At 73.4% G+C, this 56335-nt stretch carries 48 protein-coding genes, 1 tRNA gene and 1 pseudogene (1 of these 50 cut by a window edge); 27 read left to right on the plus strand and 23 right to left on the minus strand.

Annotation, left to right across the window (positions count from 1 at the left end; genetic code table 11):
- From ACFVVU_RS04420 to ACFVVU_RS04435, 4 genes are all read left to right on the plus strand, one after another.
- Window positions 1-450, plus strand: partial view of a hypothetical protein gene (locus ACFVVU_RS04420; RefSeq protein WP_387788355.1) — the final stretch only. The gene continues 495 nt to the left of window position 1, outside the view; 450 of the gene's 945 nt are visible here — the last part of the coding sequence; its start codon lies beyond the left edge, outside the window; its stop codon occupies window positions 448-450.
- 112 nt (window positions 451-562) lie between these two features.
- Entirely contained in the window at window positions 563-1675 is a 1113-nt protein-coding gene (locus tag ACFVVU_RS04425; protein WP_387788356.1) for a hypothetical protein, read from the plus strand.
- The gene (locus tag ACFVVU_RS04430; protein WP_387788357.1) at window positions 1672-2970 is read left to right on the plus strand and encodes a sensor histidine kinase; all 1299 of its coding nucleotides are present in this window, start codon (window positions 1672-1674) and stop codon (window positions 2968-2970) included. The genes ACFVVU_RS04425 and ACFVVU_RS04430 overlap by 4 nt, the downstream gene beginning before the upstream one ends.
- An 86-nt stretch (window positions 2971-3056) precedes the next feature.
- Window positions 3057-3788, plus strand: a complete 732-nt coding sequence (locus ACFVVU_RS04435; protein ID WP_387788504.1) for a response regulator — start codon at window positions 3057-3059, stop codon at window positions 3786-3788.
- Window positions 3789-3817: 29 nt separating this feature from the next.
- Here ACFVVU_RS04435 and ACFVVU_RS04440 read toward each other — a convergent pair whose 3' ends face one another.
- Together ACFVVU_RS04440 and ACFVVU_RS04445 are read right to left on the minus strand one after the other, a co-directional pair.
- Complete coding sequence (locus tag ACFVVU_RS04440; RefSeq protein WP_380681448.1) at window positions 3818-4189, minus strand: toxin Doc; 372 nt, start codon at window positions 4187-4189, stop codon at window positions 3818-3820.
- A gap of 32 nt (window positions 4190-4221) precedes the next feature.
- Entirely contained in the window at window positions 4222-4434 is a 213-nt protein-coding gene (locus tag ACFVVU_RS04445) for a hypothetical protein (RefSeq protein ID WP_344322900.1), read from the minus strand.
- Window positions 4435-4670: 236 nt separating this feature from the next.
- Between ACFVVU_RS04445 and ACFVVU_RS04450 the strand changes: the two genes are divergently transcribed.
- Window positions 4671-6152 carry a S41 family peptidase gene (locus ACFVVU_RS04450; RefSeq protein WP_387788358.1) on the plus strand — a complete coding sequence of 494 codons (1482 nt, stop codon included), beginning with the start codon at window positions 4671-4673 and terminating at the stop codon, window positions 6150-6152.
- A gap of 51 nt (window positions 6153-6203) precedes the next feature.
- On the opposite strand, the gene ACFVVU_RS04455 is transcribed toward ACFVVU_RS04450, so the two are convergent.
- Window positions 6204-7811: an ABC-F family ATP-binding cassette domain-containing protein gene (locus ACFVVU_RS04455; protein WP_387788359.1), complete on the minus strand. Its 1608-nt coding sequence runs from the start codon at window positions 7809-7811 to the stop codon at window positions 6204-6206.
- 440 nt (window positions 7812-8251) lie between these two features.
- Between ACFVVU_RS04455 and ACFVVU_RS04460 the strand changes: the two genes are divergently transcribed.
- From ACFVVU_RS04460 to ACFVVU_RS04475, 4 genes are all read left to right on the plus strand, one after another.
- Window positions 8252-9493: a hypothetical protein gene (locus ACFVVU_RS04460; protein ID WP_387788360.1), complete on the plus strand. Its 1242-nt coding sequence runs from the start codon at window positions 8252-8254 to the stop codon at window positions 9491-9493.
- 109 nt (window positions 9494-9602) lie between these two features.
- Window positions 9603-11240 carry an ABC-F family ATP-binding cassette domain-containing protein gene (locus ACFVVU_RS04465; protein WP_380686501.1) on the plus strand — a complete coding sequence of 546 codons (1638 nt, stop codon included), beginning with the start codon at window positions 9603-9605 and terminating at the stop codon, window positions 11238-11240.
- A gap of 79 nt (window positions 11241-11319) precedes the next feature.
- Window positions 11320-12009 carry a nitroreductase family protein gene (locus ACFVVU_RS04470; RefSeq protein WP_380686499.1) on the plus strand — a complete coding sequence of 230 codons (690 nt, stop codon included), beginning with the start codon at window positions 11320-11322 and terminating at the stop codon, window positions 12007-12009.
- A 73-nt stretch (window positions 12010-12082) separates the two neighbouring features.
- Entirely contained in the window at window positions 12083-12727 is a 645-nt protein-coding gene (locus tag ACFVVU_RS04475) for a GNAT family N-acetyltransferase (protein ID WP_380686497.1), read from the plus strand.
- A 46-nt stretch (window positions 12728-12773) separates the two neighbouring features.
- On the opposite strand, the gene ACFVVU_RS04480 is transcribed toward ACFVVU_RS04475, so the two are convergent.
- Together ACFVVU_RS04480 and ACFVVU_RS04485 are read right to left on the minus strand one after the other, a co-directional pair.
- Window positions 12774-13730 (minus strand): aldo/keto reductase, encoded by a 957-nt coding sequence (locus tag ACFVVU_RS04480; RefSeq protein WP_380686495.1) that lies wholly within the window; start codon window positions 13728-13730, stop codon window positions 12774-12776.
- Window positions 13731-13820: 90 nt separating this feature from the next.
- On the minus strand, window positions 13821-14486 hold the full coding sequence (locus tag ACFVVU_RS04485) for a GDSL-type esterase/lipase family protein (RefSeq protein WP_387788361.1): 666 nt from the start codon (window positions 14484-14486) through the stop codon (window positions 13821-13823).
- Between the two features lie 206 nt (window positions 14487-14692).
- On the opposite strand from ACFVVU_RS04485, the gene ACFVVU_RS04490 reads away from it, so the two are divergent.
- Together ACFVVU_RS04490 and ACFVVU_RS04495 are read left to right on the plus strand one after the other, a co-directional pair.
- Window positions 14693-16216, plus strand: a complete 1524-nt coding sequence (locus ACFVVU_RS04490; RefSeq protein ID WP_387788362.1) for a carbohydrate binding domain-containing protein — start codon at window positions 14693-14695, stop codon at window positions 16214-16216.
- A 156-nt stretch (window positions 16217-16372) separates the two neighbouring features.
- Window positions 16373-16439, plus strand: a tRNA-Gly gene (locus ACFVVU_RS04495).
- Between the two features lie 95 nt (window positions 16440-16534).
- Here the strand turns inward: ACFVVU_RS04495 and ACFVVU_RS04500 are convergent.
- From ACFVVU_RS04500 to ACFVVU_RS04510, 3 genes are all read right to left on the minus strand, one after another.
- On the minus strand, window positions 16535-17380 hold the full coding sequence (locus ACFVVU_RS04500; RefSeq protein WP_387788363.1) for a hypothetical protein: 846 nt from the start codon (window positions 17378-17380) through the stop codon (window positions 16535-16537).
- 51 nt (window positions 17381-17431) lie between these two features.
- Window positions 17432-17773, minus strand: coding sequence for a DUF6191 domain-containing protein (locus ACFVVU_RS04505; RefSeq protein WP_387788364.1), 342 nt, complete (start codon window positions 17771-17773; stop codon window positions 17432-17434).
- Window positions 17774-17837: 64 nt separating this feature from the next.
- Window positions 17838-18920, minus strand: coding sequence for a restriction endonuclease (locus ACFVVU_RS04510; RefSeq protein WP_387788365.1), 1083 nt, complete (start codon window positions 18918-18920; stop codon window positions 17838-17840).
- Window positions 18921-19049: 129 nt separating this feature from the next.
- Here ACFVVU_RS04510 and cutA point away from each other — a divergent pair, with 129 nt between their 5' ends.
- Window positions 19050-19382, plus strand: coding sequence for a divalent-cation tolerance protein CutA (cutA, locus tag ACFVVU_RS04515; protein ID WP_380689916.1), 333 nt, complete (start codon window positions 19050-19052; stop codon window positions 19380-19382).
- Window positions 19383-19497: 115 nt separating this feature from the next.
- Here the strand turns inward: cutA and ACFVVU_RS04520 are convergent, their stop codons facing one another.
- The 4 genes from ACFVVU_RS04520 to ACFVVU_RS04535 form a co-directional block, all read right to left on the minus strand.
- The gene (locus ACFVVU_RS04520) at window positions 19498-19956 is read right to left on the minus strand and encodes a hypothetical protein (RefSeq protein ID WP_387788366.1); all 459 of its coding nucleotides are present in this window, start codon (window positions 19954-19956) and stop codon (window positions 19498-19500) included.
- Window positions 19953-20387, minus strand: a complete 435-nt coding sequence (locus ACFVVU_RS04525; RefSeq protein ID WP_380689912.1) for a MarR family winged helix-turn-helix transcriptional regulator — start codon at window positions 20385-20387, stop codon at window positions 19953-19955. The genes ACFVVU_RS04520 and ACFVVU_RS04525 overlap by 4 nt, the downstream gene beginning before the upstream one ends.
- A gap of 169 nt (window positions 20388-20556) precedes the next feature.
- The gene (locus ACFVVU_RS04530; RefSeq protein WP_387788367.1) at window positions 20557-21789 is read right to left on the minus strand and encodes a GNAT family N-acetyltransferase; all 1233 of its coding nucleotides are present in this window, start codon (window positions 21787-21789) and stop codon (window positions 20557-20559) included.
- A gap of 107 nt (window positions 21790-21896) precedes the next feature.
- Window positions 21897-22412, minus strand: coding sequence for a VanZ family protein (locus ACFVVU_RS04535; RefSeq protein ID WP_387788368.1), 516 nt, complete (start codon window positions 22410-22412; stop codon window positions 21897-21899).
- A 136-nt stretch (window positions 22413-22548) separates the two neighbouring features.
- Between ACFVVU_RS04535 and ACFVVU_RS04540 the strand changes: the two genes are divergently transcribed.
- On the plus strand, window positions 22549-22992 hold the full coding sequence (locus tag ACFVVU_RS04540) for a hypothetical protein (RefSeq protein ID WP_380686611.1): 444 nt from the start codon (window positions 22549-22551) through the stop codon (window positions 22990-22992).
- A gap of 19 nt (window positions 22993-23011) precedes the next feature.
- Here the strand turns inward: ACFVVU_RS04540 and ACFVVU_RS04545 are convergent, their stop codons facing one another.
- Complete coding sequence (locus ACFVVU_RS04545; RefSeq protein WP_380686613.1) at window positions 23012-23809, minus strand: SDR family NAD(P)-dependent oxidoreductase; 798 nt, start codon at window positions 23807-23809, stop codon at window positions 23012-23014.
- A gap of 137 nt (window positions 23810-23946) precedes the next feature.
- Here ACFVVU_RS04545 and ACFVVU_RS04550 point away from each other — a divergent pair, with 137 nt between their 5' ends.
- The 5 genes from ACFVVU_RS04550 to ACFVVU_RS04570 all read left to right on the plus strand — a co-directional run bounded on the left by ACFVVU_RS04550 (window position 23947) and on the right by ACFVVU_RS04570 (window position 28545).
- The gene (locus ACFVVU_RS04550) at window positions 23947-24540 is read left to right on the plus strand and encodes a TetR/AcrR family transcriptional regulator (protein WP_380686616.1); all 594 of its coding nucleotides are present in this window, start codon (window positions 23947-23949) and stop codon (window positions 24538-24540) included.
- Between the two features lie 231 nt (window positions 24541-24771).
- Window positions 24772-25977 carry a cytochrome P450 gene (locus tag ACFVVU_RS04555; RefSeq protein WP_380686618.1) on the plus strand — a complete coding sequence of 402 codons (1206 nt, stop codon included), beginning with the start codon at window positions 24772-24774 and terminating at the stop codon, window positions 25975-25977.
- Window positions 25978-26076: 99 nt separating this feature from the next.
- The gene (locus ACFVVU_RS04560; protein WP_387788369.1) at window positions 26077-27237 is read left to right on the plus strand and encodes a type III polyketide synthase; all 1161 of its coding nucleotides are present in this window, start codon (window positions 26077-26079) and stop codon (window positions 27235-27237) included.
- Entirely contained in the window at window positions 27234-27971 is a 738-nt protein-coding gene (locus ACFVVU_RS04565) for an NUDIX domain-containing protein (protein ID WP_387788370.1), read from the plus strand. Before ACFVVU_RS04560 ends, ACFVVU_RS04565 begins: the two co-directional genes overlap by 4 nt.
- A 151-nt stretch (window positions 27972-28122) precedes the next feature.
- Window positions 28123-28545 carry an SHOCT domain-containing protein gene (locus ACFVVU_RS04570; RefSeq protein WP_380686625.1) on the plus strand — a complete coding sequence of 141 codons (423 nt, stop codon included), beginning with the start codon at window positions 28123-28125 and terminating at the stop codon, window positions 28543-28545.
- 92 nt (window positions 28546-28637) lie between these two features.
- On the opposite strand, the gene ACFVVU_RS04575 is transcribed toward ACFVVU_RS04570, so the two are convergent.
- Entirely contained in the window at window positions 28638-31136 is a 2499-nt protein-coding gene (locus ACFVVU_RS04575; RefSeq protein WP_387788371.1) for a Tex family protein, read from the minus strand.
- 118 nt (window positions 31137-31254) lie between these two features.
- Window positions 31255-31641 (minus strand): hypothetical protein, encoded by a 387-nt coding sequence (locus tag ACFVVU_RS04580; protein WP_387788372.1) that lies wholly within the window; start codon window positions 31639-31641, stop codon window positions 31255-31257.
- 64 nt (window positions 31642-31705) lie between these two features.
- On the opposite strand from ACFVVU_RS04580, the gene ACFVVU_RS04585 reads away from it, so the two are divergent.
- A complete protein-coding gene (locus tag ACFVVU_RS04585) occupies window positions 31706-32671 on the plus strand; it encodes an aminoglycoside phosphotransferase family protein (protein ID WP_387788373.1) in 966 nt (321 codons plus the stop codon).
- 64 nt (window positions 32672-32735) lie between these two features.
- On the opposite strand, the gene ACFVVU_RS04590 is transcribed toward ACFVVU_RS04585, so the two are convergent.
- The 3 genes from ACFVVU_RS04590 to ACFVVU_RS04600 form a co-directional block, all read right to left on the minus strand.
- Window positions 32736-33923 carry an FHA domain-containing protein gene (locus ACFVVU_RS04590; protein WP_380682044.1) on the minus strand — a complete coding sequence of 396 codons (1188 nt, stop codon included), beginning with the start codon at window positions 33921-33923 and terminating at the stop codon, window positions 32736-32738.
- Between the two features lie 117 nt (window positions 33924-34040).
- The gene (locus ACFVVU_RS04595) at window positions 34041-34265 is read right to left on the minus strand and encodes a hypothetical protein (RefSeq protein WP_380682043.1); all 225 of its coding nucleotides are present in this window, start codon (window positions 34263-34265) and stop codon (window positions 34041-34043) included.
- A gap of 265 nt (window positions 34266-34530) precedes the next feature.
- Window positions 34531-42216, minus strand: a complete 7686-nt coding sequence (locus ACFVVU_RS04600) for a ricin-type beta-trefoil lectin domain protein (RefSeq protein WP_387788374.1) — start codon at window positions 42214-42216, stop codon at window positions 34531-34533.
- A gap of 368 nt (window positions 42217-42584) precedes the next feature.
- Here ACFVVU_RS04600 and ACFVVU_RS04605 point away from each other — a divergent pair, with 368 nt between their 5' ends.
- From ACFVVU_RS04605 to ACFVVU_RS04625, 5 genes are all read left to right on the plus strand, one after another.
- Window positions 42585-43316, plus strand: coding sequence for a tyrosine-protein phosphatase (locus ACFVVU_RS04605; protein ID WP_387788375.1), 732 nt, complete (start codon window positions 42585-42587; stop codon window positions 43314-43316).
- Window positions 43317-43673: 357 nt separating this feature from the next.
- Window positions 43674-44120: a hypothetical protein gene (locus tag ACFVVU_RS04610; RefSeq protein WP_387788376.1), complete on the plus strand. Its 447-nt coding sequence runs from the start codon at window positions 43674-43676 to the stop codon at window positions 44118-44120.
- A gap of 136 nt (window positions 44121-44256) precedes the next feature.
- Window positions 44257-45039, plus strand: a complete 783-nt coding sequence (locus tag ACFVVU_RS04615; RefSeq protein ID WP_387788377.1) for an ATP-binding cassette domain-containing protein — start codon at window positions 44257-44259, stop codon at window positions 45037-45039.
- Window positions 45040-45042: 3 nt separating this feature from the next.
- Window positions 45043-46350 (plus strand): hypothetical protein, encoded by a 1308-nt coding sequence (locus ACFVVU_RS04620; RefSeq protein WP_387788378.1) that lies wholly within the window; start codon window positions 45043-45045, stop codon window positions 46348-46350.
- Entirely contained in the window at window positions 46347-46952 is a 606-nt protein-coding gene (locus tag ACFVVU_RS04625) for a hypothetical protein (protein ID WP_387788379.1), read from the plus strand. The genes ACFVVU_RS04620 and ACFVVU_RS04625 overlap by 4 nt, the downstream gene beginning before the upstream one ends.
- A gap of 26 nt (window positions 46953-46978) precedes the next feature.
- On the opposite strand, the gene ACFVVU_RS04630 is transcribed toward ACFVVU_RS04625, so the two are convergent.
- On the minus strand, window positions 46979-47899 hold the full coding sequence (locus ACFVVU_RS04630) for a pentapeptide repeat-containing protein (RefSeq protein WP_387788380.1): 921 nt from the start codon (window positions 47897-47899) through the stop codon (window positions 46979-46981).
- 199 nt (window positions 47900-48098) lie between these two features.
- Between ACFVVU_RS04630 and ACFVVU_RS04635 the strand changes: the two genes are divergently transcribed.
- A complete protein-coding gene (locus ACFVVU_RS04635) occupies window positions 48099-49724 on the plus strand; it encodes a DUF2079 domain-containing protein (protein WP_387788381.1) in 1626 nt (541 codons plus the stop codon).
- A gap of 52 nt (window positions 49725-49776) precedes the next feature.
- Here ACFVVU_RS04635 and ACFVVU_RS04640 read toward each other — a convergent pair whose 3' ends face one another.
- Together ACFVVU_RS04640 and ACFVVU_RS04645 are read right to left on the minus strand one after the other, a co-directional pair.
- Entirely contained in the window at window positions 49777-50574 is a 798-nt protein-coding gene (locus ACFVVU_RS04640) for an SGNH/GDSL hydrolase family protein (RefSeq protein WP_387788382.1), read from the minus strand.
- Window positions 50575-50709: 135 nt separating this feature from the next.
- Window positions 50710-51117: pseudogene (locus tag ACFVVU_RS04645) on the minus strand (winged helix-turn-helix transcriptional regulator); the annotation flags it as partial.
- Window positions 51118-51214: 97 nt separating this feature from the next.
- Here ACFVVU_RS04645 and ACFVVU_RS04650 point away from each other — a divergent pair.
- Entirely contained in the window at window positions 51215-52429 is a 1215-nt protein-coding gene (locus tag ACFVVU_RS04650) for a pyridoxal phosphate-dependent aminotransferase (protein WP_387788383.1), read from the plus strand.
- A gap of 132 nt (window positions 52430-52561) precedes the next feature.
- On the opposite strand, the gene ACFVVU_RS04655 is transcribed toward ACFVVU_RS04650, so the two are convergent.
- Window positions 52562-54229, minus strand: coding sequence for a fibronectin type III domain-containing protein (locus ACFVVU_RS04655; protein ID WP_387788384.1), 1668 nt, complete (start codon window positions 54227-54229; stop codon window positions 52562-52564).
- Window positions 54230-54408: 179 nt separating this feature from the next.
- Here ACFVVU_RS04655 and ACFVVU_RS04660 point away from each other — a divergent pair, with 179 nt between their 5' ends.
- Window positions 54409-55068 carry a ThuA domain-containing protein gene (locus ACFVVU_RS04660; RefSeq protein WP_387788385.1) on the plus strand — a complete coding sequence of 220 codons (660 nt, stop codon included), beginning with the start codon at window positions 54409-54411 and terminating at the stop codon, window positions 55066-55068.
- Window positions 55069-55150: 82 nt separating this feature from the next.
- Here ACFVVU_RS04660 and ACFVVU_RS04665 read toward each other — a convergent pair.
- Window positions 55151-56335, minus strand: a 1185-nt coding sequence (locus ACFVVU_RS04665) for a SpaA isopeptide-forming pilin-related protein (protein ID WP_387788386.1), incomplete at its 5' end; no start/stop codon positions are given.

The raw sequence follows: 56335 nt of genomic DNA on the forward strand, positions 1-56335 counted from the left end.
CTGTCCCCGGCGGGCGCGGAGCAGCCGGTCGACTGGAACAACCTCTGCGGCCTGCCCGGCATGGCGGTCACCAAGGCACCCGAAGCGGACCACGAGGACTGGTACCGCCAGCAGGCCACCACGGCCTTCTCCCCCGTCTGGTCCTGCGAGGTGACCGACAAGCCGACCGGGAGGCCCGTGGCGTCGTTCGTCGTCGTCACCGAGCCCCGGGCGGTGGACTTCCCCCCGGAGGGGGAGCACTCCACGGCGTTCGGCCGGAGCTCGTGGGCCGGCAGCTCGAACGAGGACGTGGTGGCCCTCTGCCAGGGCCGGAGGACGTACTTCCACTACGAGGAGCGCCCCGCCCCGGCCCTCAGGAGCCAACGCCTGCTTCCCGGCACCGAGGCCGTCCGGACGCGGTTCCTCTCCGCCGCCGGCAAGGCGATCGGCTGCGAGCCGATCATCCCCTAGCAGCCCCTCCTCCCCGAGGACCGCCGCCTCCCCTCCGGTTCCCCCCGGCGGGGGAGGCGGATCGGGTCGGCGGAGGAGGTGCGGGTGGGCGGGTGCGCGGGAGCGTGGGGGCATGACCTCGACGTTTCCGCTCCTCCCCGCCGCCCCGCCCGCACCCGCCGCGCCCGTACCCGCCCCCGTCGGCCGGGTGCGGACCGCCGCCGCCTGGACGGCCGTCGCGGCGACCGTGCCGTACCTCACCCTCAAGCTGCTCTGGCTCACCGGCCACCCGGTCGGGGCCGGGGACGCCGACGCCATGGACGACCTGTGGCTCCTCAACCTGCTCACCTTCGGCATGGACGCCATCGCCGTCGTCCTGGCGCTCGCGTTCGTCCGGCCGTGGGGGCGGCGCGCGCCGGCCGGGCTGCTGGCCTTCCCGATGTGGGTCGCGACCGGGCTGCTCGGCACCATCCTGGTCGCCCTGCCGCTCTTCCTGCTGTCCTCGCTGGTGCTCGGACCGGAGGCCGCGAGGCCCGGAAGCGACGAAGGGCCGAGCAGCTGGGTGTTCACCGTGGTGTACGGCGGCTTCGCCGTCCAGGGGCTGGCGCTGATCACCGGGTTCCTGCTGTACGCCCGGGAGCGCTGGGCCGGGCTGCTGCGCCGCGACCGGATCGGCGACCTGCCGCACTCCCCCACGCTGACCACCCAGCGGGCCTTCGCCCGCGTCGCCGCGCTGCTCGCCGCCGGGGTCGCGGCGGCCCGGCTGTACTGGGCCTTCGGCGGGGGCGCCGGGCTGCCGGTGACCTGGCAGGAGCAGCGCGGCCGGAGCGTGGCGATCATGGACGCGGTGACGGCCGTGATGGCGGTGGCCGCGGTGGCGGCGCTGCTGGTGCTGGTGTTCCGGCTCCGGCCGGGGTGGCGGCTGCGCGGGCCGCTGGCGGTGGTGTGGACGGCGGCCGGGTCGGTGTTCGCCTGGGGCTCCTGGCAGTTGGTGGCGTTCGGGACGTCCGTCACGGCCCCCGCCGACCCGCGCAAGGCGGTGCCGGGGCTGCTGCCGCTGGTGGAGTCGGCGCAGGTGGTGACCGGGCTGCTGGTGCTGGCCGTGGGCGCGGTCGCGCTGGTCGAGCGGGCCGCGGCGGGCGCCGTCCGGGACACCGTCCGGGACACCGCCTGGGCCGCGGCGGCCGGCCCGGCCGCCGGAATCCCCGAGGCCCCCGGCGGCGCTGACGTAGAGTCTGGGAAATGATCACGGGGGCGGGTCGGGAGCCGGACGGGAGCGGTGCCGCGCTGCGGCGGGCCGCGGGTGCGCTGTTCGGGCGGCGGGCCCGGCTGCGCTGGGTGCACCTGGTGCTCGGCGGCGCGCTGCTGATGCCGTACTGGATGCTGGCGACGGTCGCGCTCGGGGCGCTGGATCCGCGCAAGGGCTCGCTGCTGCAACTGCTGCTCTACTTCGCCGCGCTCGCCGTCTCGCTCCCGATGGCCGCCGTCACCGCCCTGGTCCCGATCGTCCGGGCGCTGGAGGGCGCGGCGGCCCTGGCGCTGTGCACGCCCCGGCGGGCGGCGGAGGTGGTCACCGGCCCGGCCCGGTCCTGGGCGGCCCGGCGGCGGACGGCCGCGTGGTTCGTGCTGCACCTGCTGTTCGGCGGCGTGGTCAGCGGGATGACGCTGGCCGGTGCGCCGTTCGCGGTGGTGCTGATCCTGCGCCCGACCGGCTTCGAGAAGGCGGTGCGGTTCTGGGAGGACCGGGGTGTGCCCGGCTGGCTGCCCGGTCCGCTGCTCGGCGTCGCGCTGCTGGCGCTGATCGTCGGCACCAGCGCCGGCCTGGGCGGGCTGCTGGCGCGGTGGGCGCCGGTCCTGCTCGGCCCGACCCCGGACGAGCGGCTGGCCACCGCCGAACGGCGGGCCGCCGTGCTCGCCCAGCGCAACCGGCTGGCCCGTGAGCTGCACGACTCGGTCGGCCACGCGCTGAGCGCCGTCGGCATCCAGGCCTCGGCCGCCGCCCGGGTGCTGCGCTCCGACCCGGAGTTCGCGGCGGAGGCGCTGGCCGCCATCGAGGAGACCGCGCGCGGCGCCGTCGCCGAACTGGACGCGGTGCTGGGGCTGCTGCGCGAGGAGGACGGCGACGCGGCCGGGCCCGCCGGACCGACCCTCGGCGGGCTGGACGACCTGCTGCGCCAGCTGGCCCGCACCGGGCTGGCGGTGGACGCCGAGCTGGCCCCCGGGCTGGACCGACTGCCGGCCGCGTTCTCCCGCGAGGCCTACCGGATCGTCCAGGAGGGCCTGACCAACGTCCTGCGGCACGCCGGCCCGGGCGGTTCCGCGCCCGCGCGGCTGCGGGTCGCCCCGGCCGGCGGGCGGCTGGAGATCGAACTGACCAACCCGCTCGGGCGGTCGCGACCCAGCCGGCCCGGCGGCGGGCGCGGGCTGCGCGGGATCGGCGAACGCGCGGCGGCGCTGCGCGGCGGCTGCGAGGCCGGGCCGGCGGACGACGGGACGACGTGGCGGCTGGCCGTCTGGCTGCCGGTGGGAGGAGCGCGGTGAGCGACGGGGACGCGGTGAACGACGGGGGCACGGTGAACGACAGGAACGCGGTGAACGACGGGAGCGCGGTGAGCGACGGGAGCGCGGTGAGCAACAGCGGGAACGTCGCGGAGGCCCCGGGGGCCGCGGCCGACGGTCCGGTCCGGGTGGTGATCGCCGACGACGAGCGGCTGGTGCGCACGGGTCTGCGGGTGGTGATCGACGCCGAGCCGGACCTCACCGTCGTCGGCGAGGCGGCCGACGGCGCCGAGGTGGTGCCGCTGGTGCGCGAACTGCGGCCGGACGTGGTGCTGATGGACGTCCGGATGCCGGGGATCGACGGCATCCGGGCCACCGAGCAGCTGGTCGGCGGGATGGCCGACCCGCCCCGGATCCTGGTGGTCACCACCTTCGAGCACGACGACCACGTGTACGACGCGCTGCGGGCGGGGGCCGCCGGGTTCCTGCTGAAGCGGGCGCGGGCCGAGGAGATGGTGCAGGCGGTACGGCTGATCGCGCGCGGCGACTCGCTGCTGTTCCCGGCGGCCGTACGCGAACTGGCCCTGCGGTACGCGGGCCCGGGCGGCGGGCCGGGCACCGCGCGGACCGGGCGGCAGCCGTCCGACCGGGGCCCGATCGGGCGGCTGACCGGGCGGGAGGCGGAGGTGCTGCGGCTGATGGCGGTCGGGCTCAACAACGGGGAGATCGCCGCGGAGCTCGTGGTCAGCCAGGAGACGGTCAAGACCCACGTCGGCGGTGTGCTGGCCAAGCTGGGCGCGCGGGACCGCACCCAGGCGGTGATCGCCGCGTACGAGTCGGGCTTCGTGCTGCCGGGCTGAGCGTGGAGCGGGCAGGCGTGGACCGGTGCTCAGATCCGCCAGTCGCGGATCCGGTCGGCCGCCGCGAACACGTCCGCCCGCCCCTCGGCGATGTCCCGGGCCAGCTCCACCAGCGCCCCGTACGGCGGGTCGATGCCCTCCCCGGCCGCGTGCATGTACGCCGCCGTCGTCATGCAGGCGTACAGGTTGTTGCGCACCGGGAGCGGCCGCAGCAGCACGATCGTGTGCATCAGGGTGGCCGCGCACCAGGCCGGATCGGCGTCGTGGCCCAGCTGCGCGGTGTTCACCCGGTGCCGGGCGACGGCCGCCTGCAGCGCCGAGTAGTCCCGCACGCTGAGGTCCTCCGGCGAGGCCAGCTCCTGGACGTCGAGCAGCCAGCGCAGATCGACCCGCAGCAGCATCATCGCGGCACCCTCATCGCTCCCGCCCCCGCTCAGGCGGCCGGCGCGTCCTCCGGGAACTCCCGGTCGAACTCCTCGCGGTGCGCGTTCCAGAACGCCACCGCGTGGGAGACGAACACCCGGCGCTGCTGCTCCCGCACACTCAGGTCGTGCACATAGGCCTTGACGCTCTTGCCGTCGGCGGCGGCCGCCTCGCGGATGGCGGCGAGCTCGTGCTCCGTGTACTCGATGTTGAGTGCTGGCATGGCGCCGATGGTACTGGAGCGCAAGGGAGTTGGACACCGAGCCGGCACCCCCGAGGCCGCCCCGGGCGGGTGTACGCCGCCGGTCGGATCCGGCCCCCGCCGGTGTACCTCCCTGGTCGGGGTACGGACCGCTCCACAGGCTGACGTGCGGTGGCCGGACCGCTCCGTACCGTCAACTCATGGGCGGCGGAGGGGTTCCGCGGGGGAGGCCCGGACCTGGAGGCACAGGACACGGCATGGGTATCGGACACAGGACATCGATGGCCAGGGCGGCGGGCGTCGTGGCGGTCGCGCTCGCGCTCACGGCGGGGACGGCGGGCGCGGCCGGGGCGGTCGGGGCGGTCGGCGGCGCGCCGGACGGGGACGGCGCGACGGGGCGGCCGGGCGTCAACCGGCTGGAGGGCGTCTGGCAGGCGGACGGGTACAGCACGATCATCGAGATCCACGGGACCACCTTCCGCACCTACGACGTGACCCGGATCAGCTGCACCCCGGGCTTCCTGAGCGGCACGCAGGTCGGCACGCCCGGGCCCGGCGGCGCCGTTCGCTACGGCCGGGCGGGCAAGGCGTACGCGGAGCTGACGCTCACTCCCCAGGGGCGCAACCGGGCGGTGTACCGGGAGGACTCCGCCGCCGGGACCAGGAACCTGTCCCGGCTGCCCGGCGGCCTGCCGGCCCAGTGCACGCGGCCGGCGCCGCAGGACGCCCTCGCGGTCTTCGACCGGTTCTGGGCGAACTTCGAGGAGAACTACCCCTTCTTCGCCGCCAAGGGCATCGACTGGCAAGCCAGGGGCGCGCAGGCGCGGGCAGGGATCACCCCGCAGACCGACACCGACACGCTCCAGGGAATCCTCGCCGGCCTCCTGGAACCGCTCGGCGACGCGCACACCGCGCTGGGGCGCAAGCGCGCCGACGGCGGGTACGGCCTGGTCTTCGGCGGACAGCGCCCGGGCACCCAGGATCCCGACGACGAGACCCGGGAGCAGGCGGACCGGGCGGTCGCCGCCCAGCTCGTCGCCCCCGAGCAGACCTTCGGCCGCGGCCGGCTGGGTGTCGGCGAACTCCCGGGCGGCATCGGCTACCTGCGGGTGAGCGCCTTCGACGGGTACGTGGCCGACGCTCCCCACCAGGCCAAGGAGGCCGAACTGGACCGGGCGCTGGACGCCCTGCTGGCCCACCCCGACCGGCTGAACGGCCTGGTGATCGACCTGCGGCTGAACGGCGGCGGATCGGACGCGCTGGGGCTGCGGATCGCCTCCCGGCTCACCGACCGGCCGTTCCTCGCCTACCGCAAGGTGGCGCGCAACGACCCGGCCGACCCGACCGCCTTCACCCGCCCGGACCCGATCACCGTCCGGCCCGCCGCCGGGGCCACCCGCTACACCGGGCCGATCGCCCTGCTCACGGCCGGCTCGACGGTGAGCGCGGGCGAGACCTTCACCCAGGCGATGGCCGAACGGCGCCCGGCGCCGGTACGGATCGGCGAGAACACCCAGGGTGTCTTCTCCGACGTCATGATCAAACTGATCTCCGACAACCTGCTCATCGGCCTGCCGAACGAGAAGTTCCTCACCCGCGACGGCAGCACCTTCGACGGCCCGGGCATCCCGCCGGACGTCCGCACCCCGGTCTTCACCCCGGAGGAGCTGGCCGGACTGAAGGACTCCGCCCTGACCGAGGCCCGGCGGCTGCTCACCGCCGGGGCCGGCCCGAGCTGACCGCCGCGCCGGAGCGCCGGTGCTGCATCGGCGGTGCCGCACCGACCGGCGCTACATCGGCTCCACCGCCCTCAGCGCGCCGTCCAGCTCCAGCCAGCGGGTGACGCCCAGGCCGCGCAGGAACGGCACGTCGTGGCTGGCCACGATCAGCGCCCCCTGGTAGGCGGCGAGCGCCTGGGTGAGCTGGCGGACGCTGGCCAGGTCGAGGTTGTTGGTCGGCTCGTCGAGCAGCAGCAGCTGCGGCGGCGGGTCGGCCAGCAGCAGCGCCGCCAGGGTGGCCCGGAACCGCTCGCCGCCGGAGAGCGTGCCGGCCGGCTGGTCGGCCCGCCCGCCGCGGAACAGGAACCGGGCCAACCGGGCCCGGACCGCGTTGTCCCCCGCGCCGGGCGCGAACAGCTTGACGTTGCCCACGACGGACAGCCCGTCGTCGAGCAGGTCGAGCCGCTGCGGGAGGTGGCGCAGCGGCACCGGGGTGACGACCTCGCCCTCCAGCGGGGCGAGTTCACCGGCGATGGTGCGCAGCAGGGTGGACTTGCCCGCGCCGTTGCGGCCGATCAGGGCGATCCGCTCGGGCCCGCGCAGGTCGAGGTCGGCGGTGATGCCGTACGGCAGCCGGACCTTGTCCAGGGTGAGCACGGTGCGCCCGGCCGGCACGGCGGTGCGGGGCAGGTCGATCCGGATCTCCGCGTCGTCCCGGACGGCCTCCTCGGCGACGGTCAGCTTGCGCTTGGCCTCCTCCAGCCGCTCGGTGTGCATGCCCTGGAGCCGGCCGGCGGTCTCCTGGCCCTGGCGTTTGAGCTTGCCGGCGAAGATGTGCGGATCGTTGCGGGTGACCGAACGCTTCCTGCCGTAACTTGCGCTGCGTTCCAGCCGCATCCGGGCCTCGGCGAGGTCCCGCTTCTGGCGGTGGACGTCGGCCTCGGCGTTGCGCAGCAGCCGCTCGGCGGTCTCCTGCTGGGCGGCGACGGTGCGCTCGTACTCGGCGAAGTTGCCGCCGTACCAGGTGACCTGACTGTCCCTCAGTTCGGCGATCTGGTCGACGTGCTGGAGCAGTTCGCGGTCGTGGCTGACGATCACCATCACACCGCCCCAGCCGGCCACCGTCTCGTAGAGCCGCTGCCGGGCGGAGCGGTCCAGGTTGTTGGTCGGCTCGTCGAGCAGCAGGACGTCGGGGCGGCGCAGCAGCAGGGCGGCCAGCCGCAGCAGGACGGCCTCGCCGCCGGAGAGTTCGCCGGTGGTGCGGTCGAGGTCGAGCCGGTGCAGACCGAGCCGGTCGAGCAGGGCGCGGGCGCGCTCCTCGACGTCCCAGTCGTCGCCGACCGCGTCGAAGTGGCGCTGGTCGGTGGAGCCGGTCTCGATGGCGTACAGGGCCTCGCGGGCGGCCCGGACGCCGAGCGCCTCGTCGACCCGCAGGCCGGTGTCCAGGGTGAGGCCCTGCGGCAGGTAGCCGATCTCGCCGGCCGCCCTGACGACGCCCGAGGTGGGGGTGAGTTCACCCGCCAGCAGGCGCAGCAGGGTGGACTTGCCCGCGCCGTTGAGCCCGATCAGCCCGGTGCGGCCGGGGCCGACGGCGAGGTGGAAGCCGTCGAGGACGGGCCTGCCGTCCGGCCACTCGAAGGAGAGGTCGGTGCAGAGCAGTGAGGTGGTGGGTTGTGCCATGGAAAGCCTCCCGAAGGTCGCCGACGTGGTCGTGGAGCAACACGGGGAGACACCGCGGGTGCGGGTGGGGACCGGGAGGGGAGGGCCCGGGGTCGTCAGAAGGACGGGGGACGCCGGGCAGGCTCACCACTGAGGTCGGGCACGCGCACACTCACGGACCGCGGGCAGCGACATGGCTGCGATGCGGCGGGGGCGGTGTCTCGGGACCTCAGTAGATCAATGGCCTTCTCCTGTTCTGGCGACTGGCAGGCATCACGCTACGGACGGCCCCCGAGGCGTGCAACCGGTTTTCTCGGTGCCGATCACGTGCCGATCCGGTGACGGCCGCGTCCCGGAACGGTCCGGCGACGGGGGTCGTCCGCGGCGCATGGCAGACTCCTCCCCTGCCACCCGCTCGACACTCGCGGCCGTGGCGTGCATTCACAGGGGGAACAGAACAGATGTCACCGATATCCCGGGCGACGCGTGCTGCGCTGGGCGCTTCCGTCGTCGCGCTGACCATGGTCGTCGCGACCGCGTGCGGTCCGGACAACAGCGACCCGGTCGCCGACCCGTCCGGCGCGCAGACCGCCGCGACCACCGCGGGCTCCACCGGCAAGCCGGGCGGTCTGCCGCCGATCAAGCTGCCGACCGCCGACGAGCTCAAGAAGTGGAGCTTCGACGACTGGGACAAGTGGGCCCAACAGAACGTCATCACCCCGGCGGTCAAGGGCTTCTGGGACCTCCAGAAGATCCTCAAGGCCAAGCCGGCCAAGCCGGGCCCGGGCAACCAGCCCACCGGTCAGCCCACCGCGCAACCGACCGCACAGCCGACGTCGGCGGCCCCGACGGACCGGCCGACCAGCGCCGCGCCCGCCCAGCCGGGCGGCACCGGCGGCGGCCAGAACGACCCGCAGCCCAAGCTCGTCGAGATGAAGCCCGTCGCCCACCCGTACGCCAAGCCGGCCCACGTCAACGGCAAGCTGTTCTTCCAGGACGGCAACCAGGACTACGTCTGCTCCGGCACCGTCGTCTCCGACCCGGCCAACCCGGGGAAGAGCAACCTGGTCTGGACGGCCAGCCACTGCCTGCACGGCGGCAAGGGCGGCAAGTACCACACCAACATCACCTTCGCCCCGGCCTTCAACAGCACCGGCGCGGTCAGCGGCGGCAAGCAGGGCTCGCTCGCCGAGGCCGAGCCGTACGGCGAGTGGGGCGCCGTCGCGGGCATGGTCGCCCCGCAGTGGACGGCCGAGGCCGACCCGGAGAACGGCGGCCCGTGGAGCCAGTACGACTTCGGCATCCTCAGGGTGGCCAACCCGGACGGCAGCGCCAAGTCGCTGGAGGAGGTCGTCGGCGGCTCGGTGCCGGTCTGGTTCAACGCCCCGCGCGAGCAGATCGCCACGGTGAGCACCTACGGCTACCCGGCCGGCAAGCCCTTCGACGGCATGGAGCTGGAGCACTGCGAGGCCGGCAAGCCGGCCCGCCGCTCGATGGACCCGGCCCGCCCGACCATGCTGATGACCGGCTGCAACGGCACCGGCGGCGACAGCGGCGGCGGCTGGTTCACCACCAAGGACGGCAGGCAGGTCCTGGTGTCGGACACCTCCATCGGCGGCTTCGACAACACCTGGGAGGCCGGCCCGTACCTGGACGACGTCGCCCAGCACGCGCTGGACTACTTCTCCAGGAAGAACAAGTGACCCCGGTCACGGCCTGACCCGCTCCGACCTCCCCGCCGGGGGCGGCGGCACCCCCGCGTGCCGCCGCCCCCGGCGGCGTCCGTGCCCGCCCGCCTAGAATCGGGGCATCATGAGCGCCACACTCGTCGTCAAGGACCTCGCCGCCGGCCACGGCGAGCGCACCCTCTTTTCCGGCCTGGACCTGGTCGTCGCCCCCGGTGACGTGATCGGCCTGGTCGGCGTCAACGGAGCCGGCAAGTCCACCCTGCTGCGCCTGCTGGCCGGACTGGACGCCCCGGAGGGCGGTTCGGTGCGGCTCAGCCCGGCCACCGCCAACGTCGGCCACCTCCCGCAGGAGCCGGAGCGCCGCCCGGAGGAGTCGGTCCGCGACTTCCTGGCCCGCCGCACCGGGGTGGCCGCCGCGCAGGCCGCGCTGGACGAGGCCACCCAGGGCCTGGTGGACGGCGTGCCCGGCGCCGACGACGCCTACGCGGTGAACCTGGACCGCTGGCTGGACCTCGGCGGCGCCGACCTGGAGGAGCGCGCCGAGGAGGTCGCCGACTCGCTCGGCCTCAAGGTCTCCCTGGACCTACCGATGACGGCCCTGTCCGGCGGCCAGGCGGCCCGGGCCGGCCTGGCCTCGCTGCTGCTCTCCCGCTACGACGTCTTCCTGCTCGACGAGCCCACCAACGACCTCGACCTGGACGGCCTGGAGCGGCTGGAGGCCTTCGTCAAGGGCCTGCGCGCGGGCACCGTGGTGATCAGCCACGACCGCGAGTTCCTGGCCCGCACCGTCACCAAGGTGCTGGAGCTGGACCTGCACCAGGGGCAGGTCAACCTCTACGGCGGCGGCTACGAGGCGTACCTGGAGGAGCGCGCGACCGCCCGCCGGCACGCCCGCGAGGAGTACGAGGAGTACGCCGATACCAAGGCGGGCCTGGAGGCCCGGGCCCGGATGCAGCGCGGCTGGATGGAGAACGGCGTGCGCAACGCGCGCCGCAAGTCCAGCGACAACGACAAGATCGGGCGTGCGATGCGCACCGAGTCCACCGAGAAGCAGGCCGCCAAGGCCCGCCAGACGCAGCGGATGATCGAGCGCCTCGACGTGGTCGAGGAGCCGCGCAAGGAGTGGGAGCTGCGGATGGAGATCGCCACCGCGCCGCGCTCCGGCTCGGTGGTCGCCACCCTGCGCGGGGCCACCGCCCGGCGCGGCGACTTCACGCTCGGCCCGGTCGACCTGCAGATCGACTGGGCGGACCGGGTGGCCATCACCGGCGCCAACGGCGCGGGCAAGTCCACCCTGCTGGCCGCCCTGCTGGGCCGGCTCGAACTCGACGGGGGCAGCGCCGCGCTGGGCTCCGGCGTGGTCGTCGGCGAGGTGGACCAGGCCCGCGGGCTGTTCCTCGGCGGGGAGCCGCTGCTGGAGGCGTTCGCCGCCGCCGTCCCGGAGCTCGCGCCGGAGGAGGTGCGAACCCTGTTGGCCAAGTTCGGCCTGAAGGCGGTGCACGTGCTCCGCCCGGCGGACACCCTCTCCCCCGGCGAGCGCACCAGGGCGGCGCTGGCGCTGCTCCAGGCTCGCGGGGTGAACCTGCTGGTGCTGGACGAGCCCACCAACCACCTGGACCTGCCCGCGATCGAGCAGTTGGAGTCGGCGCTCGGCTCGTACACCGGCACGCTGCTGCTGGTCACCCACGACCGGCGGATGCTGGACACCGTCGCGGTGAACCGGCGGATCGAGGTCGGCGGCGGCCGGGTCCGCGAACTGTAGCCGGGGAGACGGCGGCGGGGCCGGGAGGGGAGGTCCAGACCTCTTCCCCGGCCCGCCGTCATGTGCTGTGCTGTCGCCCATGGTTGACAGCACAGCGCTCGACAGCGCGGTGGCAGACGTGTCCTACCCGACCGTCCCGCTCACCCCCATGACCGTGCCCGCCCACGAGGCCGAGGCCCGCAGCAAGGCATTCCACGACGTGATGGACCAGCGCCGGACCGTCCGCGACTACTCGACGCGCCCGATCCCGGACGGCGTCGTCGAGTGGGCCGTCCGCACCGCCAACACCGCGCCGAGCGGCGCGCACGTGCAGCCCTGGCGGTTCGTGGTGATCACCGATCCGGAGCGCAAGCGCCTGCTGCGGGAGGCCGCCGAGGCCGAGGAGCGCGAGTTCTACGCGCACCGGGCCTCCGAGGAGTGGCTGGCCGCACTGGCGCCGATCGGCACCGACTGGCACAAGCCGTTCCTGGAGGACGCGCCGGCCGTGATCGTCGTCTTCGAGGTGCACAAGGGCCCCAACTCGCCGCGTCCGTACTACACCAAGGAGTCGGTGGGGATCGCCGTCGGCCTGCTGCTCGCCTCGCTGCACCAGGCGGGACTGGCGACGCTGACCCACACGCCGAGCCCGATGAAGTTCCTCAACGAGGTGTGCGAACGGCCGCAGGAGGAACGGGCCGCGTACGTCATTCCGGTGGGTTACCCCGCCGAGGGGGCGCGCGTGCCGGACCTGCGGCGCAAGGAGCTCGACGAGGTGCTGATCCGGCTCTGACGCGCCCCCGGCGCGGCCGGCGCGCGGCGGCGGCCGGTGGTGACAGGTACAGGACGTCGACATAATCGCCGTCATGGACCACGTCATGCCGCCGCCGCGCGGGGGCGCCTCCGCGCCCGGTGTGCCGGCCCTCGGCGCGCCCGCCCCCGGCCGGCCGCCCGAACTGCTGCGGCCGGCCGACGGGATCACCCTGCGGCGGCGCTCCCCGGCCCAGGCCCCCGCGCTCAACGCCGCCGTCCGGGCCAACCTGGAGCACCTGCGCCCCTGGATGGAGTGGGCCGCCGAGGCGCCCACCCCCGCCCGGACCGCCGCACTCGCCGCGGCCGGCGTCGCCGCCTGGGACGCCGGCACCGACTTCATCTACCTGGCCGCCCTGGACGCCGAACCGGGCCGGGTGATCGGCTCGTTCGGCCTGCACCGCAGGATCGGCCCGGGCGCGCTGGAGATCGGCTACTGGGTGAGCGCCGAGCACGGCCGCCGCGGCATCGCCACCGCCGCCGCCCGGTCGGTCACCGCGGCGGCACTCGCCCTGCCCGGGATCCGCCGGGTCGAGCTCCACTGCGACCCGGCCAACACCGCCAGCGGCGCGGTGGCCCGCCGGCTCGGCTTCCGGCTCGACCGGGTGGTCGACGCGCCGGTCCGGGCGCCGGGCGAGACCGGGCGCGAGCAGGTCTGGATCCAGGAGCGCCACCCGCCCGGCCCGTGCGCCGTCTGGTGAAGGTGCCGAGGGTGCCGGGCCCCCAGGACCTGCGGGGTCCGGACGGTCAGTACCGCTCGCCGGTCGCCGCCGGCAACGCGTCCAGCTCGGCGAGGTCGGCCGGCGAGAGCACCAGATCGGCCGCCGCCGCGTTCTCCTCCAGGTACTTCGGCGTCCTGGTCCCCGGGATCGGCAGCACGTACCGCCCCTGCGCCAGCACCCAGGCGAGCGCCACCTGCGCGGGCGTCGCACCGTGCCGCGCCGCGACCTCCCGCACCCGCTCCACCAGCGCCAGGTTGGCCTTCAGCGCCTCCTGCTGGAAGCGCGGCAGCTGCCGGCGGAAGTCGTCCGCCGGCAGCTCGTCGAACGAGGCGATGCCGCCGGTCAGGAAGCCCCGGCCGAGCGGGGAGAACGGCAGGAACGCGATCCCCTGCTCCTCGGTGTAGGGCAGCACCTCGGCGAGCGAGTCCCGGGTCCAGAGCGACAGCTCGTTCTGCACCGAGGCCACCGGGTGCACGGCCTGCGCGCGCCCGATCTCCTCGACGGTCACCTCGGAGAGACCGATCCGCCGCGCCTTTCCGGCCGCCACCGCCTCGGCGAGCGCGCCCCAGGACTCCTCGACCGGCACCTCCGGGTCGATCCGGTGCAGCTGGTACAGGTCGACGTGGTCGGTGCCGAGCCGGCGCAGGCTGTCGTCGATCGCCCGGCGGATGTGCTCCGGCCGCCCGTTGCGCAGCACCCGCTCCTCGTCGTTGCCCGGCACCAGGCCCACCTTGGTGGCCAGCACCGCGCGCTCCCGGTACGGCCCGGCCAGCGCGGCGCCGACCACCTCCTCGTTGGTGTACGGCCCGTAGATGTCGGAGGTGTCGATCAGCGTGACGCCGAGGTCCAGCGCCTGCCGGATCACCCGCACCGACTTGTCGTCGTCGCGGTTGTGCACGTCGTAGGCCCAGGTCATCCCCATGCAGCCGAGGCCGACGACCCCGACCTCGGGACCCTCGCTGCCGAGCGTGGCGTTGCGCATGACGGTACTCCTCACTGGTGCCGGCCCGGCGTGGCGCCGACCGCGGTCGGATCAACTCAACGGGGAACAGCCTGTCCCTTCGAGTGCGCTCTAGGTCAAGCCCGTTCCCGCCACCGGGTGACGCCGCGCCAGCCAGTCCCGGAACCCTCCCCCCAGCACCAGGTCCGCGAGCCGCCGGTACCCGCCCGCCCCCGGGTGCGCGCCGTCCCCGGCCAGCGCCTCCGCCGCCCAGACCCGGTCCGCCGCCAGCTCCCGGGTCACGCCGACGAACGGCACCCCGCGCCCGGCGCAGATCCCGGCGATCCCGTCGGCCAGCGCCAGCGCCCGCTCCAGGTGCGGCGCGCCCGCGCCGACCACCGGCGGCGGGCCCACCATCAGCGGCGCGAGGCCGCGCTCGCGCGCCCCGTCCAGCAGCGCCGCCACGTTGGCCAGGCACGCCTCCGGCGCGACCCGCACCCGGCCGCCCTCCTCCACCGCGTCGTTGCTGCCCACCGACAGCACCAGCCGGTTGTCCGCGCCGGGCAGCGCCCGGACCGCCGCCTCACCCCGGCAGCGGGCCAGCACGTCCGCCGAAGTGCTGCGCCGCACGCCCAGGTTGAACGCCGTCACCGCGTCCGGCCGCGCCGCGAGATCCGCCCAGCAGTCCGCCATCACCCGGCCCACCCAGCCCCGGAACTCCGGGTCCCCGACGCCCTGGGTGAACGAGTCGCCGACGAAGACGATCCGCAGGTCCCTGCCATTCAAGTCCTTGGTCACAGCGGAACCTTAAGGTCCGCGTAAGCCTTGCCATGACGTGCCTTTGATGCACGGGAGGTTCTTGACGTGCCCAGGTGGTCTAGTCCAGGTTGATGCTCAGCACCGCGCAACTCCCCCACCGGACCACCCCTCCACCGCCGCCCGCCCCGCGTCTCCTCCCCCCGCGCGGGCCGGGCGGCGGCCCCCGTCCACCGAGAGGCACCCCCATGCCACGCGCGCCCCACGACACCGCTGCCCGGCACCGCCGCCCGGTCCTCCGCACCAAGGTGCTCGGCCTCACCACCGCCGTCGTCCTGGCCGGCGGCGGCCTCGCCACGATGGCCGGGAACGCCGGCGCCGCCGACGGCAACCTGCTCGGCAACCCCGGGTTCGAGAGCGGCTCGCTGGGCGCCTGGAGCTGTACCGGAACGGCCGGCAGCGTGGTCGACTCCGGCGCGCACGGCGGCTCGTACGCGCTGCGCGGCGAGGTCTCCAGCGCGGACACCGCGCAGTGCGGCCAGAGCGTCACGGTGCGGCCCAACACCACGTACACGCTGAGCGCCTGGGTCCAGGGCCAGTACGTGTACCTCGGCGCGACCGGCAGCGGCGTCACCGACCCGGCCGTCTGGACGCCCGGCGGCTCCGGCTGGCAGCAGCTGACCTCCACCTTCACCACCGGCGCGGCCACCACCAGCGTCAACGTCTACCTGCACGGCTGGTACGGGCAGGGCGCCTACCTCGCCGACGACGTCACGCTCACCGGCCCCGGCGGCAACCCGAGCACCCCGCCGCCCACCACCACGCCCCCGACCACCACACCGCCCACCACCACGCCGCCGACCGGCGGGCCGACCACCCCCGCGCCGAACGTCGCCCTCCCGGTCGCCCCGTACATCGACATGGGCGCCTGGCCCACCCCGTCGATGCCCGCGATGGCCAAGTCCGGCAACCTCAAGGGCTTCACCATGGGCTTCGTCACCGCCGTGGGCTGCAAGGCCAGCTGGTTCAACGCCTACGACCCGCGCACCGGCTGGGCCAAGGACCAGATCGACGCGCTGCGCGCGGCCGGCGGCGACGTCAAGCTCTCCTTCGGCGGCGCCAGCGGCACCGAACTCGCCGCCGCCTGCACCAGCGTCGACTCCCTGTTCGCCGAGTACGACGCCGTGGTGAACGCCTACGACCTGCGCTACGTCGACTTCGACATCGAGGGCGCCGCGATCGCCGACACCGTCGCCAACGACCGCCGCTCCGCCGCCCTCGCCAAGCTGCAGAAGGCCCACCCCGGCCTCAAGGTCTCCTTCACCCTGCCGGTCCTGCCCGAGGGCCTGACCACCGAGGGCGTCGCCATCGTCCGCTCCGCCCGGGACGCGGGCCTGGACGTCGACGTCGTCAACGTCATGGCGATGGACTACTACCGCACCGGCACCGACTACGGCGACGCCGCCGTCCAGGCCGCGCAGTCCCTGTACGGCCAGCTCAAGGCGCTGTACCCGGCCAAGAGCGACGCCCAGCTGTGGGCGACGGTCGGGGTCACCCCGATGCTCGGCGAGAACGACGACCACCAGATCTACAACCAGGCCGACGCCCAGCAGCTGGTCGCCTTCGCCCGGCAGCACCACCTCGGCGTGCTGGCCTTCTGGGACGCCACCCGGGACGCCAACGCCTGCACCGGCGGCGGCCTCTTCAAGTGCACCAACATCCCGCAGCAGCCGTACGAGTTCGCGAAGATCTTCGCCCAGTACGCCGGCTGAGCCCCGGCACCCGCCGAGCCCTGACAAGCCCTGACACTCGCTGAGTGCCGGGCACCGGACGGCGCCGACGGCCCCCTTTCCCGGGGGTCGCCGGCGCCGCCGCAATTCGCGCGCGCGTTCCCCGCCGGTCGACTACAGTCCCGGTCAATGCCCAGGGGCAGCGCAGAGGCAGGCGCACCGCCTTGCCAAGGCGGACACGTCGGTTCGAATCCGGGCGAGGCCGGGTCCCCCGTCTCCGGCGTCTTCCTCAAGGACTACCGTGAGGCCGCCTGGTGACCCTGCCGCCGGAGCGGTGGTGACCCCGCCGCCGTCCAGGCGCTACGCCGGGGCGGTGATCCGCTCCACCGGGCCGAACTCGCGGAAGGTCCCGTGGATGCGCATCGGGACGCCCTTCAGCTCGGTCTTCCGGTCGAAGCGGACGGTACGCCCCTGGGCGTCGATCCACTGGTCGAGGTGGAAGCTCGTGACGCCCTTGCCCTTGAGGATCTTGTAGCTCTCGGGCTCCACCGCCTTCATCCGCTCCAGGTCGACGGTGCCGGCGAGGTGGAAGCACGGGGTGCCCTCGCAGTCCTCCATCCCCTGGCGGGCGGACCGGCCGAGGTCCAGCAGCGCCTTGGCGTAGCCGTGGTAGTCGGCGATCCGGTCGCCGAGCGGGGACTTCCGCCAGCTGCTTCCGCTCTTGATGTAGGTGGTGCCGTCGTCGGTCACGACGGTGGTCGGGCCGCTGTCGGTGGCGCCGACGACGTCGCCGCCGCCGCCCGCGCTCATGGATTCGCTGAGCCGGCCGGAGCGGACGGGCCCGTTGAGGTTGACCCGGCCCTTGGTGACTGCGCTGAGCGGGCCGCCCTCGGTCGTGAAGTCCTGGGTGGCCGCGTACGGCGTCTTCTCCGCCAGCGCGAGCGCCTTCTCCGGGTCGATCGCCCCGCCCACCGTCGTGGCGGTGACGGTGGGCGTTGTGGTGACGGTGGGCGTCGACGTCGGCGTCTCGACGGCGGTGGGCGTCGGCGTGGCGGTCGGCGCGGCCTCGGGCGCGCCGGTCACCGACGCGGACGACGACGCGGACGACGGGGCGGACGCGGCCGGCGCCGCATCGTCGTTGCAGCCCACCAGGCCGACGAGGGAGACCGCCGCAGCGGCGACAGCAAAGACAGTGGAACGACGCATGGTCAGGAGAACCCCCCGGTCGAACAAAGAGACGGGGCGCATCCTGACACATCATCTGGTCCGTGGTCGAACTGTTTTCCCCCGGCCCCGGACCATCGCGACGCCCGCGTCCAGGTCGACCCCCGCCCCGGGCGGGGCGCCGGCGTGCTCGTCGTCCCGCAGGACCAGCCGAGCCTGGCGCTGTTCGATCTGAACGCGTTTGTTGGCGTTGAAGAACGCGTGCAGTTCCTCGACCGCCGTCATACCGAGGCCGCCCGCAACCGTCCCGGCGCGCGACCTCCTCCGGCGTCCGCTCCGGACCGCCGCCACCGCGAACAGCGCGGTCACCAGCGCCGCCACCACCAGGGCCACCGTCACCACCACCATGCCCGGCCCAACGAGCGTGCCGCACACGATCGTTCCGACCGCCCTCCGCGCAGGAAGTCGGACCCGCCGACTTCCTGCGCGGGCCGCCGAACTACGCCACCGGCTCCTCGTCCGCGACCTCCAGGCCGTAGGCGACGACCGCCTGCCGCAGGCCACCCGGGTACCCGGCCAGGGCGGGCGTGAAGTCCCAGTTGCCGGCGTCGTCACGGTCGAAGCGGCCGAGCCGCATCGCGATGTTGGACTCCGCCCCGTCCGCCAGGTGCACGATCGCCGCGTCCTGGTCGGCGCCCGCTTCGAGGATCAGCGCCGGCCCGCCGAACCCGGCCATGGTGGCGTCGGGGTGGTTCTCGGTGTCGGCGGCGGCGATGATGACCAGCCGGTCGGCCTCGGCGGGGAGCGCCTCGAAGTCGACCATCAAGCAGGCGTTGGCGTCGTCGTAGCCGGTGACCAGACGGACGGAACCGTCCGGCGTCGAGGCGTTGTTGTAAAAAACGAGATGGTCGTCGGAGAGCGCCCGGTTGCCCTGGCAGACCAGGGCGGCGATGTCGTACTCCTCCTCCCCGGTCCAGTGCAGCAGCAGCCGGGACGGCTCGGCGGCCACCTCGATCGCCGGCTGCTGCTCGCCCCCGGCACCCGCGGCCTCCTCGTAGGCCGGTGCGAAGATCTCGTGGAACCCGTGGTGCTTCAGCAGACCGACCAGCTCGGCGCCGTTGATCAGCGTGATCGGCTTGCCGGACACGAACTGGTGCGAGCTGGGCCCGAACTTGCTGGTCGTCACCAACACGGCCTTCGTCGCGGCCCCGTCGTGCTGCAGCGTGCCGTAGAGGTCCCGGACCGCCGACGGCGTCACCGTGTCCCGGTACCGCTTGACCTGCACGATCACGTTCCCGCCCCGGAACGGGTCGGTGTCGATGCCCCGGACGTCCACCCCGCCGTCCTTGGACCGGGCCGTGAGCTCGACCTTCATGCCCGTGGACTCCATCAGCCGGGCGATCAGCCCCTCGAACTCGATCGGGTCCATCTCCAGCAGGAGCTGGAGTTCGCGCACCCGCCGCGCCATCCGGCCGCGGTTCGCATTGGTGTCGTCACGCAGATGCCGGAACAGCATGCGCTGCGCACGGCGCTCGGCGGTGTCGGGGTTGCTGAGGCGGTGGAGCTTGCGGCTCCGGGACATAGGTACTCCCTCGAACGCACCCGACCGACAGGTCGTCAGGTGCGTGTCATAAACGGCGACTTCAGAACGGCTTGGGTGTGTCCCCCGCTGGGTAAGTGAGTAGGTTACCGCCGCTCATAGGCTTTCGGCATGACGACGAACAACAGCGACCTTCTTGTGATGACCACGACCCACGACGACGAGGCGAAGGCCCGCGCCCTGGCCACCGCCGCGGTACGGGCCCGGCTCGCGGCCTGCGCGCAGGTGTACCGGATCCAGTCCGTCTACTGGTGGGAGGGCGAGGTCCAGGACACGGCCGAGTGGCGGATCGACTTCAAGACCCGCGCCGAACTCGCCGACGCCCTCACCGGGTTCATCGACGAGCACCACGACTACGACACCCCCGAGGTCGTCGCCGTCACGGTGGCGGCCGGGAGCCCCGCGTACCTGGAGTGGGTACGGGCGGAGACCGCCGAGCGATGAGCGCCTGTTCCCGCGCCGGGTTCCGGCGACTTCCTGCGGCGCGCCACTGCCCGGCGGTCGCGAACGGGCCGATCGCGGGCACGTGCCGCGCCGGCCCGGCCGCACGGCCCGGCGCCTATTCCTCCGGAGAGTCCCGCCGGTCAGCGCCGTCCCGCCAAGGGAACGGGGCGAGGTCGGGCTCGACCCAGCTGGTCCTCGCCTGCGCGCCGGCCAGCGTCGCCGGGCGGTAGAAGCGGGTCAGCAGTTGCTTGTCGAGCAGCTCGGGGTGGCGGTCCGCGAACGCGGTGAAGTCACCTTCGTCGGGTTCGGTCGCGTGGTGCCCGACCAGTTCCACCCAGGCACGGCTGATGGTCGCGTGGTACTTCTCGGGTGCACCCGCGTTGCGGGCGGTGCGCCGGATCCCGTCGCTGACCACACCGACCGCGGCGGGCACGCCGTACTCCCGCACGGCCAGCCACGTCAGATGGACGTGCTCGCGGTGGCCGAACCGCCCGGCGGTCGCCATCGCCTCCGCCATCAACGCTTCGAAGGTGGGCGCATCGGCGACCTGCGGTCGGGGCTCGCGCAGGGTCATGAGGACACCTCTGTCAGGGCTTGCAGGGCGGTGCGCAGGGCGACAACAGCGTCGTCGGGCAGGTTGCCGAGCGCGCGGCGTTCCAAGTCGGCGATGGCCTGGTGGATCGTGGTGGCAGCCACCCGCCCGGAGGGGGTGAGTGCGATGAGCACCGCCCGGCGGTCTCCCGGGCGGGTGCCTCGGGTGATGTGACCGCGCCGCTCCAGCCGGTCCAGCACGCTGGTCAGCGTGGTGGGGCGGGTGCCGACGGCCGCGCCCAGCTCGGAGACGGTTCGCCCACGGCCGTCGGCAAGGTTGGCCAGCGCATTGATCTCGGAGGCGGTCAGGTCCAGGTCGACCAGTTCTGCGGCGAGCACCTGGAGGGTGGCATGGGTGGCCCGCTGGAGCGCCAGCAGGGCGGACCAGTCGGATGGTACGGATTCGGATTTCACGATTTCGAACTGTACGATTTCGTACAATACGCCGCAAGTCGGGGCCACCAGCCACCGACGCCCCCGACAGCCGGCAGGCCTTCCTCACCTACGCCACCACCACCGAGGCCTGAAGCAGAAACTGCCCGCCGCTCCGAGGGCGGAGCGGCGGGCCGTCGGCTTTCCCCTGTCAGAACCAGTGGAGGGCGTGCGGGGCGCGGTCGGTGCGGAAGAGGGTGTCGGCGAGGGCGGCGGCGTCGGGGTGGTGGGCGCGGATGTGGCCGGCGCGGATCAGGGTGCTGGGGGTGGTGCCGCCGAGGTAGATGGACCCCAGGTCGCTGACGTCGAGCGAGAGGTCGGGCTCGCGGTCGGTCGGGACGCACTCGGCCTTGCCGTCGCGGACGGTCAGCAGGTAGCGGTTGTGCTCGCCGAGGAACGCGTCCGCCACGTCGAGGACGAGCTCGCCGTCGGCGAACCAGCCGCGCGCGGTCAGGGCGCGGGGGACGTCCAGCAGGCGCACCCAGAGCCAGTCCGTCTCGTCGGTCACCTCGCCCGCGCGGAAGTCGGCGAGCTGCCAGCGCAGCGGGTGATCGGTCGGGAGGTGCTTGAACACGATCTTGGTCATCAGGTCGTGTTGCAGCACGTACCGGGCCAGGGCCGTGAAGGCGGCATCGTCGACGGCTATGGTCTCGTCGACGGTCAGGGTGAGCGTCTTGGTCACGTGGTCGTAGTCGCCCCGCGAGTAGCTCGCGTACCCGTCCGGTACGCCGTCGGCATCGCGGTGGACGGCGACGTAGCGCGGCGCCGGGGCGATGGGCGGCTGCCCCGCCCGCAGGGCCCACCAGTGGTGCGGCCGCGACACCGCGCCGGGCTGCGTGCGCCGGTACCGGTCGTAGACCTCCTCCATGAGGTCGACGCACTCGGCCCGCCGCAGCACCTCGACCGTGCCGGTGTCCGCGGCGCCGCCCGCCCGCGGGGCGGCGAGGTCCGAGCGGTGGCGCGGCACCGTCAGCCGCCGGGTGTACGTCGCCGGGCCGTAGCCGAAGCGGCGGTAGATGACGGCCTCGGAGGCCAGCAGTACCGAGAGGAACTCCCCCCGCTCCCGAAGCTCCGCGAGCTGGTGCCGCATCATCCCGGTGAGCACGCCCTGGCGCCTATGGGTTGGCAGCACGCCGACGGCGGTCACCCCGGCGACCGGGACGATGGCGCCACCGGGCAGGGTGAGTTCGAAGGAGTACGCGCCGGCCGTGCCGATCGGCTTCCCGTCGTCCGCCACCGCCAGCACGCCCCGGTCCAGCTCCATGGCCGCCCACCAGACCCCGCCGCCGTCCTCGGCCGGTGTGTCCGGGGCCAGCCCGAACGGGACGAGGAGGGTTTCGACGAAGACGTCACGGTCCTGCTCGGTGGTGGAACGGATCTCCATGGGTACAGCGGCCTCCCCTGGTCACGGCACCACCGCACGTGGTGCCCGCCACAGTGCAACTCCCCCGGACGCCCAGGTCAAGCGATTTTCGCGCCCGCCCCGGGTCCTCACGCGTAGCGGAGGGCGGGGCGGGAGAGGAGGCCGAGGAGGGTGCCGAGGGCCAGGCCGAGCAGGGAGTCGAGAACGTCCTGGGCATCGCAGGCGCGGCCCAGGGCGGGTACGGCGTACTGGGCGGCCTCCAGGGCGAACGGGAGCGCGGCGGCACCGACGAGCACGGCGGCGGCCCGGCGGCGGGAGCCGGCCAGGGCGGCGGCCAGACCGATCGGGGCGAACATCAGGATCGCGAGGTCGGCCTGCCGCGAGCCGAACCACTCCCCCGGCGGCCGCAGGTGGAGGCCGCCGAACGAGCAGTGCCGGACGACGCCCGCCCAGGAGGCGTCCTCCCGGAGCGGGCGCGGGTGCGCCGGCAACAGGGTCAGCGTGGCCACCACGCCGAGGGCGAGCAGCAGGAGGAAGCCCACCGCCCAGTGCGTGCGCAGCAGCCGCCCGACCGGGCGGTTGAGCAGCGCCGCCGGGACGAGGGAGGCGAGCAGTCCGGGCCAGAACATCGGTAGCCCGTTCAACACGGTTTTGATCACGCCCGCACGGACGCCGCCGACGCCCGCGCGGTTCTCCCCGGCGCACCGTCCGCCCTCGACCGATCCTTGAACTGGCGCACTGTTAGAGTCAGTTGGAATTCCGACCAAGGGGGTCAATCGCATGAAGCTCCGTCCGGCGGCAGTCGTCGTGGGCGTCGCGGCCACCGTGCTGATCGTCGTCGCGTTCCGGCCGGCCGCGAGCCGGCCCGAGCCTCCCCGGCCCGGTGGAGCGCGCGACGCCCACGCGCCCTCCGCCATGCCGTCCGCGCCCGGCGCCGAGGACGGCTCCGCCGCCTTCACCCGGTGGGTCGAGCAGCACGGCACCGAGGAGCAGCGGACAGCCGTCCTGGGCCACGTCACCAGGCTCAACCGGGCCGTGCAGCAGGACGACCACGTCAACACCTACCTGGCCACCGACTTCCCCGAGAACGTCGACGCCCGGACGCGCACCATCATCCGCGCCTACCTGAACTGGGCCGGGCCGGACGACCCCGCCCGGATGCTCGTCCTCTACAACGCCACCGGCTCGGTGATGGGCGCGGTCCGCGTCGCCGACTGGAGCTGACGCCCGGGACGCGCGGGCCTCAGACCGCCATCGCGTCCCGGACACCGCGCGACAACCGCTCGGCCACCGCGGCGACCAGAGCGCGCGGGCGGCGCGGGGCGAGGTGGGCGCCGAACTGGTTGCTCGGGCCGGGGACGACGTAGGAACGGCCGGCGTCCAGGGCCCGCAGTGCGGCCCGGACGACCGGCTCCGGGGTGGTGAACGCACCCGTGACCGCGGCCTTCCGGGTGCCGATGACGTCGAAGAACCCGGTCTCCACGGGCCCTGGGCACAGGGCCAGGACGCGGATGCCGCGCCGCCGGTACTCCTGGCGCAGCGCGAGGCTGAAGTTGAGCACGAAGCTCTTCGACGAGCCGTAGACGGCGAAGTACGGAGTCGGCTGGAAGGCCGCCGTGGACGCCACGTTGAGCACCGCGCCGCGGCCGCGCGCGAGCATGCCGGGCAGCAGTTCATGGGTGAGGCCGACGAGCGCGACGACGTTGACCATCAGCTGGTCGTGGTCGCTCCGCGGGTCGATCGTCCCGAACGAACCGCAGGTGCCGAAGCCGGCGTTGTTGACCAGCAGGTCCACCGTCAGGCCGCGCTCGGCGAGTTCGGCACCCGTCCGGCGGGCGGCGTCGGGCTCGGAGAGGTCCTGGACGAGGACGTGGGCGGTGACGCCGTGGGCCTTGCCGAGGCGTTCCGCGAGGTCCCGCAGGCGGTCGGCGGAGCGGGCGACCAGCACGAGGTCGTGGCCGCGCGCGGCGAGCTGGGCGGCGAACTCGGCGCCGAGGCCGGAGGAGGCGCCGGTGATCAGAGCAGTGGTGGCCGTACGCACAGTGGTGCTCCTTGTCTCGCAAGATGTGACACGAGAGTATCGGATAACCATAGATGTGCGACATCACTGTTTCACTTATTGGGCGACCCGTTCCCCCGCTGTACCGTTCCCCGGTACGTCAGAGCTGGAGGCACACGATGAGCAACACGTCCGGGCGCCCGCTGCGCGCCGACGCCGAACGCAGCATCCGCGCGATCCTCGCGGCGGCGGAACGCGTCCTCGCGCAGACCCCGGGCGCCTCCATGGAGCAGATCGCGGAGGCCGCCGGCGTCACCCGGACCACCGTCCACCGCCGGTTCGCCAACCGCCAGGCCCTGATCGACGCGCTCACCGCCGAGGCCGCCGCCAAGCTCGCCGAAGCCATCGAGGACGGCCACCCGGAGACCGCGCCGCCACTGGTCGCGCTGCACCGGACGACGGCCAATGTGCTGCGAGTGAAGGCCGCCTGGGGCTTCGCGCTCGGGCCCGCGGTCGCCCACAGCGAGGAGGCCGCGCGGACGCACCGCGAGATCGCCGGCCGCTGCCTCGAACTGCTCGGCCGGATCCGCGAGCAGGGCGTGATCGCCGCGGACGCGGACCTGGAGTGGGTGCGCCGGGTCTTCTACGCGCTCATCGGCGAGGCCCTGCACGGCGACGTCGGCACGACGGCCGTCGACGCCGATCCGGACACCCTGGCGGCCCGGATCGTCGATACCCTGCTACACGGCGCGGGGCCGCGCACCGCGCGCTGACCCGACCGCCGGCGCGCGGGCCGACGCGCTCACCGTTGCGCCCGTCCGGCCCGTCGGCCGCCGGGCCTCGCATCCCCAACTCCCCTATATCGCATGACAATCCTCCATATCACTCGATAGGGGGAACTATCGCCTGTGTCCCCACTTTTGCGGCCCGATGGGGCAACATCAGCACGTCCGCGCTCGAACGACCTCCGTCCGGGCGGCAGAACCGGCCCCTGGGACCAGCCCGTGACTACCTCCGCCCCCGTGTGGGACTGCCCCTTCAACCACACCGACGGCCTGGAGTTCGACCCCCTGCTCAAGCGTCTGCTGACCGAGGAGCCGATCGCCAGGATCCGTCTGCCGCACGGCGAGGGCGAGGCCTGGCTCGCCACCCGCTACGAGGACGTCCGGGTGGTCACCACCGACCGCCGGTTCAGCCGCGCCGCGGGCATCGGCCGTGACCTGCCCCGGATGACGCCCGCGCCGATCGCGCAGGTCGAGTCGATCAACCTGATGGACCCGCCGGCCCACAACCGGCTCCGCCGCCTGGTCGCCCAGGGCTTCACCAACCGCCAGGTGGAGCGGATGCGCCCGCACACCCAGCGCGTCGTCGACGGCTACTTCGACGAGATGGAGGAGCACGGCGCCCCCGCCGACCTCGTCGCCCACCTCTCCGCCCGGCTGCCGCTCACCACCATCTGCGAGCTGCTCGACATCCCCGCCGAGGACCGCGCCGAACTCCGCGGCCACGCCGTCGCGATGATGTCCATGGGCCCCGGCAGCGGCGCCGGCCAGGTCAACGCCAAGGCCGCCCTGCGCGCCTACTTCTCCGAGCTCACCGCCGCCCGCCGCCGCTCGCCCGGCGAGGACCTCATCAGCGCGCTCGCCACCGCCCGCGACGGCGACGAGCTGCTGGACGACGACGAACTCGCCGTCATGGCCATGGTCCTGCTGGTCACCGGCCACGACACCAGCACCTACGAGCTCTCCAACATCACCTACACCCTGCTCACCCACCCCGAGCAGCTGGCCAAGCTGCGCGCGCAGCCCGACCTGCTGCCGCGCGCCCTGGAGGAGCTGCTGCGCTTCATCCCGTTCCGCCAGGGCGTGGGCATCGCCCGGGTCGCCACCGAGGACGTCGAGCTCGGCGGCGTGCTGATCAAGGCCGGCGAGCCGGTGCACGTCTCCTACCTGGCCGCCAACCGCGACCCCGCGATGTACGAGCGGCCCGACGAGCTGGACCTCGACCGCGGCGCGCCCACCCACATGACCTTCGGCTACGGCACCCACCACTGCCTCGGCTCCCACCTGGCCCGGATGGAGCTCCAGGTGGCCATCGGCACCCTGCTGAACCGGTTCCCCGGGCTGCGGCTCGCCGTGCCGCCCGCCGAGCTGGACTGGCAGACCGGCTCGATCTGGCGCTACCCGCGGACCCTGCCGGTCGCCTGGTGACCACCGTCCGGTGACCACCGCCCGGCGACCGCCCCGCGGTGACGTCCCACCGTACCCGGCCGCGTCCATCGGCCACTTGCCCGTTCGGAGACCTCCCCCATGGCCACACTCTGCCGCCCCGCCATCGCCGTGCCCGAGCACGTCATCACGCTCGACCAGACCCTCGACCTGGCCCGCGCCCTGCACGCCGAGCACCCGCAACTCGGCCTCGCGCTGCGGCTGATCGAGAACACCGGGGTACGGACCAGGCACCTGGTCCAGCCCATCGAGGAGACCCTGCAGCACCCTGGCTTCACCGCCCGCAACGCCGTCTACGAACGGGAGGCCAAGCGCCGCGTGCCCGAGGTGGTCCAGCGCGCCCTCGACCACGCCGAACTCGCCGCCCGGGACGTCGACCTCATCCTCTACGTGTCCTGCACCGGCTTCATGATGCCCTCGCTGACGGCGTGGCTGATCAACTCCATGGGGTTCCGCTCCGACACCCGGCAGCTGCCGATCGCCCAGCTCGGCTGCGCGGCCGGCGGCGCCGCCGTCAACCGGGCGCACGACTTCTGCCGCGCCTACCCCGGCGCCAACGTGCTCATCGTGGCCTGCGAGTTCTGCTCGCTCTGCTACCAGCCCAGCGACATCGGGGTCGGCTCGCTGCTCTCCAACGGGCTGTTCGGCGACGCGATCGCCGCCGTCGTACTGCGCGGCCGCGGCGGCACCGGCGTCCACCTGGAGCGCAACGGCTCGCACCTGGTGCCGGACACCGAGAACTGGATCTCCTACGGGGTCAAGGACACCGGCTTCCACTTCCAGCTCGACAAGCGCGTCCCCGGCACCATGGAGATGCTCGCCCCCGCCCTGCGCGCGCTGGCCGTCGAGCACGCCTGGAACGTCTCCGGCCTCGGCTTCTACATCGTGCACGCGGGCGGCCCGCGGATCCTGGACGACCTCTGCCGCTTCCTCAACCTGGAGCCGGCCGCGTTCCGCTTCTCCCGGGCAACGCTCACCGAGCGCGGCAACATCGCCAGCGCCGTGGTCTTCGACGCGCTGGCCCGGATGTTCGACGAGGGCGGGGTCGAGGACGGCACCCAGGGACTCATCGCGGGCTTCGGCCCGGGCATCACCGCCGAGATCTCGCTGGGCAGTTGGGTCGGCAGGCCACTGGAGACGGTGGCCGCGCGCGTTCCGCGCGCGATCGACACCTCGGAGTTGACGATCGCTCACCAGACGGCCCCCCTGCCGCGTCCGGCCGGGACTACGATCACCGAATGACCGATACCACGGATGCCACGGGTACCACCGGCACCACCGACAGCACCACCATCGAGGGGGCCGGCGGGTCACCGAACGGCGCCGGAGCCCCGTCGATCCCAAGACCGGCCGGCCCCGCCGAGGCCGAGCGGGACGAAGCCGGCCGGAACGACGCCGAGCGGGCCGCCGCCCACCGGGCCGAGGCCGGCCGGGCCGCCGAGCTGGCCGCGCTCTTCCCCACCCTGCACGCCCCGCAGTACTGGGACTGGGGCCGCTACGACGCCCAGTTCTCCACCGTCCTGCCGCCGGACGAGCTGGTCACCAACATCCACCTGGTGGGGTTCACCGACGGTGGCCGGGTGGTGCTCTGCCGCGACGAGCGCGACCACTGGTTCCTGCCCGGCGGCACCCGCGAGAGCGGCGAGTCGGTGGCCTCCTGCCTGGTCCGCGAGCTGCGCGAGGAGGCCGGCGCCCGGCTGCTGGGCGAGCCGGTCTGGCTGGGCGCGCACCGCTGCGTGACCGACGACCCGGTGCCCTACCGGCCGTGGCAGCCGCACCCCGAGAAGGCCTGGCTCTGGGGCTGGGCCGAGGTCGCGGTGGACTCCGTCCCGACCAACCCGGACGACGGCGAGCAGGTCGTCGAGGTCCGTGCGGCGGAGCCGACCGAGGCGCAGCGGCTGCTGCTGACCGGCCGCGACGCGTGGTGGGGCGAGCTGATCGAGCTGGCGGTCGAGCTGCGGTCGCATCCGCGCTGATCCGCGATTGTTCCCGCCACCTCGGGTGAACACCGGGGGACGGCCGGAAGACCACCGGAATGGCGCAGCAGCGGGCCGCGATGTCCGATATCCGGTGATATGACTCGAAGGGACTCGGGTCCCTCTCGGGCCCGCACCGACGGGAGCCGTCATGGACAACTACCCGCTGCTCAACATCTTCTGGACGATGCTGGAGCTGTTCCTCTGGATCCTCTGGTTCTTCCTGCTCTTCAAGATCATCACGGACATCTTCCGCAGCCACGACATGGGCGGCTGGGCCAAGGCCGGCTGGCTGCTCCTGGTGATCCTGCTGCCGCTGATCGGCGTGCTGGTCTACGTCATCGTGCGCGGCAAGAGCATGGGCCAACGCGACCTCGAACAGGCCCAGAAGGCGGACGCCGCGTTCAAGGCGTACATCCGGGACGCGGCGGGCCCGGCGCCGGGGACGGAGCCCGGGGAGGGGGCGCCCGCCCGGAGCCACGTCGACGACCTGGCCAGGCTGGCCGACCTCAAGTCCAGCGGGGCGATCTCCGAGGAGGAGTACCAGAAGGCCAAGGACAAGCTGCTGGTGTGACGCCGGCCGGCGCGGCGGCGGTGGAGCAGGAGCGGTGGTGGCCGGTGGACGGGTGTCCACCGGCCACCGGCCACCGGCCACCGCTCTGATGCTCAGCGCCGCCCGGAGCGACGGTCGCCGCGGCGGTCGTCCGCCGCGCCGCCGCCGGCCAGCCCGGCCCGGCGCAGCGCGTCCGCCATGGCGCTGTTGCCCAGCGGCGCCGAGCCGCCGGAGCCACCGCGGTCACCACGGTCGCGGCGGTCCTGCCCGCGCCCGCCGCCCTGACCGCCGCCCTGACCGCCGCCCTGGCCGCCCTGACCCCCCTGGCCGCCGCGCCGCTCCTGGCGCGGCGGACGGGCCTGCCGGTCGCCGCCGCGCCCGCCGCCCTCGCCGCCGCGCCCCACCTCGTCGTCCAGCCGCAGGGTGAGCCCGATCCGCTTGCGCGGCACGTCCACCGAGGTCACCCGGACGGTCACGATGTCGCCCGGCTTCACCACCTCGCGCGGGTCCTTGACGAAGTTCTTCGACAGCGCCGACACGTGCACCAGACCGTCCTGGTGCACGCCCACGTCGACGAAGGCGCCGAACGCGGCCACGTTCGTGACCACGCCCTCCAGCACCATGCCGACCTCCAGGTCGCCGATCTTGTCGACGCCCTCCTTGAAGGTCGCGGTGCGGAACGCCGGGCGCGGGTCGCGGCCCGGCTTGTCCAGCTCGCCGAGGATGTCGGTGACGGTCGGGACGCCGAAGGTGTCGTCGGCGAAGTCGCCCGGCCGCAGGGCGCGCAGCTTCCCGCTGTTGCCGATCAGCTCGCGCAGCTCCCCGCCGGTCGCGGCGAGGATGCGGCGCACCACCGGGTACGCCTCCGGGTGCACGCTGGAGGCGTCCAGCGGGTCGTCGCCGCCCGGGATCCGCAGGAAGCCCGCGCACTGCTCGAAGGCCTTCGGACCGAGCCGGGACACGTCCTTGAGCGCCCTACGGGTGCGGAACGGGCCATTGGCGTCACGGTGGGCGACGATGTTGTCCGCGAGGGTGCCGGTGATGCCGGAGACCCGGGTCAGCAGCGGGGCGGAGGCGGTGTTGACGTCCACGCCGACCGCGTTGACGCAGTCCTCGACCACCGCGTCCAGCGAACGGGAGAGCTTCACCTCGCTCAGGTCGTGCTGGTACTGGCCGACGCCGATCGACTTGGGGTCGATCTTGACCAGTTCCGCCAGCGGGTCCTGGAGCCGGCGGGCGATCGAGACCGCGCCGCGGATCGACACGTCGAGGTCCGGCAACTCCTGCGAGGCGAAGGCGGACGCCGAGTAGACCGAGGCCCCGGCCTCGCTGACCATCGCCTTGGTGAGCTTCAGCTCCGGGTGGCGCTTGATGAGGTCCTCGGCGAGCTTGTCGGTCTCCCGGGAGGCGGTGCCGTTGCCGATCGCCACCAGGTCGACGTCGTGCTTCTTCGCCAGCGCGGCCAGCGTCGCCAGCGCGGCGTCCCACTTGTTGGCCGGCTGGTGCGGGTAGATCGTCTCGTACGCGACCACCTTGCCGGTGGCGTCCACCACGGCGACCTTCACGCCGGTGCGGAAGCCCGGGTCCAGGCCCATGGTGGCGCGGGTGCCGGCCGGGGCGGCGAGCAGCAGGTCCCGCAGGTTGGCGGCGAAGACCCGGACCGCCTCGTCCTCGGCCTCCGCGCGCAGCCGGCCGCGCAGGTCGATGCCGAGCCGGACCAGGATCCGGGTGCGCCAGGCCCAGCGGACGGTGTCGCCGAGCCACTTGTCGGCCGGGCGGCCGTGGTCGGCGATGCCGAAGCGGGCGGCGATCCGCTGCTCGTAGTCGCTCGCGCCGGGCAGGTCGCCGGCCTCCTCGCCGTCGTACGGGGACAGGTCGAGGTCCAGCACCTCCTCCTTCTCGCCGCGCAGCATCGCCAGGATCCGGTGCGAGGGGAGCTTGGTGTACGGCTCGGCGAAGTCGAAGTAGTCGGCGAACTTCGCGCCCTCCTGCTCCTTGCCCTCGCGGACGGTGGCGACCATCCGGCCGCGGGTCCACATCCGCTCGCGCAGCGAGCCGACCAGGTCGGCGTCCTCGCCGAACCGCTCGACCAGGATCGCCCGGGCGCCCTCCAGCGCGGCCGGCGCGTCGGCCACCGACTCGTTCAGGTAGCCGGCCGCCAGCGCCGCCGGGTCCTGCGACGGGTCGGCGAGCAGGGTGTCGGCCAGCGGTTCGAGACCGGCCTCGCGGGCGATCTGCGCCTTGGTGCGCCGCTTCGGCTTGAACGGCAGGTAGATGTCCTCCAGCCGCGCCTTGGAGTCGGCGGCCAGGACCTGCGCGCGCAGCGCGTCGTCCAGCTTGCCCTGCGCCTCGATCGACTCCAGTACGGCGGTGCGCCGCTCCTCCAGCTCGCGCAGGTAACGCAGCCGCTCCTCCAGGGTGCGCAGCTGCGCGTCGTCCAGCGAGCCGGTGACCTCCTTGCGGTAGCGGGCCACGAACGGCACCGTCGCGCCGCCGTCCAGCAGCTCGACCGCCGACTTCACCTGCCCCTCGCGGACGCCCAGTTCCTCGGCGATCTTCCGCTCGATCGCCTGCTGGGCCTGCTGGGCCGCCTGTTCGACTGGCGTGGTCACGAAGCCGGTCACCTTCTTCAGAGTTGCTGTCCGTACCCGGGCATTCTCGCAGCAACCCCCGACACCCCGCCCCGCCCCCGGCACCCCGGGCGTGGCGCGCCGGGGGCTCCGGCCGTGGTCAGCAGCCGTCGTCGACGGTGCGCTCCGGGGAACCGTCCGGACCGAGCCCGATCAGCACGGTCTCCTTCTCCTCCACCAGTCTGATCCGGTCCGGGCCGTCCCGGGCGACCTCGGGCCCGCCCTGCCGGTCGCCGTTGACGTACGCGAGGTGCCAACGGCGGGTGAGCACGATCCTGACCGGCAGCCACCAGCGCGAGAACAGGACGCCGCCGAAGAACAGCACCAGCACCGGCCTTCCGAGGAACGCGGGGTGGTCCAGCCGGTCGCGCAGCACCAGCAGCCCGCCGGAGCCGCTGTTGACCCGGCCGAGGACGGCGGCTCCGGCCAGCGCGGCCGCGAGCCCGAGCGCCCCCCGCGAAACCCAACGCCCCCGCGAAATCCTCATGTTCTCACCCTGGTGTTCGAAATCCGCCTGAGCGCGGGGCCCCTCCCGGCGTACAGTGCCGGGCATGTGCGCAGCCGCTCGGACGCCCGACCACCTGCACGACGACGACCACCCGTACGACCCTCTGCACGACCCGCTGCACGACCGTCTCCACGACGACGAACCCGCCATCGACACCGGCCTGGTGAGGCGCCTGCTCGCCGCCCAGTTCCCGCACTGGAAGGGCCTGCCGCTGGCGCCGGCGGGCTTCACGGCCACCGACAACGCGATGTTCCGGCTCGGCCCCGAACTCGCCGTCCGCCTCCCCCGGGCGGCCTGGGCCGCCGGGAACCTCGGGCGCGAGCAGTACTGGCTCCCCCGCCTCGCCCGGCACCTGCCGGTGCCCGTCCCGGCGCCGGTCGGCCAGGGCCGGCCGACCGTCGGCTACCCCTGGAACTGGTCGGTGCTGCGCTGGCTGGACGGCGCCAACCCGGTCCCGGGTTCCATCCCCAACCCCGTCCAACTCGCCTACGACCTCGCCGACTTCCTCACCGCGCTGCGCGGCGTCGAGCCGGACCCGGGCGCCCCCGCCGCGCTGCGCGGCGGACCGCTGGCCGGCCGTGACGCCGCCACCCGGGCCGCCATCGGACGGCTGCGCGGGGTGATCGACACCGAGACGGCGACCACCCTGTGGGACAAGGCGCTGCGACTGCCCGGGCACACCGGTCCGGCGGTCTGGGTACACGGCGACCTCACGCCGGGCAACCTGCTGGTCACCGGCCAACGGCTGAGCGCGGTCCTGGACTTCGGCCTGCTGGGTGTCGGCGACCCGACCGTCGACCTGCTGCCCGCCTGGAGCCTGCTGCCGCCCAGCGCCCGCCCGGCCTTCCGCAGCTCCCTGGCCGTCGACGACGCCACCTGGGAGCGCGGCCGCGCCTGGGCGCTGTCCCTGGCTCTCGTCCAACTGCCCTACTACCGCACCACCAACCCGCCGCTGGCCGCCAACGCCCGGCACATCGTCCGGGAGATCCTGGCGGACCGCAGCGTGTGACCCCGGCGCGCGACGGCAGCGCACGGCGGCAGCGCGTGACCCCGGTGTCCGCCCCCGGCCCCGGTCAGATGAAGCGCGTCGGCTCGGCGGCCCCCGGCGGCAACGGCGTGCGGGCCGACTCCGACTGCCAGGCCCCGGCCAGCTCGGCCGGGAAGCGGCGGCCACTGCGGGTCAGCACCAGCCCGGGTGTCAACTCGACCTCGTCGCCCGGGCGGAACGGCCGGTCGGCGCCCGGTGGGAGCCGCTCCCACGGGCCCAGGTGGCCGCGCCGCCCGGCCGCGCGCAGCCGGCTGCCGTACGTGCTGGCGTCCCGTACGGTCACCGCGCCGCCGCGCACCGAGACCACCAGGTGGCGTCGGCTGACCAGGGCCGCCCGCTCGGCCGGCAGCAGGCCGAGCAGCGCGATGGCGTCCTCCGCCACCACCGGCGCCCGGCCGACCGCCGTCCGCGACCCCTCGTCCAGCGTGTACCGGGCCACGCACTCCCCGTCCAGCACCACCTTGACCTGCGCGGCACCGGGCCGGGCCCCGTCGTCGAGCAGCGGCGTCCCGTGCAGTTCGCAGGTGGGCACGCCCCGGCGCATCCGGGGCAGCATCACCCGCCCGCCGCGGTGCGGGCTGTACAGGGTGCAGCGGGCCTCCGGGCAGCGCCACGCCCGTCCGACCACCTCGACCAGCGGCTTGCGGGCGGCCGTCAGCAGTCCCTGCTTCTTCAGCGCGGACAGCTCCATCTTCTTGGAGATCTCCGCGCCCGTCCGGTACCCCATGTCCAGCGGCACCAGCCGCACCGCGCCGCGCCCGGCCGCCTCCGGCCGCAGGAACTGCCAGGTGTTGCCCTGGATCCACGGGTGCTCGATCCGGTGGTCGTCGTAGTGGTCGGCGGTGACCACCTGGATCCCGGTCATACCGGCGATCTCCAGCACCCGTTCGTCGGCGTCCGGCACCTCCTCCACCAGCCCCTCGGCGACCCAGCGCGCCAGGGTCCGGCCGTCCGCCGCGTCCTCGAACTCCCGCCGCCCGCCCAGCAGACTGCGGTCGGCCACGCAGTAGACCGCGACGTCCCGGTCCCCGGTCAGCCGCACCAGCGCGTCCACCACCAGCCCCAGCCGGTGCAGCGACCGCGCCGCGGAGCCGCCGAGGTCGGTCCGCCGCACGACGTTGGAGAGTTCGACCAGATAGTCCGCCCGGTCGGCGGAGGTGGCGAGGTTGCGGTCGAGGGCGCGGAACGAAGGGCGTTCGGGGCGGTGCTCCATGGAGGCCTCCGTGCGGTCGGCGTGCACGGGGCGGACCGGGACGAACCGTCCGTCCCCACGCCCCGTCACAACGCCTCCATCATGACCCAGGGCCTCCGGCGACGGGCCGCAACAGCCCTATCGCCTGGTCCAGCGCCAGTAGTTGGTCAGCCCCAGCCCCGCCCCCGCGAGCACCGCACCCACGACGATCAGCGGCACCAGGCCGGTGGCGATCGCGAGGATGAGCACGGCGCCCCCGCTGGGCAGTAGCCAGCGGAACCACGGTTCGCCCGCGACCCGCGTCGCGTCCCAGACGCAGGCGCCGAGTATGGCGAGCAGGATGAGGAAACTTCCGACCGGCATGCCTTGAGGTGTCAGAGTCGCCGCCAGCCACATGGTCTTCGTCCTTCCCGAGCTTGTGGAGGAACCGGTCTCCACGGCCGCTCCCGATCAGGTGTCGCCGGCTCCAAGAGTGCGGGCCGGACGCCTTCCGGCGCCCGGCCCGCCTTGTGTTCACCCTCTGCGCGAGGAGCGTGGATCACGATCCGGTTCTGGTCGGACTGCGACGGGTCCGCGGCCGGCGATCACGGGGCCGAGGTCCGAACGAGTCCAAAGAGCCCAGTGGATCTTACCATCCCAAAATACTCCAGGTATATCCGATGAACTGCCGGAAGAACCGGGCCTGACCGAGGCGGGTGCCCATGGCCAGCCCCAGGGTGAGCATGCGGTTGCCGAACATGCCCACCGCGCGGACGGCCTTGAGCTTGTACCCGATGAAGTCCATGCCGAGTCCGACGCCGAACTTGGCGGTGGACTTCCACGAGTAGTCACCACCCCTCACGTAGTTGTACGTCCGGTTCGCCGCCGACACACCGAAGGCGATGCCGCCGGCCACCGCGCAGGCGCCGGCGCTGGCGACGGTGCAGGCCGTGAAGGCCGCGGCCGCGGTGATCTTGCCCCGGTTGTCCCAGGTCCACTTCGCCGCCGCCTTGACCTTGCTGGCCCCTCGGCAGGAACCGTTCGGGTTCTTGCCGAAGGCGCACCAGCGGCCGTCGAGGTCGTACTGCCCCAGCGGGTCGCCGTAGACGTAGTCGTAGGAGTTGGCACTGCCCCCGTAGACCGGGTCCACGGACAGGAAGCGACCGCTGGCGGGGTTGTAGAGGCGCACGCCCATGAGGACGACGCCGTCCAGCGTCTCGGCGGAGCGCTGCTTGCCGCCGAGCCAGCCGTAGCGGACGGCGGCCTGGCCGGCCGCCGGGTTGCCGAACTCGTCGGCGTCCAGCAGCACCGGTGCGGTCAGCGCGGTGTCGGTGACGAGCACCACCGAGCCGAACAGGTTGGTGAGCTGGAGCCTGACCACGCCCTGGTTGGTGGCGGTCGCGGACAGGTCGCCGTCGACACCGGGGACGTTGCGGGTCCAGGCGCCGGTGGCGGTGTCCTCGACGGTCCACCGCGGGCTGTCCGCGCTGCCGCCGTAGTGGTTGAGCTTGCCGGCGCTGCCGGCCCAGGTGCCGTCGGCCTGCTTGACGGCGGTGGTGCTGCCGCTGATCCGGCCGCCGGGGTCGACGGTCCAGGTCTGCCGGGTGGTCGCGGTCTCCTGGGAGGCCACCAGGTCGTCGACCCGGTAGCCGACGGCCGTACCGGACGGCGTCCGCACCGTGCGGCCGAACGCGTCGTAGGCGTAGCCCGGGTCGGTGATCCGGTCCGCGCTGTCGTACGCCGACGCGGTGGTCGTGGCACCGGCGGTGGTGCAGGTGCCGTCGCCGGCCGGGTCGGAGACCGCCTTCGCGGTGCGGTTGTAGTGGACGTCGTAGCTGTAGGTGCGGCTGGTGCAGCCGGCGGCGGCCGTGGACTGCTCCGCCTTGGTCAGCCGGCCGAGGCGGTCGTAGCCGTAGGCCTTGGTGCCGTTGGTGCTGCTGTCCTTGACGACCTGCGTCTGGGTGGAGAGTTCGGAGCTCTGCGCCCAGACGACCTTGCCGTCCGAGGCCCGGGTGTAGCTGCGGGCGACGGCCTTGCCGGAGGCGTTCAGGGTGTCCTTGCGGACGATGCCACCCGGGTAGGTCTGCTCGACGAGCTGGCCGTCCGGGCTGTACTTGGCCGTGAACTCACCGGCCTTGCTGTCGCTCACCGAGGTGAGCAGACCGCGCGGCTCCTTGGCCCGGTCGTAGGTGTAGGCGGCCGTACCGGTCGGGTCGGTGACCTTCACCGGCTTGCCGAACTTGTCGTACTCCGTGGTGGTGGTCGCGCCGTCCGCGTCGGTGTACGAGATCACCCGGCCGAGGACGTCCTTCACCGTGGTGATCGACTTGCCCGCCGCCGAGTTCGTGGTCGCCTCACCCGTCGCCGGGTCGTACGCGACCGTCACCTTCGGGACCGCGAGGCCCTCGTCACCGGTGACCTCCGTGGACACCACCCGGTCGGTGGTGTCGTAGGCGGTGACGGTCTTCCGGGTCTTGCCCGCGTTGGTCTCCACGACCTCCTCGGGACGGCCGGTGCGCGAGTAGCGGGTGGTCTGCTTGACCGGCAGCGTGGTCGGCATCCGCGCCGCGTCCGCGCCCGTCACCGCCGCTCCCGGACCGCTCGTGCAGTGCAGTCCCGCCCACTCGGGACGGTTGGCGCAGGCCGGGTCGGCGGCGTTCGCGCCCGCCGTGTAGTACACGGACTTCACCGTGGCGGCGTCCGCCTCGGTGTTGCCCGGGACCCGCACCTCCTCGGCGCGGCCCTGCGTGTCGAACCGGCTGGTGGTGGTGAGCTTGGCGCCCAGCGCGTCGGTGGTCACCGAGGTCGCCTTCTTCACCGTCCAGCCGGCGGTGCCGCCGATCGGGGTGCCGTAGCCGGTCCTGGTGACCCGCAGCTCCGCGTCGTCGGCGTAGCCGTCGATCCGGGCGCCGTCGGTCTGGGTGGTGACCAGGTGGTAGGCCCGGCCGTCGGGCTTGCCCTCGTCGTAGGTGCTGGTGTTGTGGTCACGGACCACCACGGACGTCCCGGCGGCGAGCGTCGGGTTGACGGTGGTCTTGGTCAGCGTCACGGTGTCCAGGCCGGCGTGGTAGCGCTCGCCGGTGCTGGCCGGGTTGGTGCCGGTGATGGTGATCTTCAGCTCGTGGTCACCACGCGCCAGCCGGATCGCCTGGCCGGTCGCGTACGGGACCACCGCCGGGTTCGCGGAGTAGGTGTCGATCGGCTGGCCCAGGTTCTGCCCGTCGATCGCGAACTGCACGATGCCGTGGTCGTTGTACTTGGTCAGCTGACCGGAGAGGAGGTACTCGCCCTCCTCCGGCACGCTGACCCGCACCACGTCGTAGCCGCCGGCCGCGGTGGCCCGCACGCTCAGGTGCGCACCGCCCGACCAGGTCAGGCCGCAGCAGTCGGTGTCGATCTTGACCGGCACGTTCGCGCCGAGCTGCGGCAGCTTCTCGGCCTCCGCCGTGACGGTGGCCGGGGTGGTCTGGCCGTTGACCTGCTCGGCGAGCGAGGCGCGGTAGACCGGGCCGAGCGTCTCGACGACGTCCTGGCCGTCCGGGCTGTAGCCGGTACGGGTGTCCAGCAGCCGGGCCCGGGCGGCGGAGTCGGCCGGGAGGTTCAGCTCGGTCGCGTACCGGGCCGCGTCCGGGTGGGTGCCGAGCGCGATCGAGCGGTTGGTCGCCTCCAGGGCCCGCACGACGTGGCCGTAGCGGTCGTACTCCTTGGTGTCGATGTCACCGCCCGGAGTGACCGACGGGGTGGCGGTGTTGACCTCCTGGCCGTTGGCGTTGAGGTAGTGCACGGTGGCCGGCTTGTAGCCGTCCTTGCCCGGCTTCACGGCGGTCGCCGTGTTGGTGCCCGGATCGTCCTCGGGATCGAACACGGCGGTGGCGTCGGTCGGGGCGTCCAGCTGGGCCCACTTCGCCACCTCCGCGCCGGACAGGTCGTACGGACCACCCGCGCCGACAGTCAGCGGCACGTCGTAGACGACGTTGGTCGCGGTCTCGCCGTTGACCTGGTCCTTGCTGCCCTGCGTCAGGGCGGCACGGCGGACCTTCAGCAGGCGCCCCGGGTCCTGGTCGGCCGCGGCCTTGCCGAAGTCGAAGTTCCACGGCAGCTGACCCGCCGGCGTGGCCCGGGTGACCCGGCCCGCGTCGTCGTAGCCGTAGGTGGTCTTCAGCGGCTGGGTCAGGCGCGGGTCCCAGGTCTCGGCGAGGCGGCCCTTGTCGTCGTACGCGTAGTGCGCGACCTCGACGGCCTCCTCCTTCGAGGTCGCCGGGTTCCACGACCACAGCTTGACGGCCTTCACCCGGTCGATGAAGTCACCGGGTGCGGCGGCCGTGGCGGTGGTCACCTTGGCGTACTCGTACTCCATGACCTCGCAGCCGCGCGGCAGCGGGTCCACCGAGCACCGGTTGACGTCGTCCAGGCCCGGCTCGACCGGCGGGATCACGCGCTTGACCAGGGCCCGGCCGTCGGTGATGTCGTACAGGTAGCGGGTCGCCGACGGGGCACCCGGACCGGTCTCGCTGACCACCTGGTAGCTGTTCGCCCCGGCCTGCTGGGCGAAGACCGTCTTGGTCCCGTTCAGTTCGGTCAGCTCGTAGGTGGTGGCGTTGGTCTGCACGTTCCAGACCTGGTTCGAACCGGCCCAGCAGACCCAGATGGTGGCGCCGTTGTAGGCGTCCAGGCACTTGCCGGACTGCTGGTTCAGCAGCTGGCCGTCGGTGCGCACGTCCCACTTCTGGTTGGTGCCGCCGTTGCAGTCCCAGAGCACGATCCGGGTGTTGTCGTCGACCGCGCCCCAGGGGTTGTCCAGGCACCGGCCGAGGATCTGGATGCGCTGCTGGTCGTCACGGGTCCACTGCTGGTTGGTGGCACCGGTGCACGGCGCCGTCTGCAGCACCGCTCCGTTGCCGGCGTCGCCGTTCGGCACCTCCAGGCACAGACCGTTGGCGGACAGCGAGATCGAACCCGCCGTCGCCGGGACGGCCTTGAGCGAGAAGGACTCCGCGCCCGGCTCCGGGAAGAACGTGCCGTCGGAGCCCTTGGCGAAGGTCAGCGTGCCGTCGTCGTTGCCCTTGATCTCGACCAGGTCCGACTGCGGGAACGACAGCGAACGGAAGTCGGAACCGCCGCCCGCGTCCGGACCACCGGCCCACTGCGGACCGAACGGCGCGACGATCTCCTTCATCGACAGGTCGTCGAAGAAGACCTGCTTGTCCGCCGCGGTGAAGCCGTTGTAGAGGCGGAAGAACGCCTCGGTGGCGTCCGCCGGAACGGCCAGGTCGACGCTGAGCTGCTGCCAGCCGTCGGTGAAGCCCGCCTTGGCCGAGGTGGTCTTGGCGTAGCCGGCCCCGGTCTTCACAAAACCGACGAGCCGCAGGCCGCGGTCCCCGAAGTCCGGGTTCAGACCGGTCGAGCCCGGCACGTAGATCCAGCCGGTGAGGCGGTAGGTGCGGCCCGGCTTCATGCCGAGCGCCATGGTGTTGTCCGGACCGACACCCGCGTAGGAGTCGATCTGGCCGGTCGGTGTGATCAGCAGCGAGTCGGTCGAGCTGTCGTGGCCGCGCGCGGTGGAGCGCGACAGCGTCGCCAGGCCGGCCGAGAAGCCGTTGGTGTCGGTGCCGACCTGCCGCTGGTTGGCCGTCAGGCGCTCGCCCTGCGGCTGCCAACCGCGGTCGGTGCCGCGCGAGGAGGAGGTGCGGGTGACGGACATGCCGGACGCGGTGACGTCGGTCCGGTTGGTGCTGTAGTCACCGGTGAGAAGGTTGACCGAGCCCGGGCCCGCGTCGGCGCCCGCGGCGCCGTCGGCGTTGCGGTCCACGGTCAGGGTGTTCCAGACGGTGGTGTAACCGGTGCCGGAGCCGTCCTCGGGGAACAGCCTGGCGCGCACCTGGAGGACACCGCCGACGTTGCCGAGGGTGTCCAGGACGTTCCAGTTGGCGTGCGGGCCGAGGTCCGCCAGCCGCGGCCGGTCCTCGGTGACCGGGGTGTTGTCCGCCTTGGTCAGGTTGACGCGGGGCACCGTGTACTCGGTGGCGCCGGGGCCGCGGCGGTACTCGTAGACCACCCGCTTGAACTGCGCCTGGGCGTCGACGGCCAGCTTGACGCGCTTGGCCGCCTGGGTGCCGTTGACCGGCGAGCTGATGCCGGCCTGGCCGACGTGGAACACGTACTCGGCGGGCGGGGAGAGATTGCCCGCGCGGTCCTTGGCCTGCACGCTGAGCACGCGCCGGCCCTCGGTGGTCGGGGTGATCGACGTGGTCAGCGCCGCGGTGGCGTTGACGGTGACCGCGGTGCCGCCGTCCAGGGTGTAGACGTAGGCGGTGAGGTCGTCGGTACCGGCGGCCGGGGTGAAGGTGAACGAACCGGCCTGGTTCGCCGCACCGTGCCACAGCGAGTCCGCCGGGTAGTCGGCGGAGGTGACGAACGGCGTGCCGGGCGCCACGGTGTCCACCACGAACGGGGTGGTCACCCAGTTCGAGCGGGACTTGCCGTCGTCCAGCATCGAGGAGATCGAGTACTGCACGCCCTCGTCGAGCTTGGCGATCCCGAAGTCGGACGCCTTGACGGAGGCCCAGGAACCGCTCGGCGTGTCCTTGGGGATGCTGCCGATGAAGGTGCCGCCGCGCCACAGGTCGAAGTAGACCTTGACGTTGTCACCGTCGTCGTCCGCCGCCTGCGCCAGGAAGCGCGGGTTGGCGTCCGAGACGTACTTCGGGGTGCCCGGCTGGGACGGCTGGATCTCGACCGACGCGGGGGTCCGCGGGACCGAGTTGTAGGTGACCGAGATGTACGGCGGGGCCGAGCTCTGGGCGGAACCGAACTTCTTCCAGGAGAGGCTGCTGTTCTCGTCCGTCGCCTTCAGCATGAAGCCGTAGTCGTTGGAACCGTACTGCGCGAAGTACCGGATCATCTCCGTGACGTCGGTGTTGGTCCAGCCGGACCCGTCCGGAGCCGCGCACTGGTGGGCGTCGCCGCCGTCGACGTCGTAGGTCTCGTACGTCCGGGTCCACATCTGGCCCCACTGGGGCTCGTTGCCCCACCGGGTCCACCAGGCCGCGCCGCCCGCGTTCCAGACCTCCCACTGCTTCGGGGTGCAGGAGGAGGAGTGGAAGTTGTACAGGTGCAGCTTGGCGTCGATGATCTGCTTGCCGTTGAACGACCCGCCCGGGATCGTCACGTACGAGCGTGCCTTGACGCTGCCGTTGTAGCTGCCCAGCTTGAGCTCGTCCGAGCCGGAGGCGTCGAAGTTCTCGTTGTTCTGGACGTAGGTGTCGAAGGTGCTGCCGATGTCCACGACCGGGTCGATGGTCACCGGGTACTGGGTCTTCGCGTCGGCCAGGAACGCCGCGTCCGGGGTGAACACCAGCTCGGTGTCCGCGCCCTCACCGCGCACCTGCATCGTCACCGGGGCCCGGTTGAGGTGCTCGCCCGAGGCCTCGTCGAGCGCCGCGTCCCACATCACGGGGGCCGGGATCTTGACGGCCTCCTTGCCGGTCGCCCTGTCCAGCAGCTGGATCGAACCGTCCTGCTGCGGGGCGACGTTCAGGCCGGTGGTGTCCAGCGGGATGGTGACCGCGCCGGTCTGCCCGACGGCGGAACGATCCTTCACGATCAGGAACTGCTCGAAGCCGGTGCGGGTCGCCTTCAGCACCAGGTCCACGCCCGGGCGGGCGTCGACGTACGTCGCCTGGCTGCCCTCCAGCTTCGGCTTCGGGAGCCTGCCGAGCCAGCCGAAGCCGACCTGCTGCCCACCGATGCCGATCTTCACCAGCTCCCGCTCGGCGGGCCCGGACTCCGGTGCCCCGGCGGCCGCCGACGCCCCCTTCGCGAGTGCCCCGGTGCCCGGCGCGCTGTCGCCCACCGTCACCCCGGCCTCGCCGCCGGCCAGCACCAGCCCGCCGGGGTGCGCCTTCGGCGCCACCTTGCCGTCGGGGGTCTGCACCAGCGTGGTGTCGACCTCCACCCACTCCTTGCCGTCCTTGCCGGCCTTCATCCGGATCTGCCCGGTGGACCGGTCGGCGGTCAGCGTCCCGTCCGGGTTCGCCCACAGCGTGGTGAACTCCGTCCGGGCCCCGGTCACCTCGATCCGGTGCCCCTGGAGCCGGGCCGCCAGCAGCGCCGAGGCCTCGTCGGGCGCCTCGTCGGTCGGCGTGGCGGGCGCCTGCGGACTCTTCGGATCCGCCGGCTTCGGCGCCGCGGACGCCGAGGAGGCGGTCAGCGCCTGGGCGGCCACACCGCCCTGCACCAGCAGGCCGAGCGTCAGAGCGGCCGATATCGGCCTTCTCCAGCGCGCGGTGGAAGTCCCGTCCGCGGCTGCGGAGGGAGTCTTGGAACGTCGCAACATCAGTTCCTCTTCGGAGAGGGTGCCATGACTGTTCAGGCCCTCTGGCCCGCCGGAGGATCTCCCCAGTCGCACACGTCCCAGTGGTGCTCACCCGTATCGATTCGATAACAATGAATCGCACACGACCAACTTCTGATGTCATGTCATGTCACCGATGCCTATGGGTGGTTTGCACCCGTTCCGCCGGGGGCTCGGGCGCCGTGGCCGTCGCCGGGGCCGGCGACGGCCACGAAGGCGAAGGCGGCGCCCCGGCCGGCGCGAGGAGTTCAAGGAGTCCTTCCCGGGCCTGCTCGACGCGCTGATCGCGACGCCCCAGCGCCGCCGAGCCCGGCCGACGGGGCACCCGACGGGCCCAGTAGGGTGCGAACATGACACGCCATCTGGACTTCGAGGGCCCGTACAACTTCCGCGATCTGGGCGGCTATCCGGCCGCCGAGGGACGGACGGTCCGCTGGGGGCTGCTCTACCGCTCCTCCTCGCTCGCCAGGCTCACCTCGGCCGCCGACCAGGAGCGGTTCCGGGCCCTGGACATCGGCACCGTGATCGATCTGCGCTACCCCTGGGAGATCGACCGCCGGGGGCGGATACCGGAGCTGGAGGGCGTCGCGTACCACAATCTGTCGATCGAGCACCGGCCGTACGACCAGGCCGAGATCGACCCGGGGCTCGACCCGTGGCGGTACCTGGCGGACCGGTTCGCCGAGGTGGCCGAGGACGGCGTCGCGGAGATCCGCGACGCCCTGGAGCTGATCGCCGGGGCCGAGCGGCCGGTGGTCTTCCACTGCGCCGCCGGCAAGGACCGCACCGGACTGATCGCCGCCCTGGTGCTCAGCCTGCTCGGCGTCGGCGAGGACGACGTGGCCGCCGACTTCGCGCTCACCGAGCTCGTCACCGCCCGGCTGGTGGAGGACTGGCGCGCCGCCAACCCGGGGCGCACGCTGCGCTGGCCCGCCTTCGGGCGCGCGCCGGAGGAGGTGATCCGGCTCGCGCTCGCGGACCTGACCGCCGCGCACGGCTCGGTCCACGGCTACGCCACCGACCGGCTGGGCGTCGACGAGGAGCTGATCGGCCGGCTGCGGACCCGGCTGCTCACGGCATAGCCCGGCGGCGGAAACCGGCCAGCACCCGACCAGAACGACAATCGCATGAAAAAGAAATCAATCGTCCGAAGAATCAAAAACAGGCAAGGCTGATCGATACTCGACCGAAAGAATCCAGGAAAGGGAATTTTCGACAAACGTCGATCAGCCTCTTGCCAAGGCCTGGATCCTCAGCCTCACCAGGCCGAATGGCCGAAAAAAATAGTGCTGGGCACCTGTTCGTGCACGCTAAGGTCATTTCCGTGGCGGCTCGGCCGATCGGGTGACCGCGACCTTTCGGGTCGAACCTCCGCTCGTTTCCTTTTGCCTGCATGACTCCGCCCGCCCGGCGGCGTCACCGAAATGATCGGACGGAATATGCACGCAAAGAACCGCGCCGACCGTCCCCGCCCCGCCGGCCGCCCCCGCCGCACCGACCGCGCGCTCGTCCGAGGCGTCCTGGTCGCCACCGCACTGCTCGGGTTCTCGGGTGCCGCCCCCGCGCTCGCCGAGGGCTCCTGGACGTCCTACATCAGCAACTGGGGGCCCGGCTCGGAGTCCCGCCGCTGGGAGGACGCCGACCGGGACGACGTCGTCACCTCCGTCACCTTCCAGGGCTGCGCGACCGCCACCGAGGACTTCAAGGACGCCGACCTCCAGCTCTACAAGGACGTCTTCGGCCCCGACAAGGCCTACGGCCACCGCACCAACCACTGCGGCACCTCCGGCTGGGGCGACCAGAGCGCCGGCAGCTACTACTTCGTACTCGAAGGCGTGCGCAGCGGCGGCAAGCTCTGGGTGGACACCGTCACCACCCGGTACTGACCCCGCCCCCTCGTCCCCTGACCCACCGGCCCCCGACCCGCCGCCCCTTGACCCTCGCCCCGGCCGTGGTTCCGGCGGACACGCCCGTCCGCCGGCGCCCCCGCACCCGTTCCGAGCGAAATGCGTCGACCCCGCCATGGCCCTTGAATTCCACCGCATCGACTTCCAGTACAGCCGCAAGGCGCTCCTGTTCACCGGTCTCGATCTGCGGATCGACAACCCGGCCACCGTCCTGCTCGGCCCCAACGGCGCCGGCAAGTCCACCCTCATGGCGCTCGCCGCCTCGCAGTTGAGCCCGCACCGGGGGCTGGTCACCTGGCGTGGCGTCAACCCCGCGGCCGGCGGCGGCGACCGGGCGGCCTACCGGCGCGCGGTGGCCTGGCTGCCGCAGCAGATCACCCCCGTCCCCGGGCTCAGCGTGCGCGAACAGGTCGCCTACTGCGGCTGGTTGAAGGGCATGTCGCGCACCGCCGCCTGGCGGGCCTCGGCCGGTGCGCTCGCCCGGGTCGGTCTCTCCGGGCTCGCCGACCGGCCCGGCCACCAGCTCTCCGGCGGCCAGCTGCGACGGATGGGCATCGCCGGCTGCCTCGCCCACCACAGCGAGCTGATCCTGATGGACGAGCCCACCGCCGGGCTCGACCCCACCCAGCGCGCGGTGTTCCGCTCCCTGGTCGAGGAACTGACGGGCGAGGTCGGCATCCTCGTCTCCACCCACCGGACCGAGGACCTCGCCGGCACCTACCGGCACGTGGTGGTGCTGGACCGCGGGCAGGTCCGGTTCCAGGGCGCCACCGAGGAGTTCCACGCCCTGGCGGCGGTCGGCCGCGCGGCCCCCGGCGGACTCTCCGGGGCCGACGGCGGGTCCCGCACGCCGAGCGCCGAGGCCGCGTACGCGCGGCTGATCGAACGGGAGACGTGACCGATGCTGCTGCGCACCGTTCTGCGGATCTCGGCCGGCACCCGGATCCTGCCGTTCCTGCTCGGCTTCGTGCTGGTCGCGCTCGGCGACGAGCTGACCGCCTTTGTCACCCCGGCCTACGGGCTCGCCGCCGCCGGACACGCCGGCCTCGCGCTGCCGTTCGCCTGCGCGGCGTGCGCGGCCGGCGGCGCCTGGGAGGGCGGACGGCTTCAGCGGGGCGGTGCGTTCGGCCGCTCGCCGGTCCGCTCCGCGACGGCCATCACCACCCCGGTGCTGCTGCCGGTCGCCGTGATGGGCGCGCTCGGCATGGCCGTCGCCCTCGGCACCGCCGCACTGGCCGGCGGCACCGTGCACGGCCTCCCGCAGCCCGGTCCGTTCGCCGTCTGGGCCGGACTGCTGCTCGCCGCCACCCTGGTCGGCTCGCTCGTCGGCCGGGTGCTGGCGCCGGTGGTCGCCGTGCCGCTGGCGCTGGTCAGCAGCTTCGTGCTGACCTCCTACCCCGCCGCGTTCGACAGCTACTGGCTGCGGCACCTGGTCGGCGGCGGGCTGTCCGACTGCTGCGCCGTGGACCAGGTGCTGGACGGTCGGGCGGTGACCGGCTCACTGGCCTTCTCCGGCGCGGTCTGCGCGGCCGCCGTGCTGCTGATCCGCCGACGCGGCACCCCGCTCGCCCTGGCCGTCGCACTGGTGGTCACCGCGGGCGGCATCGCGGTCGGCGGCTGGACCGTCCGCGACCTCGGCCCCGAGCCGGTACGCGCCCGGCCCGCCGGCGCCCTGGTCTGCGACGGCGGCCGGCCCCGCGTCTGCCTCTGGCCGGAGCTCGGCAGTGCCCGCTCGGCGGTGGTCCGCGCCGAGGTCCGGCGGGTCGCCGAGACCCTGGCCGGACGGGGCGTCACCGTCCCGGAGTCCTTCACCATGGGCGCCCGCCCCGGACCGGGCGAGGCGGGGCTCGGCGTCCCGGCCGACGCCCGGGCGCAGGACGTCCTCCCCGCCGTGGTCGGCGCTCTGCTCCCGCGCGCCCCGGACTGCGCCCGCCGCGGCGAGCCCTACCCGGCCGCGGTCGCCGCCGGCACGGCCACCGCCTGGCTCACCGCCCGGGCGGGCCCGGACGGCGGCACCCCGCCACCGGCCGGCGTCGGCGGCCGGTTCACCGAGGCCGACGCCGCCCGCGCCGTCCAGTTGCTCCGGCTGCCCGACGAGGCCCAGCTCGCCTGGTACCGCGCCACCGCGGCGGCACTGGCCGACTGCGGCACCCCGCCCCCGCCGGTCCCGTACGCCGGGACGGCCACCGCGGGCGGGGGTGGGCGGTGATCTGGTGGTGCAAGGCGCGCGCCGTCCCGGTGCTCGCGGCCGTGCTCGCCGCGACCTTCGCCGTCGGCCTGCCGTTCGGCGACGGCGAGCTGCCGGTGCCCGCCCTGCGCGGGCAGACCGGGCACTTCCTGCTCGCGCACGTCATCGCCCTGCTCCCGGCGGTGTTCCTGCTGTACGGGCTGGGCCGGGGTGACCTGCGGACCGAGACGGTCGCCGCGCGGTTCCTGCGCGGGCTGGACGTCGGGCTCGCGCTCGCCCTCGCGGCCACCGGGACGATCTGCGGCGGCCTCGCGTACGCGGCCGGGCAGGGCGCGCTCGCCGTGGTCCTGGCCCGCAACATCGCCGGCTACCTCGGCCTCGCGCTGCTGTTCCACCCCCTGGTCGGCCACCGTCCGGCCGCCGCCGCGCTGGCCGCCGTCCCGCTGCTCTGCTCGGCGGCGGGCTGGTATCCGGACAGCCGCCCCCGGCCCTGGGCCTGGCCGCTGCACCCGGCCGGCTCCGCGCCCGCGCTCGCCGCGGTCGCCCTGCTGCTGCTCGCCGGTACGGCCGTCGCCCTGCTCCACAAGCGCCCGCCCAGTACGCCGGACCTCCTGGCCGGCTGAGTGCTCTGCCCGGCCGGGCGGGCGGCTCAGCGGCGGCGGGGCCGGCCCGAGCGGGCGCCGCCCTGGGGGCCACGGGGCCCGCGGGGCGGGCGGGGCGCGCGCGGGTTGCCGCCGTCGGTGGCCGCCGCGGCGTCGGCCGTGTCGGGCCAGTGGGCGGGGCGCTTCAGCGTGGCCGGGAGACGGGTGGCCGCGTCGCCGCGGGCGGCGTTGAGCTGCGCCTGGGTGAGGAACAGCGCCTCGGTGAGATCGGCGCCCGCCAGATTGGCGTCCCGCAGGTCCGCGCCGACCAGGTCGGCGAGCCGCAGGTCCGCCCCCGCCAGGTCCGCCGCGACCAGCAGCGCGCCCCGCAGATTGGCCCCGCGCAGGTCCGCACCGCGCAGCCGGGCGCCGAACAGGTCCGCGCCCCGGTGCTCGCGCCGACGCGGAACGCCGGCCCGGACCAGCTCGCTGGCCCTGAGCAGCAGCTCGGCCACCTCCTGCCGGTGCGCGGGCACGTCGACCGCGAGGATCTCCTCCGGCGTGCCGGCGGCCAGCCGCTCGGTCTGCTCCAGCGCCCGGCGCAGCTCGTCGTGCACCGGCCGGGCCGGTTCGAAGGTGAGCGCCTCGGTGAGGTACCAGAGCAGCTCGTGCAGCTGCCGCACCACCGGGAACACCTCGAACATGGTCCCCGCGCTCTCCGGCGCCTCGCGCCAGCTGCGCCCGCCGAAGACGACCTGGGAGACCTGCTGGCCGGCCCCGAAGCAGTCGTACACGGTGCAGCCGGGGAAGCCGCTGTCCCGCAGCCGCTCGTGGATGCCGCAGGTGAAGTCGGTCCGCAGATTGCGGCAGGCGGTGCCGGCGGCCTTGTTCACGGCGAAGTCGGACCCGGCGGCGAACGGCAGCGCGACGCAGCACAGCCCGAAGCAGCTCCCGCAGTCGGAGACGAGGTTGAGGCTCGGGATGCTCACGGTGCTGTTGTTCCTCCGGTACGACGGTGCGACGGCGGTGCGACGGCGGTGCGGCTGTGCACCGGTGCAGCTGTAGAGCGTACCGACCGCCGCCGCGTGGCCGTCGGTTAGTGTGGTCGGCCGAGCACGAGCAGCACCGCAGCACCAGAGCACCGAGCACCGAGCACCGAGCACCGAGCACCAGCGGAGGAACCAAGGCATGTCCCGGCACGACGTGGCGCCGCACCCGGCCACCGGGAGCACCCGGGACACCGAGCGGCCCGCCCCCGGACGGCCCCCCGCCCTGCGCCTCCCGCACCGCGCCCGCACCGTCGGATTCACCCTGCTCTGCTTCGCGGTCTGCCTGGCGATCGGTCTCCAGCAGTGGACCACTCTCCAGCTCGGCGGCTTCGACCTCGGCATCTTCGACCAGGGCGTGCGCGGCTACGCGCACTTCGGTCTGCCGGTGTCCACGCTGAAGAGCTTCCACCACGAGTTCCCGCCCGGCTTCTCGCTCCTCGGCGACCACTTCTCGCCGGTGATCGCGCTGATGGCACCGCTCTACTGGCTCTGGGACGACCCGCGCTCGCTGCTCCTCGGCCAGGCGCTCTGCTTCGCCGCCGGCGTGCCGCTGATCCGCCGGATCACCGACCGCTGCTTCGCCGACGCCGACCCCCGCACCGCCCGCCGCGCCACCGACCTGGCCGCCCTCGCCTACGGACTGGGCTGGCCCCTGCTGGTGGCCTCGCGCGGCGGGTTCCACGAGGTGGCGTTCGCCGTGCCGCTGACGCTGCTGATGCTGGAGCGCGGGATGGCCCGGCAGTACTGGGCGTCCGCACTGGCCGGCCTGCTGCTCTGCTGCACCAAGGAGGACATGGGTCTGGCCGTCGGCGCCTACGGCCTGGTGCTGCTGCTGCGGGCGCGCCGGGAAACGGACGCCGACCGGCGCCGACCGGCCGTCCGCTGGGGGCTGGGCCTGCTGCTCGGCGGCCCGCTCGCTTCGGCGGTGGCGATCGCCGAGCTGATCCCGGCGATGGGCGGGGTGCCCGGCTACTACTGGAACTACCAGGCGCTCGGCGAGGACGGCGGCTCGGCGGTCGCCCATGTGCTGGCCGACCCGACCCGCCTCGTCTCGACGCTCTTCGACGCCCCGCTGAAGCCGCTGCTGCTGCTGTGGATCTTCGGCACGCTGTTCCTCCTCCCGCTGCGCTCGGCGACCGTGCTCCTGGCCGTCCCGCTGCTCGCCGAGCGGGTGCTCTCCAGCAACCCCAACCACTGGTCGATCGCCCGGCACTACGACGCGTTCCTCTGGCCGATCCTGCTGGTCGCCGCGGTGGAGGTGCTGGGCCGCTGCCACGACCGGGCGCTCACCCGACGGCTCGGTGCGGCCGCCGCCGCGCTGACCGTCGCGGCCGCGCTGCCGCTCGGGGTGGCGAACCTGTTCGTGCCGGCCTACTGGCAGCCGAAGGCGAGCGAGGCGGCGCTGCTGCGCGGCGCGGCGCTGGTCCCGGACGGCGCCTCCGTCGAGGCCGACAACCAGGCGGCGCCGCGGCTGACCGCCCGCGCGGACGTGGTGCTGGTCGACGAGAAGCCGCGCGGACGCGAGTACGTGCTGATCCGGGCGGACAAGCGGTCCTTCCCGTTCCGGACCGACCACGAGCAGGCGGCCAGGATCGAGCTGCTGCTGGCGCACGGTTACCGGACGGTCTGGTCGGAGGACGGCGTGTACCTGCTGCACCGGGAGGGCACCGAGTCCGTCCCGGGCGAGCAGGTGCCCGGTCCGGACGCCACCCCGTACCAGGACGAGGTGCCGTCGGACGTGGGCCACAACCTCTTCCGGGGCTGACGGCGGCCGGTAGACCGCGACACCCGCCGCCGCCCGGCGGCCCGTACGCCGCTCAGCCCTCGTAGGGCAGCAGCTCCGCGCGCTTGGGCGGGCGGCCGTCGCCGGAGGAGCGGCCGGTCAGACGGCGGCCGATCCACGGCCCGAGGTGGGTGCGGGCCCAGCGGGCGTCGGCGGCCAGCTTCTCGCCGCGGGTCGGCGGGGCGGCGACCGGCAGCGGGGCGCGCCAGTCGAAGCCGGCGGGGCGCCCGAGCGCTTCCAGAACGGCCTCGGCGACCCGGCGGTGACCCTCGGACGAGAGGTGCAGCCGGTCCTCCGCCCAGAGCCGGCGGTCGTCGAAGCAGGGTGCGGAGAACAGGTCGACCACGGCGATGCCCGGATCCTGGGCGAGCTCGTGCACGAAGGCCTTCATCCGCAGGATCGCCGGGAGCAGCCGGGCGGAGCCGGCCATCCGCCGGGTCGGGTCGGTGCTGGTGAACATGACCACAGTGGCACCGGTGGCGCGCAGCCGGGCGGCGGAGGCGCCGAGGAGTTCCTCGACCTGGGCGACGTCGCAGCGCGGGCGCAGCACATCGTTGAGCCCGCCGGCCAGGGTGACCAACTCGGCGCCCATGGCGGCGGCCCGGTCGAGCTGCTCGTCGTGGATCTGGCCGATGAGCTTGCCGCGGACGGCGAGGTTGGCGTACCGGAAGCCGCCGGCCGGGTGGTCGGCGGCGAGCCGGGCGGCGACGCGGTCGGCCCAGCCCCGGAAGTGGCCGTCGGGCAGCAGGTCGTCGCACATGCCCTCGGTGAAGGAGTCCCCGACGGCGACGTAACTGCGGAAGGCGGTGGGCGTGTTCTGGGTGTTCTCCATGGCCCGACGATCGTACGCGCGCGGCCGGCGCCGGGATCGGGCGGGATCGGGCGGGGCCGGGCGGGATCGGGCGGGGCCGGCGGCGGGCCGCGGCGCCGATCCACCGTTCGTCCGCGCCGGTCAGACCCCCGCCGGCTCGGCCACCGTTTCCCCCGCCGGCTCCCCCAGCGGCTCCTCCACCCCGCCGGTGATCCAGTGCGTTCGCACGGCATCGGTCGGCCGCTGATCCCCCAGCGCGTCGAGCCCCCAGACACCGAGCGCCGCCACGACCGGCCGCAGCGCGGCGCCGCGTTCGGTCAGCTCGTAGACGGTGGCGTTGGCCGGCCGTTCAAGGCGCCGCCGCTCGATGACGCCCTCGCCCTCCAACTGCTTGAGCCGCGCGGCGAGGATGTCGGTGGAGACGCCGGGCAGGTCGGCGTGCAGGTCGGTGTAGCGGCGCGGACCGGCCAGGAGTTCACGGACGATCAGGAGGCTCCAGCGCTCCCCCACCGCGTCCAGGGCGCGGGCGACGGCGCAGTACTGGTCGTAGCTTCGGCGTGACATGTGGATCAGCATAGCCAAGAGGTTGGACTTTCCAAGTGCCTACTTGGTAGAACAAAGCGAGCAGGGTCGACGCGGGGTGACGGTCGGGAGGCCGCAGATGGAGTTTCGGCAGTCCAGCAAGCTGAATGACGTGTGCTACGAGATCCGCGGCCCGGTGGTCGACCAGGCCAACGCGCTGGAGGAGGCCGGGCACAGCGTGCTCCGGCTGAACACCGGCAACCCGGCCACGTTCGGCTTCGAGGCGCCCGAGGAGATCCTCCAGGACATCATCCGCAACCTCCCCCGCGCACACGGCTACAGCGACTCGCGCGGCATCCTGCCGGCCCGCCGTGCGGTCGTGCAGTACTACCAGCAGCGCGGCGTCGACGGCGTGACCGTCAACGACGTCTACCTCGGCAACGGCGTCTCCGAGCTGATCCAGATGGCCGTCACCGCGCTGGTGGACGACGGCGACGAGGTGCTCGTCCCGATGCCCGACTACCCGCTGTGGACGGCGGTGGTCCGGCTGGCCGGCGGCAAGGCGGTGCACTACCTCTGCGACGAGGGGGCGGACTGGTTCCCCGACCTCGACGACATCGCCGCGAAGATCACCGCCCGCACCAAGGCGATCGTGGTCATCAACCCCAACAACCCCACCGGCGCCGTCTACCCGAAGGAACTGCTGGAGGGCATCCTCGACCTCGCCCGCCGCCACCAGCTGATGGTGCTGGCCGACGAGATCTACGACAAGATCCTCTACGACGACGTCGACCACCACTGCCTGGCCGCCCTGGCCGACGACGTGCTCACGCTCACCTTCAACGGCCTCTCCAAGTCCTACCGGGTGGCGGGCTTCCGCAGCGGCTGGCTGGTCGTCTCCGGCCCCAAGCAGCACGCGAGCGACTACCTGGAGGGCCTCACCATGCTCTCCGGCATGCGGCTGTGCCCCAACGTGCCCTCCCAGTACGCCGTCCAGGCCGCGCTCGGCGGCCACCAGTCGATCAACGACCTGGTCCTGCCCGGCGGCCGCCTCGCCGAACAGCGCGACGTCGCCTTCCGCGCCCTCAACGAGATCCCCGGTGTCAGCTGCGTCAAGCCGCGTGGCGCCCTCTACGCCTTCGCCAGGCTCGACCCGGCCGTCCACCGCATCGTCGACGACGAGCGCTTCGTCCTGGACCTCCTGCTCCGCGAGAAGATCCACGTGGTCCAGGGCACCGGCTTCAACTGGCCCCGCCCCGACCACTTCCGCTTCGTCACCCTCCCCCGCGCCGACGACCTGGAGACCGCCATCAACCGCATCGGCCGCTTCCTCGCCACCTACCGCCAGGTCTGACCCCGCGCGTCTCCCCCGCGGATTCCAGGGAACGGGACGTCCGCGAACCGTGATCCGGTTCCGACACGCAGCCCCCGCAGGCGGTGCCTGCGGGGGCTGCGCGGGCTGCGAGGGCTGCTGCCGTGCGGGCGGTTACCAGCCCCAGCCGCCGCCCTGGCCGTCGTCGTCGCGGTTGCCGTCCCAGCCCTCGCCGACCTCGCGGAGGATGGTGTAGTGGTCCACCCGGGTGCCGTCCTCCGCCAGGGCGGTGACGGTCATCTCGGACTTCCGGCCCAGGTGGGCGGGCTTCACGTCGACCTTGATGAAGGAGTAACCGGTGTAGCGGACCCGCGACCACTCGACCTTCTCGGTGACCTTGCCGCCGCCCTTGGCGAAGTAGTAGGTGTCCACCGAGTCGAGGCGGTTCTCGTGGCCCTCGTAGGTGTCCGGGGCGTCGAACCGGTAGAGGCTGCGGCCGGCCGCGCCCGCCGTCACGTACACCACGCCGTCCTTGGCCGGCTCGACGGAGGCGCCGCTCGGCACCGTCTTGGAGACCTTGTTGCCGAGGATCGCGTCGGTGCGCTCGTACACGTGGTTGTGACCGTTGATCACCAGGTCGACCCGGTACTTCTCGAACAGCGGCACCCAGGCCTCGCGCACCCCGCCCTCGGAGGCGTGCTGGTGGGTGGTGGAGAAGGCGCAGTGGTGGAAGAAGACCACGACGAAGTCGATCGTCTCGTCGTTGCGCAGGTCCTTCAGGGTGCGCTCCAGCCAGCGGGTCTGCTTGCCCGCCGAGATGCCCAGGTTGGCCGGGATCTCGTAGGAGACGTCGTTGGCGTCCAGCGAGATGACGCCGACGTTCTTGTAGCGGAAGGAGTAGACGCCGGGGACGCTGCGCTTGTCCGGGCCGTTGTCCGGCAGGTAGAAGCGGGCGTTCTCGCCACCGTAGCCGTTCGGCGAGTACCAGGCCTCCATGTCGTGGTTGCCGTAGGCGACCATCCACGGCACCTTCGAGGCGACCGTCTCGGTCTGCACCAGGAAGGCGTCCCAGGTGGTGGCGTTGAACACCGACTTGTCGGAGTCCTGGCCGGAGCCCGCCGGGTCGGCGTAGCAGATGTCGCCGGCGTGCAGGTGGAAGGCCGGGTTCTGGGCCAGGATGATGTGGTCGTTGCCCTTGGCGTGGTCGCTGACGCCCTGGTCGCCGAAGGCGGTGAAGGTGAACGGCTCGTACACCTTGCCCCAGCGGTGCTCGCGCGAGGGCGCGGTGCGGAAGGTGCCGAGGGTGGAGATGGCCTGCTGCGAGGCCGGGTCGAAGCCCTGGTGGCCGACACCGTAGTAGTAGGTGGTGTCGGGGTGCAGGTCCTCCAGCGCCACGTGCAGGTAGTACTGGTCCACCGGCTGACCGGTGGGGGTGAGCGCCGGGGTGTGCAGGGTGCGCACCTCCGCCTCGATCTTGTGGCTGAGGTCCCACGGGTTCTTGCCGTAGCGCAGGAACGGCCGCTTCACCGGGGCCGGCACCTGCCAGGAGACCCTGAACTGGGTGTCCGGCTCGGGACCGAAGGCGAGGTGACGTCCGATCGGGGCGACCAGCGAACCGTCGACGCTCGCGGTGGCGCCGCCGGCCAGCAGCTGAGGCGTCGCCGGGGCGGCCGAGGCGGTGCCGCTGCCCAACGCACCGCCCACCGCCAGCGCGCCCACCGAGACGGCGCCGACGCGCAGCATCCGGCGGCGGGAGAAGCGGGCCCGCAGGTACTCGTGCTGCTCGGCCATGCTCATGCGTTCGGCGAGCTCGACCGGCACGCCCATGTTCGGAGTTTCCATGGACCGGACTCTTCCAGCCACGCGTTGACCCGACACGGACACGCGGTGAACGCGCCCGGGCGCGCCGGTCAGTCGAACACCAATGTTCGACCATGCCTCGGCAAAGCCGTACGCAGGCGAAACGCGTCCCACGGGCCCGGGCACTGGCGCTCCGGGCGGGGCTGGCAGGATCGTCCACCATGGCCCGGATCCTGATCTACCGTCGAAACCTCCGCTTCCCGCACGCCTCGGTCGTCGACGGCACCCGCGCGCTGGGCGAGCTGGGCGAGCGGCACGGCTTCACCGTCGACGCCACCGAGGACCCGGCCGTCTTCCGGCCCGCCGCGCTGCGCCGCTACGCCGCCGTGGTCTTCCTCTCCACCGGCGGCCCGGTGCTCGACGAGGCCGGGCAGGACGCCCTGCGCGCCCACCTGACCGCCGGTCACGGCTGGCTGGGCGTGCACGCGGCGTCGAGCACCGCGTACGAGTGGCCGTGGTTCGAGGGACTGGTCGGTGCCCGGTTCGACCGGCACCCGGCGATCCAGACCGCGCCGGTCCGGGTCGCCGACGCCGATCACCCGGCCACCGCCCACCTGCCCGCCCGCTGGGAGTGGACCGACGAGTGGTACGACTTCCGCTCCGACCCGCGCGATCGCGGCGTCCGCGTCCTGCTCACCGTGGACGAGGCCGACTACACGGGCGCGTCGATGGGCCTGGCCGACTGTCACCCGCTCGCCTGGTCCGGGGAGCACGACGGCGTGCCGACCTTCTACACCGCCCTCGGCCACGCGCCCGAGGCCTACGCGGACCGGGCCTTCCGCGGGCACCTGCTGGGCGGCCTGCGGCACGTGCTCGGCTGAGCGGGCCCCGGGCCGTCGTCACGACCGCACAGGACCGCCCGGAGCAGGGAGCCTGCTCCGGGCGGTCCGTCGGATCAGCCGGTTACCAGCAGTCCTCGTCCTTCTCCTTCTCGTTGGTCAGGCAGATGGGGACGCAGTCGTCGCAGTTCACCTCGATCGGACCGGTGACCGGGTCGCGCGGCAGCTGGTAGCCGTCGGGCGCCTCGGTCTCCCGCAGGTAGTACTGCCCGGCCGGCAGGTGGTCGAACTCGCACCTTCCGTCGGCGTCGGTGGTGCAGCCGCTCACCAGGGTGTCCGGGTTGGCACCCCCGGTCTGCAGGCCGGGGACGCCGTTGCTCTCCCGCCACAGCTCGAACACCGCGCCGGCCAGCGGCTCGCCCGACCACTTGTCCTTCTTGGTCAGGTGGATCGAGCCCTTGCCCGGCGGCTTCGGCGACGGGCAGTCGGCGGCCGTGACCTGGACGCCCGCCATGGCGTTGGCCGCGGTCAGCACCAGCGGGCCGAACACCGCGTCGGCCGGCAGGTCGTACCCGGGAGGTGCGGCGATCTCCCGCCAGTAGTAGATGCCGAGGTCCACCGTGCGGCGGCAGAGACCGTCCGCACCGGTGGTGCAGGTGCTACCCACCTGGGTGTCCGGGTTCGGGCCGGTGGTCTGGAGACCGGGGATGCCGTTGGTCTCCTCCCACAGCTCGAAGACACCACCGGCGAGCGGCGCACCGGTCTCGGCGTCCTTCTTCAGCACCCGCACCTCACCCGTGACCACCGACTGCGGGACGTCGGGCGCGGTGACCTGGACGCCGGACGCGGCGTTCGCCGCGGTCAGCACCAGCGGGCCGAACACCGGCTGAGCCGGCAGCACGTACCCGGGGGGTGCGGCGATCTCACGCCAGTAGTACGTGCCGAGCGGCACCGTGCGGCGGCAGATGCCGTCCGCGCCGGTGGTGCAGGTGGTACCCACCTGAGTGTCGGGGTTCGGGCCGGTGGTCTGAAGACCGGGAACCCCATTGGTCTCCTCCCACAGCTCGAACACACCACCGGCGAGCGGGTTGCCGGTCACGGAGTCGGTCTTCTGGACCCGGACCTCACCGGTCGCCGGGGCCTGCGCCACGTCCGGAGCCGTCACCTGCACGCCCTGGGCGGCGTTCGCCGCGGTCAGCACCAACGGACCGAATACCGGGTCGGCCGGCAGGTCGTACCCGGGAGGTGCGGCCGTCTCCTGCCAGTAGTACGTGCCGAGCGGCACCGTGCGGCGGCAGATGCCGTCCGC

It is taken from the genome of Kitasatospora sp. NPDC057965 (assembly GCF_042887135.1).
Lineage (GTDB): Bacteria > Actinomycetota > Actinomycetes > Streptomycetales > Streptomycetaceae > Kitasatospora.

Coding starts and splice junctions, on each gene's coding strand:
- ACFVVU_RS04425 (WP_387788356.1), top strand. CDS start 563: ATGACCTCGACGTTTCCGCTCCTCCCCGCCGCCCCGCCCGCACCCGCC.
- ACFVVU_RS04430 (WP_387788357.1), top strand. CDS start 1,672: ATGATCACGGGGGCGGGTCGGGAGCCGGACGGGAGCGGTGCCGCGCTG.
- ACFVVU_RS04440 (WP_380681448.1), bottom strand. CDS start 4,189: ATGCTGCTGCGGGTCGATCTGCGCTGGCTGCTCGACGTCCAGGAGCTG.
- ACFVVU_RS04445 (WP_344322900.1), bottom strand. CDS start 4,434: ATGCCAGCACTCAACATCGAGTACACGGAGCACGAGCTCGCCGCCATC.
- ACFVVU_RS04450 (WP_387788358.1), top strand. CDS start 4,671: ATGGGTATCGGACACAGGACATCGATGGCCAGGGCGGCGGGCGTCGTG.
- ACFVVU_RS04455 (WP_387788359.1), bottom strand. CDS start 7,811: ATGGCACAACCCACCACCTCACTGCTCTGCACCGACCTCTCCTTCGAG.
- ACFVVU_RS04460 (WP_387788360.1), top strand. CDS start 8,252: ATGTCACCGATATCCCGGGCGACGCGTGCTGCGCTGGGCGCTTCCGTC.
- ACFVVU_RS04465 (WP_380686501.1), top strand. CDS start 9,603: ATGAGCGCCACACTCGTCGTCAAGGACCTCGCCGCCGGCCACGGCGAG.
- ACFVVU_RS04470 (WP_380686499.1), top strand. CDS start 11,320: ATGGTTGACAGCACAGCGCTCGACAGCGCGGTGGCAGACGTGTCCTAC.
- ACFVVU_RS04475 (WP_380686497.1), top strand. CDS start 12,083: ATGGACCACGTCATGCCGCCGCCGCGCGGGGGCGCCTCCGCGCCCGGT.
- ACFVVU_RS04480 (WP_380686495.1), bottom strand. CDS start 13,730: ATGCGCAACGCCACGCTCGGCAGCGAGGGTCCCGAGGTCGGGGTCGTC.
- ACFVVU_RS04490 (WP_387788362.1), top strand. CDS start 14,693: ATGCCACGCGCGCCCCACGACACCGCTGCCCGGCACCGCCGCCCGGTC.
- ACFVVU_RS04500 (WP_387788363.1), bottom strand. CDS start 17,380: ATGCGTCGTTCCACTGTCTTTGCTGTCGCCGCTGCGGCGGTCTCCCTC.
- ACFVVU_RS04510 (WP_387788365.1), bottom strand. CDS start 18,920: ATGTCCCGGAGCCGCAAGCTCCACCGCCTCAGCAACCCCGACACCGCC.
- cutA (WP_380689916.1), top strand. CDS start 19,050: ATGACGACGAACAACAGCGACCTTCTTGTGATGACCACGACCCACGAC.
- ACFVVU_RS04520 (WP_387788366.1), bottom strand. CDS start 19,956: ATGACCCTGCGCGAGCCCCGACCGCAGGTCGCCGATGCGCCCACCTTC.
- ACFVVU_RS04530 (WP_387788367.1), bottom strand. CDS start 21,789: ATGGAGATCCGTTCCACCACCGAGCAGGACCGTGACGTCTTCGTCGAA.
- ACFVVU_RS04540 (WP_380686611.1), top strand. CDS start 22,549: ATGAAGCTCCGTCCGGCGGCAGTCGTCGTGGGCGTCGCGGCCACCGTG.
- ACFVVU_RS04550 (WP_380686616.1), top strand. CDS start 23,947: ATGAGCAACACGTCCGGGCGCCCGCTGCGCGCCGACGCCGAACGCAGC.
- ACFVVU_RS04560 (WP_387788369.1), top strand. CDS start 26,077: ATGGCCACACTCTGCCGCCCCGCCATCGCCGTGCCCGAGCACGTCATC.
- ACFVVU_RS04565 (WP_387788370.1), top strand. CDS start 27,234: ATGACCGATACCACGGATGCCACGGGTACCACCGGCACCACCGACAGC.
- ACFVVU_RS04570 (WP_380686625.1), top strand. CDS start 28,123: ATGGACAACTACCCGCTGCTCAACATCTTCTGGACGATGCTGGAGCTG.
- ACFVVU_RS04580 (WP_387788372.1), bottom strand. CDS start 31,641: ATGAGGATTTCGCGGGGGCGTTGGGTTTCGCGGGGGGCGCTCGGGCTC.
- ACFVVU_RS04585 (WP_387788373.1), top strand. CDS start 31,706: ATGTGCGCAGCCGCTCGGACGCCCGACCACCTGCACGACGACGACCAC.
- ACFVVU_RS04590 (WP_380682044.1), bottom strand. CDS start 33,923: ATGGAGCACCGCCCCGAACGCCCTTCGTTCCGCGCCCTCGACCGCAAC.
- ACFVVU_RS04595 (WP_380682043.1), bottom strand. CDS start 34,265: ATGCCGGTCGGAAGTTTCCTCATCCTGCTCGCCATACTCGGCGCCTGC.
- ACFVVU_RS04600 (WP_387788374.1), bottom strand. CDS start 42,216: ATGTTGCGACGTTCCAAGACTCCCTCCGCAGCCGCGGACGGGACTTCC.
- ACFVVU_RS04605 (WP_387788375.1), top strand. CDS start 42,585: ATGACACGCCATCTGGACTTCGAGGGCCCGTACAACTTCCGCGATCTG.
- ACFVVU_RS04610 (WP_387788376.1), top strand. CDS start 43,674: ATGCACGCAAAGAACCGCGCCGACCGTCCCCGCCCCGCCGGCCGCCCC.
- ACFVVU_RS04615 (WP_387788377.1), top strand. CDS start 44,257: ATGGCCCTTGAATTCCACCGCATCGACTTCCAGTACAGCCGCAAGGCG.
- ACFVVU_RS04620 (WP_387788378.1), top strand. CDS start 45,043: ATGCTGCTGCGCACCGTTCTGCGGATCTCGGCCGGCACCCGGATCCTG.
- ACFVVU_RS04635 (WP_387788381.1), top strand. CDS start 48,099: ATGTCCCGGCACGACGTGGCGCCGCACCCGGCCACCGGGAGCACCCGG.
- ACFVVU_RS04640 (WP_387788382.1), bottom strand. CDS start 50,574: ATGGAGAACACCCAGAACACGCCCACCGCCTTCCGCAGTTACGTCGCC.
- ACFVVU_RS04650 (WP_387788383.1), top strand. CDS start 51,215: ATGGAGTTTCGGCAGTCCAGCAAGCTGAATGACGTGTGCTACGAGATC.
- ACFVVU_RS04655 (WP_387788384.1), bottom strand. CDS start 54,229: ATGGAAACTCCGAACATGGGCGTGCCGGTCGAGCTCGCCGAACGCATG.
- ACFVVU_RS04660 (WP_387788385.1), top strand. CDS start 54,409: ATGGCCCGGATCCTGATCTACCGTCGAAACCTCCGCTTCCCGCACGCC.